Origin of the sequence: Butyrivibrio sp. FCS006, from assembly GCF_000424525.1 — a bacterium.
GTDB lineage: Bacteria > Bacillota > Clostridia > Lachnospirales > Lachnospiraceae > Butyrivibrio.
Genome location: NZ_KE384204.1, coordinates 57,672 through 115,342, shown reverse-complemented (window position 1 = coordinate 115,342; position 57,671 = coordinate 57,672). Strand labels below are relative to the sequence as shown.

Genomic DNA, 57,671 nt, shown 5'->3' with positions numbered 1-57,671 from the left:
CTATCAAAGCTCGATTCCGTTTAACTTGCAAAGCTCTCTTGCTGATTCAACTGAATCTACGCCCTCTTTGTTCTTGATAGGAGCAAATTCTTTTTCCCTTACAACCTCATAAGGAAGGCAGGTAGGAAGCTCGTGGATCATATCAAGAACCAGCTGCTCGAACTTGCATCCGTTTGGAGATTCAGGCTTAACAAGGTTTGCGTTCTCATCAATGTATGGGATCTTCTTCTCTACTACATGGAGAGGAAGTGTCTTTTTCGCGATCTCATAAAGATCATTCTCGTTGAAGAGATAGTTGAGGATAACGCCGTAGTTGTAGGCAGGATCGCCGTTCTCATCCTTGGCATCCATCATCTCCTGAGAGAGCTCATAGTACTCTACGATAGAAGGCTTGCCATCCTCAAGACACATAACTCCAACCTTCTCATCGGGAGCGTTCTTGCGAACAACCTTAGCTCCGCAGCTTACGCCTGCTGTAAGTGTTGCACCTACAAAGCAAGGATCTGCGATTCTCTGCAGTACGTTATCAACTGCGAAGATATCGATCCACTCGATGCCCTCTTTCTGAATGAGGTCACGAAGTCCGGCCTTAAGCATTGATGCATACCATCCGGCGTTTCCGTTAGGTGATGTAGAGATTCTGCCCTTGCCCTCCATGTAAACCTTGCCGTTGTAATCAGATGCCGGAGCCATATCCTGCTTGAAGAATGTGATCTTCTCCTCAGGGTATCCAAAGAAGTTGTGCTCCTTAAGGAAGTTTATTGTAGCATCGTTATTCTTCTCACTTGTCATGATGAAGAGTCTGATGTATGCGCCATCAGCCTGCTTAACTGTATCAAGAAGGTTCTCGATAATTCTCTGGAAGATGAATACAGGCTTTGTAAGTCCGATGTCATACATTCCCTTAGGGTTGTCGCTGCCAAGTCTTGTTCCCATTCCACCTGCAAGGAGGCAAGCAGCAACCTTTCCTTCCTTGAGTGCCTTGATTCCTGCTGCAGCAAACTCATCTTTTCTTCTCTCTATCTCTGAAACCTGCATAGCAGCCAGAGGGCTGAACTGTCCTCTTCCCTCGCTCTTACCAAGGTTCTTGCAGTTCTCAAGGACCGCAAAATCAGTCTCATCGATCTGTGTGAGAAGCTCCTGCTTCTCAGCGTCTGTAAGCTCGTCATAATATTTAAGAACATGTTCCTGTCCAAATGTTTCCAGTTTCTTCTTAGCTTCTTCTAAATTCATACCTCACTCCTAATTCCTTTTCACTTAAGTTTCCGTTAAATTGCGTTTTTGACCTCATATATAATACTACAAAACCGTTTTTCCTAAAAGCCATATTTCGCACAAAAAAGAGGGCTGTTTTCCCAGCCCTCTCATGCTTTTGCCTAATTATTAGTAATCAATGAGTCAATCTGAAACGTCCCCAGTGACTCAAAATGAGTCAATCTGAAACGTCCCCGGTGTCTCATCAGCCGCCCTGGGCGGGAGCTGCAGCTGCAGGATCTGCTGCCGGGTCTGCAGGAGCAGGAAGCGGAGTTCCGGGTGTCCAGCCGGCGGGATCTACAAGGAGACCGTTCTTGTCGAAGGTGCAGTTCACACCGTCGAGAGGTACTGTAACCTTAACCAGCATTCTTCCGTTGTTACCATCAAAGAATCTCCATCCGTCAGGCTGCTGTACCCAGCCTACAACCTGGTGTCCGTCTGCAGGATCAAGGTAGTAAACGCCATCCTTAAGAGAAGCCATTCCAACTACCATCTTGCCGTCTGCACCGAAGTAGTAGCTTGCGCCGTCGATTGCATTCCAGCCTGTAACCATCTTGCCGTCAGGTCCGAAGTAGTATCTGTTTGCCACATCGCCTGACCAGCCAACAAACATAACGCCGTCAGCACCAAACATGTAGTTGGACTTATCAATTGTCTGAAGTCCGACCACTGCTGCATTTCCGGGTCCGAAGTAATATCTCTGGCCCTGCTCATTAGCCCACCAGCCGCTGAGTGCGATACCATCAGCGCCGAACATATAAAGGCCGGTCTCAAGAGCATGCATACCTGTGAGCATAAGTCCGTTGGCATCGAAGAGGTAGAGCTTGTCACCGATCTGTGTAAGACCTGTGCGCATTACATACTGCTCATCGAAGTAGCGAATGCCGTCCTCGAGCTGTAAGAAGCCTCTCTGGCAAACGCCGTCTGCATTGGCATAATACACTGTTCCACCCAGGTTCAAAAGACCTGTGCATCTCTGGCCGTTCTCGTTGAAGTAGAAACGTGCTCCGTCTATATCGGCAAAGCCTGTAAGTGCAAGGCCGCCCTGATTTGGATCGAGGTAGTAGATTCCGCTCTCATCCTGGAACCATCCGGTCTGGATAAATCCGTTGGGATCCGCATGATATCTCTGGCCGCTAAGGTTGATCCAGCCATACTGTTTGCGGTAGTTATGATAGTAGTAAACATGTCCGCCCCAGCTGTTGAAGCCCTCAGGAATGATCCTTGAGAAGTAGTCAACATAGAGGTGGTTAACATCTACTCTTGTAGGGATTCCGGCATATGTAGCGTGGGAGCTTGACTGCCACATTGCATAGTCACCGGGATAATCGCAGAATGAATTGTACTGTGCAACCCATCTTGCTGATGATACTGCAGGCATTCTTCCCATGAACCAGTTTCTGCTTGCATATACCATTGGCTCGTAGCCGGCTGCATTTATGATTCCGCAGAAAGTATCAGCAATAGCCTGAAGCTGTGCTGCATTAAGACCCTTCTGGCAGGAGTCCTCAATATCGATTGCGATGGGGAATGTTACCGTGTAAGGTGCGATCCATGCCAAAACCTGATTGGCCTCAGCAGCTGCAGCTTCCGGTGTTGTAGCATAGGAATAAATGTAGATACCTGTGCGCACTCCGGCTGCATTTGCACCGTTGATGTTGTTGATGAACTGCTCATCAAGGCCCTTCTTGGTTGTGCCGACTCTTATCATGGCAAACCTTACGCCCTGAGAAGCTACCTGGCCCCAGTTGATTCCGCCCTGATACTTGGAGACGTCGATTCCGACTGCCACCTCAGGACCTACAGCCTCTGTCTCAATGGCTGTTCCGGGACAAACAAGTAAAAGTGCCAGCATGCCCACGAGCATTCCGGCAGAAACGATGATTCTCTTCAAACTTTTTTTCATACCTCTACCCCGTTTTTTACAGATTTCTTAACATTTATTATAAGTGAAAAATGTACCCAAGGCAATTAAAACTGTCCCGTATTTATGGGCGGTTTTGTGGTATTATATTGTTGTAAAATCGTTATAGAATTAAGGAGGAAGACCTATGCTGAAAGACTTTATAAAAGCCGAATTACCGGATGAAGAAGAGCTGAAGACAAAGCTCAAGGAAGAACGTGCCCGTCTGTCTGCATTCCAGATGAAGATAAAAGAAGCAGGTCTTCCCGTGATGGTTTTGTTTGAGGGCTGGAATGCTGCAGGAAAAGGTGCCCTGATTGGTAAGGTCATAAGAAACATCGACCCGAGATTCTTTAAGGTTGCCACCATGGACAGGGAGCCAAGCCCTGAGGAAAAGAGATATCCCTTCCTCTACAGATACATAAAAGAAATTCCGGAAGCCGGCAAATTCCGCTTCTTTGATACCTGCTGGATGGAGGAAGTGGTTGACGGCGTGCTTGATAAAAAGCTCACCGAAGAGATTTACCAAAAAAGAGTTCACTCCATAAATGTCATTGAAAGGCAGCTTTGCGACAACGGTTATCTGGTCATAAAGTTCTTTTTCCATATATCCAAAAAAGAACAGAAAAAGCGCCTGGAAAACCTTCAGGGTAGCAAAGACACCAGCTGGCGTGTAGACAAGGACGACCTTCTGCAGAACAAGCACTATGACAGATGTCTTGAGGTGTTTGAGAAATACCTTAGCGACACCAATCAGTCCCGCGCCCCGTGGTACATCATCGATGCCACTGACAAGAAGTGGGCAGAGCTCCAGGTTTTGCAATTCCTTAATCAGGGCATAGATATCGCGCTGAAGAACCAGAAGATGAATGTTCCGATTCTTCAGAACACCTTCCCTCTTGAAAAATCCTGCAAGCTCTCTGAGATATCTCTTGAAGATAAGACTGTATCTTCCGAGAACTACGACGCTGAGCTGGACAGACTTCAGAAGGAGTTAAAAGAGCTTGGAAACAAAGTTTACAGAAAAAAGATCCCTGTCATTATTGCCTACGAAGGCTGGGATGCTGCCGGAAAGGGCGGAAACATAAAGAGGATCACAGAGGCCCTGGACCCAAGAGACTATGTAGTTGAGCCGATTGCTAGTCCCGAGCCCCACGAAAAGGCCCGTCACTATCTGTGGAGATTCTGGACGAGACTTCCAAAGACCGGCCACATCACAATTTTCGACAGGACCTGGTACGGCCGTGTAATGGTTGAAAGGCTTGAGGGATTCTGTTCCGAGAACGACTGGCAGAGAGCCTACAACGAGATCAATGAGTTTGAAAAAGAGCTGAGCGACTGGGGCGCAGTCATCATCAAGTTCTGGGTTCAGATCGACAAAGATACTCAGCTTGAGCGCTTCAACGACAGGCAGAACACTCCGGAGAAGCAGTGGAAGATCACCGACGAAGACTGGAGAAACCGTGAGAAATGGGATCTCTACGAGGGGGCAATCGATGAGATGATCGCAAAGACCAGCACCACCTTTGCACCCTGGTATGTACTTGAATCCGTGGACAAGAAATACGCAAGGATCAAGGCACTGAAGATTGTCATTGAGCAGATCAAAAAAGCACTTGAATAAAAAACAGCAGCCTTTTCACTCAACTGTGAAGAGGCTGTTTTTTATATGATCAATTTACAATATTCCTCGGTTTACCTTCCATCCAGCTCACAATGTTCTTCTTAACTTCGTCAAGACAACGGGTTCTTGCCTGTGTGCTGGCCCAGGCCAGGTGCGGAGTTACAATGAGTTTTCCGCTGTCCTGAATCTTTAAAAGAGTGGAGTCTTTAGCCATGGGTTCGGGGCTTAAAACATCGAGTCCCGCTGCGGCTATTTCTCCGTTTATAAGAGCATCAGATAAGTCTTTTTCCACAACAACCGCGCCTCTTGCGACATTGATGAGGATTGCGGTTTTCTTCATTTTCTCGAAAGCTCTTTTGTCAAAAAGATCTCTTGTCCTGTCGGATAAAGGACAGTGAAGGGAGATCACATCTGACCTTGAAAGGAGCTCGTCAAAGCTTACCTGCTCGTATTCTGTACAGTCGCTATGTCCGGAGGAAGCATAGAATATTACGTGAGCGCCGTAGGCAGTAGCTATCTGAGCGACCTTCCTTCCGATGTTTCCCATGCCGACGATTCCGTAGGTCTTGCCATCAAGCTCATCGAAGGGAATATCCAGGCAACAGAAATGAGACTGGTTTGCATAGGCTCCGCTCTTAACAAATTCATCATAGTGGCGGAGATTCTCCATTAGATAAAAGAGCATGGCGAAGGTGTGCTGGGCAACGGAGGCTGTCGAGTAGTTCACAACATTTGCAACCTTTACTCCGTGTCTGTCACAGGCCGGAATGTTGGCGTTGTCAAACCCGGTTGCGAACTCGCAGATGAGTTCAAGGTCCGGTGCTGCATCAAGGAGCTTGTCTGTTATCTGGCTCTTGTTGATCACAAGGACATTGGCGCCCTTAAGCCTTTTTTCTGCGTTTTCCTCAGTTACCTTATCATCATAGTAGGTAACCTCACCCAGCTCATCATAAATGCTGTAGTCCATATCTGTTCCGACACTGTCTTTGTCAGCGATCACTATCTTCATGAGTAATGCTCCTTCTATGTTAATACTTACTGCCTTTCGCAATTGAGTTCACTATATCAAATACTGCTGTTAGTATCAATTGCAAAGTAAAAGCCCCCTCCGCCGGTGAAAGCGGAGAGGACTTTTCAGTCGTCGATAAATTATGCGAAAGGATTCTCTGTTGGATAAGGAAGAGATGCAGGCTGATTGTAGCCGATTGTCTCTGCTCCAACATACTTGAATACCTCAAAGAGTGCCTTTCCGAAGTGTCCGAAAGCAACTGCTCCGTGGTGAGGGAAGTTGTTCTGGATAAGAACGTGTCTGTAGAATCTTCCCATCTCAGGAATAGCGAATACACCGATACCACCGAAGGACTTTGTAGGAGTATTGAGAACTTCTCCCTGTGCAACATATGCACGAAGGTGGTTGTCAGATGTGCTCTGCAGTCTGTAGAATGTGATATCACCGGGAATGATGTCACCCTCAAGTGTTCCCTGTGTAACTTCCTCAGGAAGGTTACGAGCCATGATTCTCTGGAACTTCATCTCGCAGCTTGAAAGCTTGCTTGTGCATGTATTTCCGCAGTGGAAGCCCATGAATGTATCTGTGTGCTTGTAGTTTGTCTGATTCTTGATTGACTGCTCGTACATATCATCAGGTACAGAGTTGTTGATATCAAGAAGTGTAACAGCGTCGTTACTGATGCATGTTCCGATGAACTCAGAAATTGCACCGTAGATATCTACTTCGCAGGATACAGGAATTCCGCGTCCTGTAAGTCTTGAGTTAACGTAGCAAGGAACGAAACCAAACTGAGTCTGGAATGCAGGCCAGCACTTTCCGGCGATACATACGAACTTCTTGCTTCCTCTGTGCTCCTCTATCCAGTCAAGAAGTGTAAGCTCATACTGAGCAAGCTTCTCAAGGATCTCAGGCTTCTTGTTACCTGCGCCGAGGTCTTTCTCCATGTCAGCCTTGATGTCAGCGATTCTAGGATCACCTGCGTGCTTGTTGAAGCTCTCGAAGAGGTCAAGCTCTGAGTTCTCTTCTACTTCTGCACCGATGTTGTAGATCTGCTGGATAGGTGCGTTACATGCAAGGAAGTTCATAGGACGAGGTCCGAATGCGATAACCTTGAGGTTTGAAAGGCCATAGATAGCTCTTGCGATAGGCACGAACTCGTTGATCATCTTAGCGCACTCTTCAGCTGTTCCTACAGGGTACTCAGGAATATAAGCCTTTACACCACGAAGGTGGAGGTTGTAGCTTGCATTGAGCATTCCGCAGTAAGCATCTCCTCTGCCGTCGATAAGGTCATTCTGTGACTCCTCAGCAGCTGCGCAGAACATAACCGGTCCGTCGAACTTCTCAGCGATAAGTGTCTCTGAAATCTCAGGTCCGAAGTTTCCAAGATATACGCAAAGTGCGTTACATCCGGCTTTCTTGATATCCTCAAGAGCTTCCATAGCCTGGATCTCGCTCTCGATGATACATACAGGACACTCATAGATATCCTTCTCATCAAAGTTCTTCTTGTAGGCATCGATAAGAGCCTTTCTTCTGTTTACAGCAAGTGATGCCGGGAAACAGTCACGGCTAACTGCAACGATACCAATTTTTAAATCTGGAATGTTAATCATAATAATCCCCTTTCTACTCTCAGAAATCTTGTTTTATTTTCAGAGGCCAGATGCCTCTTAGATACATTTATCAAAGCTCGGCAAGTGCCTTGTAGTCATCCTTAAGGTCTGCATAGAGCTTCTTGTAAAGCTTGTGGTACTCTGCATACTTGGCAGCATTATCTGCTACAGGCTCAGTCTCTTTTGCCTTAGTGATAAGCTTGTCGCAGGCTTCCTGTACGCTTGCATATACTCCGCTGCCTACGCCTGCCAGGATTGCTACGCCAAGAGCAGGTCCCTGTTCCTGGTTGATGGTTGCAACCTTGCATCCGTAGAGGTCTGAGAGCATCTGTCTCCAGATCTTGCTCTTTCCGCCTCCGCCGCAGGCCATCATCTCTTTTACACTGATACCCATTTCATTGAGGATATCGTTACAGTCACAGAGTGAGTAGGAAACGCCTTCCATAACTGCTCTTAAGAGATGCTTTCTTGTGTGGATACCTGAAAGTCCGAAGAACACGCCTCTTGCCTTGTCATCAAGGTGTGGTGTTCTCTCACCGTTGAGGTATGGCAGATAGATAAGTCTGTCTGAACCAACGGGAACGGTCTCGATATCCGCATTTATAAGGTCATAGGGATCAACTCCCTTTTCCTTGGCTTCTTCTATATAGCTCTGGCAGAAGTTGTCTCTGAACCACTTGAGTGAGAAACCTGCTGCCTGGGTAACGCCCATGATATGCCATGCACCGGGTACTGCGCAGCAGCATGTGTGAACTCTGCCCTTAGGATCGATGGATACCTTGTCTGTATGTGCAAATACAACGCCTGAAGTCCCGATGGTTGTGAAGGCTGTTCCCTCTCTTACAACGCCGGTTCCTACAGCAGCTGCTGCATTATCACCTGCACCTCCGACAACTACAGTATCTGTAGTAAGTCCGAGCTGACTTGCGATCTCAGGTAAAAGAGTTCCTGTAACCTCGCAGGACTCATGCATCTTGCCAAGGAGTGCTCTGTCGATTCCGAGCTTGTCCAAAACTTCCTGTGACCAGTCACGCTTTGAAACGTCCATCAGCTGCATTCCTGATGCATCTGAAACTTCTGTAGCGAACTCACCGGTCAGAACGTATCTGATGTAATCCTTAGGTAAAAGAATGTTTCTGCACTTCTTGTAGTTCTCAGGCTCCTTGTTGCGAACCCATAAGATCTTGGCAGCTGTCCATCCTGTAAGAGGAGGATTGGCTGTGATCTCGATCCACTTCTCACGAGGCATAATCTTAAGCATCTCTTCTACTTCATCGCCTGTTCTCTGGTCGCACCAGATGATTGAAGGTCTGATCACTTCGCCATTTTCATCCAGCATTACAAGTCCGTGCATCTGTCCGGAGATACCGATACCCTTGATATCTACAGCATCTGATACCTTACCTGAATCAAGCGCTTCCTTAACAACTGCTGCTACAGTCTCAAGTGAAGCCTTCTTCCAGTCATAAGCATCCTGCTCAGCCCAGCCGTTCTGGGGAGTGTACATGGGATACTCGTAAGCTCTCTCAGCAACAACGCCTCCGTTCTCATCAAAAAGAACCGTCTTGGTTGCTGAAGTTCCAACATCAATTCCTATAAGATATTTCATATTCATACCCCCGTCTCACGCATTAAAAAACGTGTTCAAAAAAAATATATAATAATACAACTTAAAATACAACATTACAAATTTGCAGAAAAAATGCCCGGGTTTCTATTCATTTTTACTATGCTTGTATTCAAAATTCGTTAAAGCTGTACATCTTTGGCTGCACATTTAACGCCGGTGAGTTCTTCCGATCTCTTATCGGGCTGTGATGTGCCTGCGTAGATGGTGAAATTCTTGGAAAAGAGATCTCTGACTCCCTCTTCGTCTACAGAAGTAAAGGCCTTTTTGTTTATATCAACAACAACCTTTTTCTCTTCTCCGGCAGCAAGGTGAACTCTCTTAAATCCGCAAAGGCTTGGATTTGGAATTGCAAACTCAAAACCTGTGTCCTTGATGTATATCTGAACAACGTCGTCGGTATCTCTTTTGCCCTCGTTTACAACAGTAGCTGTAACCTTGGCTCCGGCAAACTCGCCCTTGTCGTCCTTAACAGGTTCAACGTCCACATCCTTTACGCTGCACTTACCATATGTAAGTCCGTATCCGAAAGGATAAAGAGGTGTTCCCTCAAAGTATCTGTAAGTCCTGTTCTTCATGGAGTAATCCTTAAAGTCAGGAAGATCATCTGCCGACTTATAGAAGGTTACAGGAAGCTTGCCTGAAGGTGATACGTCGCCAAAGAGGATGTCTGCAACGTCTCTTCCGCCCTTTGCTCCCGGATACCATGCCTGGATGACTGCAGCAGCCTTGTCCTGTGCAACACCGAGGTTGATAGAGCTTCCGGACATGTTGATCACTATGGTTGGCTTGCCACATGCAAGAACGGAATTAAGGAGCTGTCTCTGAGGAATAGGAAGCTCAAGGTTTACCTTGTCTCCTGATGCAAACTGGTTACCTGCATCTCCTTCCTCGCCCTCAAGGTTCTCATCGAGTCCTACTACAACCACCATTACATCTGAGTAATCAGCGATGGTCTGAACTTCTGAGAGTCTGTCAGGATAGTCCTGATCTGAAAGGTTGCTGAGATTTGGCTTCCAGAGATCGCATCCTTCAGAATAAAGAACTCTTGCGCATCCCTCTACCTTATCTTCAATACCTTCAAGGACAGTCACGAATCTTGATGATGTTCCGTGGTAGTTACCCTGAAGTGCTATTCTTGAATCGGCGTTTGGTCCTACTACACCGATGGTCTTAAGCTTTGTCTTATCCAGCGGAAGGAGTCCGTCATTCTTTAAAAGAACTATACTCTCAGCTGCAGCTCTGCTTGCAACCTTCTGGTGCTCATCGCACTCAACCACTGTAAACGGAATGTTGTCGTACTCAGTCTTATCAAACATTCCAAGAAGGAATCTTGTTGTGAAGAGTCTTACTGCTGACTCTGTGATCTGCTCCTCAGTGATAAGTCCTGCTCTGTAAGCATTCATCATCTTCTGGTAGGTACATCCGCAGTTCACATCGCATCCCATCTCAAGGGCCAGCTTAACCGATTCCTCAGCTGTTGCTGTAACCTTGTGATTCTCATGGAAATCGCGGATAGCCCAGCAGTCTGATACGAAGTGTCCCTTAAATCCCCATTTGCCACGAAGAAGGTCAACCATAAGTGGCTTGTTGGCGCAGCAGGGCTCTCCGTTGGTTCTGTTGTAAGCTCCCATTACTGCCTCGACATTTCCTTCTTTTACGCAGGCTTCAAATGCAGGAAGGTAAGTCTCCTCAAGGTCCTTCTTGCTGGCCTTGGCATCGAAGAAGTGTCTTTCGCCCTCAGGTCCTGAGTGAACAGCAAAGTGCTTGGCACAAGCTGCTGCCTTCATGTACTCTCCGTCTCCCTGAATTCCCTTTATGAAAGGAACTGCCAGGGTTCCTGTGAGGAACGGATCCTCTCCGTAGGTCTCATGGCCGCGTCCCCATCTGGGATCACGGAAGATATTAACATTTGGTGACCAGAAGGTAAGTCCCTTATAAATATCTCTGTCACCGCGCTTTGCCTGCTCATTGTACTTGGCTCTGCCTTCCTCTGCGATAACCTCGCCGACCTGTTTCATAAGGTCCTCATCAAAGGCTGCAGCCAGTGCAATTGCCTGTGGAAACATGGTGGCTGTGCCGGCTCTTGCAACACCGTGAAGCGCCTCATTCCACCAGTTGTAGGCCGGAACACCCAGCCTGTCTATTGCAGGTGAGTCATAACGAAGCTGAGATGCCTTCTCTTCGACTGTCATCTTGGCAACCAGCTCTTTTGCCCTGTTTCTAGCTTCTTCTCTGTTCATTGCGTACCCCTTTTATTTATGTAATGTTGAAAAAAGGTCATTCTTACAAATATTAGTTTATTCTTATGGGCTGGTTTTTTCTTATCACATTTTGGCATCTTATTCTTAAATATGGGGAGTCAGTGTGAGTCAGTGGGGACGGTTCAGTGTGAGTCAGTGGGGACGTTTCAGTTTGACTCATTTTGCTACACAAAATGAGTCAAACTGAAACGTCCCCACTGACTCACACTGAACCGTCCCCACTGACTCACACTGACTCCCCAAACAAAAGGGCTGCGCCCTAAAGCGCAGCCCCTGAGGAACTTAATATTATGGAAGCATATCTGCATCGCCGAAGTACTCAGCCCACTTAGCTGTTCTCTCGTCGATGATAGCCTGTCCACCTGCTGAAAGGTAATCAGCAATACCGGCTTCCCAAACTGCATCGAAGTCAGCAGTAGAAGCAACTACAGCCTGATCATAAACCTGATCTCTCTTAGCTGAAAGTGTATCACCTACACCTGCCTCAGCCTCGATAACACCAACGTTAACGTTCTTAGGCTCAAGACCGTCTGCCTTAGAAATCTTGTCAGCAGCACTTACAAGCTCAGGATCCTGTCCGGCATAACCATAAGCGATTGAAAGGTCAGCAAGCTTCTGATCACCGAAGTATGTTCCGTTACATGTGATTGTGTAGTCGATGTTCTTACCTGAGTTCTGGATTGCATCGCCTTCTGCTGCGATGATCTGGATAGCGCCTGACTCAAGAACTTCGTGTGTAACACCCTCATCACCTGCCTGGAGGTACTTGATTGTCTCAGGCTTTGAAATGAAGTCGAGGTAAAGAAGTGATGCAAGAGGCTCTGTGTTTGTTGTAGGGAAGAAGAGCTTTCTGTCGCCTGCTGAAGAGTAAAGCCACTTAGCATACTTGCCGTCTGAGTTCTGGAAGCAGTCAACCGGTACGAACTTAGCATCAGGACCTACGTTTCTAATAAGGTTAGAGTTGATTGAATCCTCACCGTTTCTGAATACATAATCCCAGTTGTGCTGGAATGCGCCTACATAGCCGGCCTTGATCATATCGTCCTCAGTTGTGTCTCCGCTTCCGTAAAGAGCGAAATCCTTCCACATAAGGCCATCGTTGTACCACTTGTTAAGGAGCTTAACAGCTTCTTTTGTCTGAGGCTCTGTAACCATTCTGTCATCGAATCCGTTGATGTAGTACTCTTTGTCAGTGATCTTAGGATCCATGAAAGATGTGATGATATTAGATGCTCTCCAACCTACATCATAGCTTGTTGAGAAAGGAACCATCTTGGAAGCGTCTTTTCCAAGAAGAGTATCAGCGTTGTCTCTGAATGCAACGAGCATGTCTTCGAACTCCTGAGTTGTTGTAGGAGCCTTCATGTTAAGAGCATCGAGCCAGTCCTGACGAACGAAAGTAACGATTCTCTGCTGCTCAGCACGTCTTCCTTCAAGTGCCCAAACTTCGCCTGTCTTAGGATCTTTGTCCCAAAGCATGTTCTGGTCACCAAGCCAGTTCCAAAGGTTTGGTGTATCAGCCTTGTACTGCTCAATGAGGTCCTGAAGATCGATAACACCGCCCATCTGAGCGTATGTAAGAACTGTAGGATAGCTGTATGTTACGCAGATGTCAGGAGCTTCGCCTGCTGCAAGAAGGTTGTTGATATCATCAACCTCTGTCCATCTTGGAACCTTCTTGAAGGTTACTTCTACGTTGTGCTCCTCGAGCATTCCCTTTTTGATGTACTCTGTGTACATGTTGTTCTCAGGATCTGAACCGCCGTCATTTCCTCTGTCGTAGATCTCTACTGTGATCTTTCTTGTGTCAGCGAACTTACCGTCTGTAAGCTCTGATGCCGTTTCAGGCTCAGCAGCAGGTGCTTCTGCCTGTGTCTCTGTTGTAGCAGCAGGTGTTTCTGTAGTTGCTGCCGGTGTCTCTGTGGTTGCCCCACCGCCCTCTGATCCGCAGGCAACTATTGAAAGAGCCATTGCAGATGCAAGAAACATAGATAATACCTTTTTCTTCATAACTCTACCTCCATATTTTTTATATGTGAAATTAATTAATTACTACCGACTTTAAATGTGTTGCTTATTCCTTAACCGCTCCAAGAGTAACTCCATGAATGAAGTACTTCTGCAGGAAAGGATAGATGCACAGGATCGGGATCGTTGAGAACATAACGATGGCTGCCTTAAGTGATGCAGCAAGTCCCGGAGCTGAAAAGCCCTCCTGTGTTGCAACCTCTACCTGGTTGATGTTGTTGATGATGTTGTACAGAAGAAGCTGCAGTGTGTAGAACCTGTCATCTCTCATGTACATCAGGGCATCTGAGTAACCATTCCATCTTCCTACTGCGTAGAACAGTGCAAGTGTTGCAAGAACCGGCTTTGACAGAGGAAGGTAAATGCTGATCAGGATCCTGAAAAGGCTTGCTCCGTCGATCTCAGCTGACTCCCTTAAGCTGTCAGGAATTCCATAGAAGAAACTCCTCATGATGATCATGTTGTAAACACTAAGTACACCGGGCAGGATCAAAACCAATGGGTTACTGAGCAGGTGGAGCTTCTGCATCAGCAGATAGTTCGGAATTGTTCCTGCGTTGAAGAACATGGTAATGGTGATAAAAATGTTAATTGCTTTTCTTCCCTTTAAGTGCTCAAAGATAAGAGGATAAGCACAAAGTGTTGTCATTGTAAGCGATGCTATGGTGCAGACAATTGTAAGAAATACAGTCCACACAAATGCTCTTATGTATTTGGGATCCTTAAGTACCGTTGCATAAGCATCGAAGTTAAGTCCCTTAGGTAAAAGATATACTTCATTTCTTACCAGGAAATCCGTGCCACTCAAGGATTTGGCAAGAAGGTTCAGCATCGGGATGACGCAGATAAGGCTCACAAAGAGGCAAAATATCACGAACACCCAGTCCCATACTTTATCAGTCGTTGATTTTACTTTCATCTCTTTTGCCCTCCCTTACCAGATTCCTCTCTCGCCAAGCTTACGAGAGATAAAGTTAGCCATCAGCAGGAAGAACACACCAACAACCGACTGGAAGAGTCCAACCGCTGTTGTCAGCGAGAACTGAAGTCCCTTGATACCTACACGATATACATAAGTTGCGATAACGTCTGCAACCTTCATGACCAGGTTGTTCTGGAATGCGAAAGGTCTGTCAAATCCGCCGCCCAGGATATTTCCGAGGTTCATGATAAGAAGAACTACGATGGTTGGCTTGATGCCCGGAAGTGTGATGTGCCACATCTTCCTGAATCTGCCTGCTCCGTCAACGGCTGCTGCCTCGTAGAGCTCAGGGTTGATGCCGGCAATTGATGCCAGATATACGATGGAGCCCCAACCGAAGTTCTGCCAGATACCGAATCCGATGTAGCTGCCGATCCAGTGAGCTGCGTCATTGAGGAACGGGATTGATGATCCGCCCATCTTCATAAGAACCATGTTTACGAGTCCGTCGTTGGGTGCAAGGAGCTGCAGCGCCAAGCTGTAGATGATGACCCATGAAAGGAAGTGAGGCATGTAAGCAATGGTCTGCACAACCTTCTTATAACGCTGGAAACAAAGCTCATTTAATATAAGAGCAAATATGATAGGTGCCGGGAATCCGAAAACAAGATCCAGCAGGTTAAGTGTAAGTGTATTTCTAAGTGCATATCTGAAATCATTATTTCCGAATGCCTTGATAAAATACTCAAAACCGTGATTAGCTGCCAGTGGCAGTTTCCAAACACTCTCTACCAGTGAGTATTTCTTGAACGCAATCTGCACATAGATCATAGGTGCATATTTAAAGATCAAAAGATACAACAGTGGTAAAAATAACATCACATAAAGTTGCCAGTACTTTTTAAGATAGACACCGGCGCCCGCCTTATTTTGGGCCTTAGCTTGCCTGCTCATTTCATTCCTCCTCTAATCCCCTGATATAGCTCTCCCTGGGTCCAAGGTAGGACTCCGGGATTTTAATTCCTTTTTTTATAAGCACTATCCTCTCAAGAACGATGCCGGGACTGCAGCCATAAAACTTAAGTTCATTTTCCCCTTTTACGAGCTTTATCATGTCCGTAACGATCTTGACGCTGTTTATTGCTTCCTCACGCCACTGAGGGCTGAAGAAAAACTGATTCTCAGGATCTCTGACGGTGTTTATTATCTTTGTCTTGCCGCCGTTTACCGAGTATCCCAGGTACTGCTCCGGCTTAAAAGTAACCGGTGTTGTAGGTGCCAGTAAAAAGACTGCCTCGTACTCACTATTTTCTGTCGCAATAAATCTGTATGTGACGCTGGGCCTTGTCTTTCCCCTGTAAAAATCCTCTGTCACAGGAAATGCCTTGATTGCGCTTCCGCTTCTTCCATAGGGAGAAAGAACTTTAAAGCCTCCCTTTTTGGTGTCTGCTTTTTCGGAAAAATGCTCGGCTTCCATGCAGATATATCCGTCGCTCTCAATAAAGAGTCCCTTTGGAGCATCCGCAGGAGAAGCTTCCACCGTTACGTGTGCGCATCCGATTCCAATGCCTTCTACAGTAAACGTGCCTGTGATCTTTTCGGACAAAAGAGCTTTATTCACCGAAAGGGTTATCCGCTCTCTTTTTTTGACCTCGCCCTCTGTCTTTGAAAACAAAAGCCAGCTGCAATCGGTGCTGATCCTGTATTTGTAAGGGATCTCGCTTCCGCTTATCAGGTCAAATTCGATACTGCTCACATCCGGTCTTAGCATGTCACTCCAGGTCTGGGGGTGATCATTCCACTCAAGGCCCGTCATGTAGTTTTCATCCTCTGCTCTGGAAACCAGCATCCTCGGCGAATTGGCGCCATATACAAGATGCCTTATTGGATATCTGTTATCCTCTTCGTTCCAGTTGATAAAGCCCACATGCTCCGATCTGCCAAAGCCTTTGTAATAGCCGCCGTCCACCGTTTCATACTCATCAATGATACGGGCATCTTCTTTTACGCAAGCGTCAAGCTGCTCTGCAACATCGTTGGCTTCAATTCTGTTCTGCATTGCAAAGAACTTGTTCCTGCCGGCCAGTATCCACATCTTCATGAGGTTGGCCGTTCCGCAAGCCGGATAGTACAAAAGAGATATGAATGCCGAGAGATTCTCGTCATCTATTCTCTTTTTAAGTGCAGCTGATTCCTTAAGTATCTCATCACTGAGGTCAAGGACCATGTCTGCCTCTCCAAAGTGAAGAGGGTGGTAAACATCTGCATTCATGATCTCGTGGCGTCTCTTTTCAAGAAGAGAGGTGTAATCCCACAGGATCTTTTTTGCTTTGTTTCTTCCGGAGAGAGGAAGCATACCACCAAACTGCCTCTCCGCCCACTCATTTACGTAAGTCTCAGTGATGGCTGCATCTGTGCCGCCCCACTTATCTATGTCGTAAGCAAGGTCAAGGAAATATGAAAGACCAAGCTCCTGAGTGCCTATATCACCAACATTGGTGACCCAGATCTGTCTTACGCCGAACTCGTAAGCTGCTGTCATCTGCTCCCATACCCTTGGGAGGAAGGTGGCTCCTATCCACTTAAAGGAATAAGGACCACCGTGCATATCCATGTGATAGTACATTCCGAATCCGCCGGGATGATTTCTCATCTCCTTATCCGGAAGTGTTCTTGTGTAGCCGACGTTGTTATCGGAGAGGATTAAAGTTACATCCTCAAGCTCCGGATCACCCATAAGGCCCTTTGTCTTTTCATTGCCGTAGAAGAATTCTTCCACTTCGGAGAAAAGAACTATCTGCCTCGGAACGTTCTTTAGATCATCATCAATGGTCTCTTTGATAAGATCGTTCTGGGTCTTCAAAACGTCTTTTACCAGATCTATGTTATCCTGTAGCGAAGCATCATCCCCAAGTATCCTTGAGTCTCTCTCGCCTCGCATGCCAAGAGTTATTACATTTTCAAAGGACTTGTTTCTTATAAGTCCGTCTCGCCAGAAACGGGTGATTCCCTCTCTGTTTGCCCTAAAGTCCCAGGCATCTCCGTAGATTGAGTTCTCTCCCCGAAGGAGCCTGTACTCCTCTCCGCTTCTCATGCAGGGTTCGTGGTGGGATGTGCTCATCACCACTCCGTACTCGTCCGCAAGTCTTGCGCTCTCAAGCCCCGGTCCGTCCATGCTGAAGTTCGATGCCCACATGGCAGGCCATAGGTAGTTGCCCTTAAGGCGAAGGAGAAGTTCGAAAACTCTCTCATAGCAATTGGCGTTTATTCCGCCGAAGTGCTCTGTGGCCCAATTTCCAAAAGCCGGCCACTCATCATTTATAAAGAATCCTCTGTATTTAACAGATGGCTCTTTGCTGACCATGTTTACTTCATCTGTCAATGAAGCGTTTTTCTTCTTTTTGGGTAATACGTGATTCCAGTTAACAAGTGGTGATACCCCGAGAAGCTCCGAGAGATGGAACAGTCCGTAGATGGTTCCGCGCTTGTCGCTTCCGGCGATGACCACAGCGTGATCAACTCCATCCATCGGGCTGTCTATAACCTGAAAGCTGTAGACTTCCCACTTGCCTCTCACTTCCTCTAAATCTATGAGTCCCTTTTCTTCAAGCTCATCCAGGTAATCGCTCCTGCCGACGGTTCCGTAAATTATCAGGTTCTTACACTTACATCCCTTTGTATATTCACCTGCATGGAACCCTGTTACCAGGTACAGGTCCTGCCTGACCAGTGCTGCTACCTTATTGACTCCGGGAAAAGATTTAGATTCGTAAGTGAACATTAACCTGTTATCAAAACTGACCTTTGACACTTTTACCCCCACCAGGTTTTCTTTCCACTTTTGCTTGTTGATGTTTCCCCATTTGAATGCTATAAATAAATCATAGGGCATGGGATTTTAATACAAATACACAAAAAACCATATATTTTTTGCATTTTCCGATATAAAGTGCACAAGCTCTTTTCCCATGTATAAGGAGAGGTATGAAAAAGTGTCTGAACTTCCCGTATACCGTCATAGACAGCGAGATCATCTGTGAGCACAAGAAGGCCCGTGTCGATCCCACTGACATCAGCACTGTCCACAACCACGACGGATATGAAGTTGTTCTTTTCTTAAAAGGGGATGTAAATATGATGGTGGAACCCGAGCTTTTCAAGATGGAGCCCGGGGACATTTTCTTTATAAGCCCGCTGGTCTTCCATGGTGTTGACCTTGAGGATGTAAGCGGCTATGAGAGGATCGTCATCAACGTCCAGTACGAGTATCTAAAGAGCCTCGGTGATTCCGAGACTGATTTTAGCACGCTCTTTAGGAGCACGAATTCTGCAAACATGAATCACCTGCGCATTCCAAAGGAGTCGATCCCCAAGTTCATTGCCGTGGCAAAAAACCTTGAGGAAGCCCTCCACAGCGAGTGCTACGGCCACAGTGTCCTGGCGAAGGCCTACCTTGCAGAGTTCCTTCTTCTTACCTGCAAGTACTCTGAGAACGTTCCTCCGCAGAAAAAAAGCAGCACTATGCCCGTTGCCGTGGCAAAAGTGCTGGAATATATCGATAGACATCTCTCTGATGAGATCACTATAAATGCCATGTCTGCTGAGCTTCACTACAGCAGTGATCACCTTAGCCGCGCTTTTAGCGAAGCGACAGGTGACTCTTTAAAACATTACATTAATGCAAAAAAAATCGCTCTTGCACAAAAATTATTGCTGGAAAATAATTCCCCCTACGATGTGTGCTTCATGGTGGGATACAACAATTATTCCAGCTTTTCAAGGCGTTTCTCAACGCAGATAGGCGTCTCGCCCAAGCAGTATCAGTTATCGAACCGCGTGGGCTAAGCCTTCATATCTTTTGCTTAATAAATGGTTCTGCCTTTTTCGTCCGGAATGCCACATTTTCTGTAGAAGTAGGAGTTCACCTGATCTCTCCACTCTCTGGCATTATCCAGCTGAAGGTCGAACCTTTCTTTTACCCTTTTGTAGACTTCCTCGGGAACTGCATCTTTTAAGCTGTCCCAGTCTGCTGCAAGACCTCTTGCCTCTTCTTCTCCCTGGAAATGACTGTCGTAGATGTGCTGGATCAGTGTCTTTCCGGTCTTAAGCTTCCAGGTGTACGGAATGTGATGGAAGAAAAGAAGGAGTTCTTCCGGGCAGGTATTCGGGTCGTTGTACAACTTTGCATTTTCCGGGTAGTACTGCTGGGCATAGCCCGTTCCCCTATCTGTTCTGTCAACACCGATCCCAAGGTGATCAGCCCTGTGATAGGTTCCCCATCTTGAGTATTCATAGCCGTCAACGCTTGGTCCGTAGTGGCCGTTTGGTGTTACCATCCAGCCGATTCCAAGAGGTGATGTGTATCTCTCGTAGATCTCTCTTGAGCGAAGAAGCATGCTGCAGAGGATGTCCTCTTCCTTCTTTGGAAGATTCAGTGTCTGAGCGATCCACTCTCTTGCTATTTCTTCAGCTGTGAGCTCTGTGTTAAAAGACAATCTTCCGAATCCGTAGGTATTGGCTGCTGCCAGGTCATCTCCGGTCCAGTTCATGTCATTTCCGGTGTTGATGACTGCTGACATTCCTCCGAGATTGTTGCCCATGGTGCGACCACTTACAATGTCAGCCACAGTGTCTTTTTCCTCATTGCAATGTGTGTGGAAGTCGAGAACTTCCTTGAAAAGAGGGATGAGATAACACAGGTCGATCTGATGGCCTGTGTACTCCTGAGCTGCCTGAACCTCCAGCATCTGGTTGGTCTTTGTAAGGCCACCGAGAAGGGGAGATACGGGTTCGCGGATCTGGAAATCCATAGGTCCGTTCTTTATCTGAAGGATGACGTTGTCATGATATGCTCCGTCAAGGTCCTTGAAGTAATCGTAGCCGGCTCTTGCTCTGTCTGTCTTGGTGTCGCGCCAGTCCTGAGTGCAGTTATAGACAAAGCATCTCCAGATGATGATTCCGCCGTAAGGAGCTATCACATCGGCGAGCATGTTGGCGCCATCTGCCTGAGTCCTTCCGTAGGTGAAAGGTCCCGGTCTTCCCTCTGAATCTGCCTTTACAAGGAAGCCTCCGAGGTGCGGGAGATTGTCGTAAACTTCCTTTATCTTTTTCTCCCACCAGGAGATGACTGATCTATCAAGAGGATCGCAGGTGTCCATGCCTCCGATCTCGATAGGTGATGCGAAGTTAAGGGACATGTAGAGCTTTATTCCGTAACCTTCAAAGATGTCCGAAAGCTCTTTTACCTTATCAAAGTACCTGTCAGTGATGAGGTATGAAGCTGCTCCCTTTACATTTACGTTGTTGATGACAATGCCGTTGATGCCGATGCTGGCCATGAAGCGGGCGTAGTCTCTGGTTCTGTCGTTTATGATGATCTCTTCGTTTTCGAAGAAGAAAGAATTTCCTGAGTATCCGCGCTCGATGCTGCCATCCATGTTGTCCCAGTGGTTCATCATTCTAAGAGGGTTGGATGGAGAGGCTGTCTCGGCTACTTCGTCAGCTCTTTTACCACATGCTATTAGGCGCAGGATTGCGAAGACGCCGTAGAGAACGCCATTTGCGTCGGATGCGCTAAGGTCTATGCCGTTAGTGCTTCCTTTGATGCTATAGCCTTCTGCGGATATTGAAGCGACCTTTGCGATCTTAAGTGTCAGCGCCTTCTTGCCGGCTTCCGGCGAATCCGATACCTGCTCTCCGGTAAGGAGCTCTATGGCTTTTCTGAACTCGCATATTGCATTTGATATGACAACATCAGTGTCTGAAAATCCTTCAAGGGCGATATTCCATGCGCCATCGCCCTCGTAGACTCTGTGGTAATTCAGCCAAAGCTGTGTCCAATCAGTTGTTCCCATAAAAAGTTTTCCCTTCTGTTTCACAAATATTTGCACGCCCTTGGCGTAAAATGCTAGAATATGTACGAGTTAACATAAATCAAAGGAGAATGATCCATGATTGAAGATATTAACGCCCAGTCCAGAGAAGATATAATTTACGACACTTTAAAGGGCGTCCTTCTCTATCACAATACGCTCAACGAATATCCGCTCCACTGGCACAACGAGGTAGAGCTGATCCTTCCTTTGTCAGGGTCATTCCAGGTTAAGTTTCACAACGATTCTTCCGCAGTTGTTAACTGCGTTCCCGGAGATATAATGCTTATCGCTCCCGGAACCCTTCATGAGTACCTGTCTGTTGCACCGGGCGGTGAGAAGATGATCCTTCTCTTTGACTTTACCCGCTACTCACAGGTTTCTCTTATGGTTCCACTCCTTAAAACTCTTCCGCCCTACGTTCATGTTAAGCAGAGCCAGTTCCCTGTGGAAGCTGCGCGCCTTCAGAACTACTTCTGGGACATTGAGCGCCTCTACGGAGAGAGCGATGAATTTCTTCAGATATCTGTATATTCTCTGGTGACTCTGATCCTTGCCCAGATTGGAAGCATGCATCTTGTGGATGCTATTGTTCCCACCGGCACTTCAGATTCCCAGTCCAAAAACATTGAAAAACTAGTGGCTGTAACCAACTACATCGATTCCCACAGAAGTGAGGATCTCTCGGTTGAACAGCTTGCTGAGCTTGCAGGCTTTTCCAAGTACCACTTCGAGAGACTCTTTAAGTCCTCCATGGGCATCTCCTGCTATCAGTACATCACCAAGCGCCGCGTAATGATGGCTCAGGAGCTCCTTGGCGACACCGACCTCTCAGTCATGGACATCGCACTGCAGTCAGGGTTCTTCTCTCTTTCAACCTTCAACCGTGTATTCAAGGATATGAACGGCTGCTCACCCACCGAGTACCGCAAGATGTACCTCCAGGGTGCCGACGTCGCCGGCCGAACCTACACCAAGCAATAAGGTCCGAAAGCTATTGGCTGCTGTCGTCAAAAATTGACTCGGTCACCTTGAGCACGCTCTCGCTCGTCCTCGTTGGTAGCGGTGAGTCACCGGGGACGTTTCACTTTGTCTCATTTTGAGTCAGTGGGGACGGTTCTCTTTGACTCCTTTTCTATATCTTCTGTTGAGTTCTTGTCATATATATAGAAAACAGATCTTCTCAAAAACTTTGTCAGGCAGTTTTTCTATACTTCGAGACAACTTCTGCTCATATATATAGAAAACTCTTCACCCCAAAATCTTTATAAGCTTGTTTTTCCATACCCCAGAAATACTTTTTCTCACATATATAGAAAATTGAATCAACATACTTTTTCAAGTGTCCAATTTTCTATACCATGGACATAGTTTCAATTGTATATATAGAAAATCTTATGATCACACATTTTCTACGCCCCGAAGGCACTTTTCACAATATAGGTAGAAAGAATTTCTTAAACAAAATTCAAAATGCCTTATTTTCTACGCCCAACGGCCACTTTTGGGGATATAGGTAGAAAGATTCTCCACATTCATTTCTATTTTCTGTGCCCATAGATCACTTTTTTCTGTATAGGTAGAAAATAATCCCTAATGCAAAATTTTTCTCTCATACTTTCTACGCCCACAGCCTACTTTTTGCTGTATATGTAGAAAATCAGCAAAACCTCATCTTTCTGCCTGCACTTTCAATCTTGAATGCAACGCCCTTTTTCCTGCCCGCCTTAGTGACCAATATGTTCGGATGAATACCGGAGTCAAGGGACAGTACGCTGGGCGCCGCTTTTTGGCGCCCGGGCAGCACTTGGCTCCGGTATTCACCCGAACTACAATCGCCGGGCGCGGGCAGAATCTTCCGGATCTTGCAAAATGGGTCAATGTGAAACGTCCCCGGTGTCTCATAATGAGTCAAACTGAAACGTCCCCGGTGTCTCAAAACTGAAACGTCCCCGGTGACTCATTTTACTTCGAGTTCGAAGGGGCCCATTGGGAGGTTGGCCTTGTTGTAGATCATGGCTCCCGAATATGTATAGGCAACCAGGTACTTAACCTTCTTTATCTTTTCTACCTTAAGGTTTGTCTGAAGCTGAATTGCTTCGCCGACAATCTTAGCCTTGGCTTCGTACTCTTTTCCTTTATCATCAACTACAACAAAATCGCGGATCTCGCTGCCCTTGCCGATGTCTCTGGCAACCATTCCGTCGGCGTGATCAAACCTGATCTCTACAGTTGAGCCCTTCATAAGGCCTGAACCTGTAGCCTTAACTGAAACAGGAATAGGTGTAGGACCTGTGAACTCGCCGGCATAGCCGTAGCGAAGGTGCGCAGCCCAGAGGGCCAGGCGCTTGCCGATGCGGCGCTTGCCTGTGGGATGAAGATCGTTGTCTTCTCCAAGATCCATGTTTACTGTCATTCCAACCATCGGATCGTCCAGGAGCTTTGCCTGCTTTAATCTGAACTCAGGCCATGGATCGTCCACCGGCTGAATATCTATAACAAAGTTAGGGAGCTGAACCGTGATGTAAGGAAGGTTTTCCTCTCCCCACTTATCTCTGTAGCCCTTTATCATGCGCTTTGAGAGATCAACATAGTCATATGGCTCATAGGTATTTGACTCGCCCTGATACCAGATGATTCCATCTATTGGGAAGTTGTGACAAGGCGCAGTCATGGCGTTGTAAAGACCTGTCGGATGCCAGTTGATAAAGTCTGTGGGCGGAATCTCTCCGCATCTTGCAGCAACCTTGTAGTACCAGGTACCATCAAGCCTTACCTCAGCATCATCGTTGAATATCTTGTACTCCTTGTCCGGAGTTATCCTTCCAAGGCCGTACTCAACGCAGAGTCTTATTGCGATCACATTTCCTTTTTCCCTGGTAAGTCCCTCGGGAATATCATATTTCCTCGGCGGATACTGATACTCTATCCCGCCGACCTTCACTCCGTTAACAAATACCTCGTCCCTGTCTACCATTGTTCCAAGGAACAGTCTTGCGTTCTTTCCGGCAAGTTCCTCAGGCAGGTCAAAGCTCTTTCTGAACCATACCGATCCGCACATTCCGTTTAGCTCAGTATCCTTAAACATCACCGGAATATCCATTTCCTTCCAGCTGCGCTCGTCGAGCTCTTCTTTCATCCACTTCTCTGAAAGTCCCCTGTCAAGCTTATCGAGCTTCTCTCTCCAGAGCGTTCCGTTGATGACGTTTTTGTCCGCCTGATTCTTTCTGAAATCATCGTCGGCGTATTTATCCGCCTCTTCTATAAGTTCGTCATACCCCTCCAGCATCTCTTTTGACATCCAGGAGGAAATCTTGGATCCGCCAAGGGATGCATTTATAAATCCAACAGTCTGACCTGTGAGCTTCTGAAGATATGCAGCAAAGAAGTATCCGGTCGCAGAGAAGTCCATGATGGTATCCTTTTTAACTCTGCTCCATGCGCCGCTCCTCAGCTCCGCCAAAGGTCCGTGGAAATCTGTGTCCTCCACGATCTTGAAGGTCCTGATCCCGGGATTCTCCTCAATCTGAGCAAGAGCAGGATACCTGTCCTTAACCCTTGCGATGGGAAGCTCCATGTTGGACTGACCGGTGGCGAGCCACACGATGCCTATCATTACATCTTTAACCGCGATCTCCTCGTCCTTATCGTCTGAAACGATGAGCTCGTAAGGGCCTCCGCTCTCTTTTGCAGAAAGGTAGATATCAAACCTTCCTCTATCGTCAGCCTTTCCTGTGGACATGAGATTATCGAGCCTTACCTCGATTCCTCTTCCAGGCTCGTCCCATCCCCAAATATGTATTCTTTTACGTCTCTGAATGACCATTCCGTCCGAAATGATCTTTGGAAGTACTAATTTACCCATTTCGTTTTCCCCATGTTTCCCCATAGTCCTTCTATGGCTAATTATACAAAAACATGGCGACATGCTTCTTCACATTTTCCGCCATGTTTTTTCTCATTTTCTGATATCTATTTCAGCAGACTCCAAATCCGAGAATGGTAAACTTCTTATCTTCGTCTACATCCTTCATCTTAATGAGGACTTCCCGTTTCCTGCTCTCCGCCTCATTTACAAGGATCACGGCGTTGCAGTGGGTCCATCCGTTTACGTGAGGATCCGCATCCAGGACCTTCTTACCATCGACATAGACCTCAGCCGTGCCATGGCTTGCAGCAGCTGAATCCTTGAATATCAGAAGCAGTCTCTTACAGGTAAGCGTCATCTTAAAGGGCTCACTTCCGCCTTCGTGACACCAGTTGTGCGGAAATTCGGGAGTCATCTTGATATCCTTATCCATCTCCACAGCCTGCAGGTCTTCATCTTTTTGGTCAAAAGAGCCTTCGGCCACCTCTCCGATATCGTACTTCTTTTTAAGCGCATCCATCTCTTTCTTATCAAGAAGCTCTACCTGCTCAAAATCTGCTCCGATCACCGGCTCAATTTCCGCAAGAGAAATCTCTTTTCCCTGATCAGCAGGAAGAGGCCCTACACTTACCACCTCCATCAGGTTCGTCAGGCAGTCAGCCATGATCTGATGTCCAAGATTACTGGGATGATACACATCGTAGAAGTACTGGTTCTTGGAGATGACGCGCCCATCCTTAGGCATCAGCGGAAACTGCGGACTTACGGCATCAAGGACGCTGACCATCGGAAGATCATAATTCTTTCCAACAGGAGATAATCTGTCCTGAAGATTCCAGTCGTTTGAGAAAACTGCAAATAGCAGAACTACCGCTGGCTTCCAGGGAAGAGAAAGAGCTTTTCTCACAAGGCTCTCGTAGCATACGCCCTGAGTTTCATCGCCCTCATCGTTAACTGCAAACTCTATGACAACAAGGTCAGGCTCGCACTTCCCATCACGGAGCACATCTCTCTCAAACCTGATCATTCCAAGCTCTGAAGGAGTTCCTCCAACACCGGCCTTAACAAAGGTGCACTCTCCGCCCTTCATATATCTTTTTACAAAGTCCTCGTAAAAGACCCTTGCGTAGCACTTCTCATTGATGGGAATAGCGCCGGCTCCCTGAGTTATTGAGCCTCCGATAAATGAAAGAGTTACATCCTCTCCGGAAGCTGCCTTATCAAGGACCTTTCTGAGCCTTTCGGTATTACCGGTCTGCATAAGGCTATTGCCGATCATCTTTTTGTAGCCTTCAGAAGCGAAATCTACTGCAACTTCCTCGGGCTGCTCGGGAGCTTCAAACCCGTCATTAAGATAGAACCTTACATCTGCCGTGGCGCAGAGCCCCTCTTTATCAAAAAGAAATCTCATCTGCCCCAGCTCTTTATCGCCGTCCTTCCAGTCGACGCCATCAAGCTCAATTACAGTCTCCATGCCATCCATGGCAAGCTCCGCTTCAATGACGGTTACCTCTTCGCCGGGAGTATTCGGATACAGCTCTGCCACAAACCTTGTCTTCTCAGCAGCTTTCTCGCAGGATACGCTGACTCCGATGGAGTGGACCATCTTCTGAAGACCTGTTCTTGTGGTCAGGCTCTCTATCATCTCTTCATCTGTGACATTACCCGTGAGCTTGGCAGCATCGGTAAGTCTTCCCATATCCATGTACAAAAAGTGAGCAAAGCTTCCATCCGGCTGCGGAGCTCCGAATATTTCCTTGTCCTTCATAATATAGAAAAAAGGACGCTTCTTAGTTGGATCCTTGGGTGCCACAGGCCCCTTGTTTGCTATCTCTGCCATAATTTCCCCCATATCTTACAAAACAGTTTTCGCCGCGCAAGATCACTCTACAAATTTCCAGGAATAGAACTCAAAGCCTTCACCCTCAAAGACAAAGTACAGATCATGAATTCCTACAGCCTGAGTATCGAGCCTGTTTGAAATCTTAATGAGCTCTTCTCCGGCGTCCACTCCCTTTACAGGCTCCATGCCAACTTCAATCTCCTCTATGGGCTTTGACTCAGGTGAGTCTAGGCATACAAGGATCTTGCCTCTTATCTTATCTGACCTTCTTCCGTCAGCTCTTTTCACCATAACTTCCACAAGCCTTGCAGGATCTGCGCCAAAGTCCACACCACTTATCTGCACCCAGCTTCCGCTCTTGATTGCAGTCAGGATCATGTCGCCGGAGCCGTATTTAACTGCCTCTTCTCCGTACTGCCTTGTGGCAACACCTGCTGAATTTGACATGGTAACTGCTTTTGTCTCCACGTAAGGATCGACGCACTTAAGCTGCCTAACACCCTCTCTTGTAGCAACGCTGGCAGAAGGCTGCCCCTTCTCATCGATCACAAGCTTGTCAATGCTGGTGCTGCGATAGCCCTTAAGAATGCCCATGCTCTCCTCTAATATCCTTGAGTGGTAGGTGATGTAATACTCGCCCTCAAACTTAAACATACAGTGGTGGTTATTTCCGCCAAGTCCAAAGAAATGCTCAGGATTCTTAAGAACAGGATTTGCCATCTCAAAAGGTCCCATGGGATCATCGGAAACCATGGTTACTATCTCGCCCTGCTCAAAGCCTTTTTCCTTCTCGGCTTCAGGTGTCATGGAGAAGTTTGAGCAGTAGGAATAATAGTACTTTCCATCAATCTTATTTATGCCGGAATCCTCAAAGAGATAGGATACATTTTCTATGGGCTTCGGATCTCCCACGATAGAGATCATGTCTTTTCCAAGCTTGACAACCCTTGCTGTTCCGGGATCAGAAGCTTTGTCATCAGACGGAACTCCGCCCCCGAAATATATGTAGCTCTCGCCGTCATCATCCATGAGAACTGCAGGGTCAAAGAGCCATGTTACCTCGGCACAGGTGGGTGTTTCTCTTGATATAAGCGCATGTCCAAGAGGATCGGTAAACGGTCCTACAGGGCTGTCTGCCGTAAGGACTGCGATTCCGTTTCCGCTGTTAGCAAAGTACAAAAAGAACTTGTCCTTCCCATCTATTGTCTTCCATGCTGCTGCCGGCGCCCAGGAATTTCCGCCCCATTTCGCCTGGCCGTTTGCACCTGCTGCATAGACCGTTCCGTGGTCCGTCCAGTTAACAAGGTCGTCAGATGAAATGACGCTGATCTTGTCGATCTTACTATAGGTATTCTCCTGGATTTCCCCGATGTCATTGACCTCCGGATAATCCAGTGTCATGTAAATATATACTCTTCCCTTGTACTCAAGTGCATAGGGGTCAGCTCCGAATCTCTGCACCATTACAGGGTTGTGGTCTGAAAGCGCCTTGTAGCTGCTTAGGATCTTGATATCACTCATTTTGGTAATCCTCCAAATTTAGGTTCATGTTATAGAAAAATATACACCAAGATTTATTTCCGTTTCTTTTCATAAATTGCTAATTTATTGCCATTATTTGATTGGAAGATGGTGGCCGTCGAGAATAAATTAAAATTAATGAACTATATAATTCATGAGAATAAGGGGAAAAATCATGCTTAGAGAAACAGTAACAGAAAACGGAAAAGTCAGGGGACTTCCCGGAAATGACCCTCGTATCACGGTCTTTAAGGGCATCCCTTTTGCAGCACCACCTATAGGAAAAAACAGATGGAGAGCGCCACAACCGGTGCAGAACTGGGAGGGGACACTGGACGCCTTTGAGTTTGGTCCCATCTCAATGCAGGATACACCGGGCATCGGCGAGCTCGTTTATAACCGCGAGTGGCACGTTGATCCCGAAATCAGAAACAGCGAGGACTGCCTCTACCTCAACATTTGGACACCTGCCAAAAAAGCCGATGTAAAACTCCCCGTCCTTGTATGGATCTACGGCGGAGGCTTCCAGTGGGGCTACACGGCAGAGATGGAATTTAACGGAGAACCTCTTGCTGAGAGAGGTGTCATTGTCGTTAGCATTGCCTACCGTCTTGGATGCTTTGGCTTTATGGCTCATCCCGAGATAACAGGCGAGTCACCTGCTTCTCCTTCCAACTTCGGTCTTCTCGACCAGAAGGCAGGCCTTGACTGGGTTAAAAGAAATATCGCCTCCTTCGGCGGAGACCCGGATAGGATCACTATCGGAGGCCAGTCAGCAGGCGGAGCCAGCGTTCAGCATCAGCTCAGCTGCGAAGACAACAAAGACATCATCAAGGCTGCAGCGATCTTTAGCGGAATCATAAGACTCGATAATTCAGATGCAGACATCTTCCATCCATTAAACCTTAAGCAGGCAGAGGACCTCGGAAAAGAATTCTTTGAGAGCCTTGGTGTAAAAGATCTGGAAGAAGCACGAGCTCTTTCTTCAAGGGAGCTTCTTGATGGCTACAACAAATTTGCAGAAACTCACAGAAGAATGTTCCCGATCATCGACGGACTCTTTTGCAAGGATGATCCCACAGAAAATATTGCAAACGGCAAGAGCCTTAATGTTCCCATCATTTCAGGAAACACCACGGATGAGTTTTCAGAAGCCGGCGTAAACATGGTTGAGCGCTCTGTTAAGCAGGTGTTCTTAAAAGCAAACGAAAATCGTCCTGATCAGAAGCTTTACTACTACAGATTTGATCCCGACATTCCGGGAGACGGTCATGCGGGAGATTCTTATCCCGGCACTTTCCACTCGGTAGATCTGTGGTTCTTCTTCGATACACTTCACATGTGTCACAGGCCCTACGCAGGAAGGCACTTTGAGCTGGCCTGTCAGATGTGCGACTACTTTGCAAACTTTATCAAGACAGGTGATCCCAACGGATGTGGCAAGGACAGAACTCCTCTTCCGAAGTGGGAGCCTTTTGCAGATGCAGCCAGAAACGAAATGGAGTTTCTTGGCCGCGGAGCATCACCAAGGCAGGAGGGCGGCATAAGACAGGGCAGCAAGAAGCAGGCAGTCAACCCCTATCTTCCATCCTGGGAATACATCCCGGACGGCGAACCTTACGTATTCGGAGACAGGGTTTATGTCTACGGTTCACACGATCTTGTGGGAGGAGAGACCTTCTGCCTCGGAGATTATGTGTGCTGGTCAGCGCCTGTTAATGACCTCGGCAACTGGCACTATGAGGGTGTTATCTATCCCAAGACTTCAGATCCTTTAAACCCTGACGGACATCAGTGCCTCTATGCACCTGATATCACAGTCGGACCGGATGGCAGATACTATCTCTACTACGTCCTCGACAAAGAAAATGTCGTGTCGGTAGCAGTAGCCGATACTCCTGCAGGACCTTTTGAATTCTACGGATATGTTCACTACGAAGACGGAACAAAGCTTGGCAAAAAAGCCGGCGACGAGCCACAGTTTGACCCCGGTGTAATGACAGAGGGAAATATCACTTACCTCTACACAGGCTTCTGCGGACATGGCGACAAGTCAAGGCACGGTGCAATGTACACAGTCCTTGGAAAAGACATGCTGACAGTAGTCAAGGCTCCGGAGATAATCGTGCCCGGTGCCAAGTACAGCCAGGGAACTGATTTCGAAGGACACGCTTTCTTCGAAGCTCCATCCATCAGAAAACGCGGTAATACCTACTACTTCATTTACTCATCGGAAGTTATGCACGAGCTGTGCTATGCAACATCTGATAAACCGGAAGGCCCATTTACCTACGGCGGCGTTATCGTAAGTAACTGCGACCTCCATATAGATACCTACAAAAATGCCGAGGATCCATCCGGTTACGGCGCCAACAACCACGGCAGCATCGTGGAAATTGAAGGCAGCTGGTATATCTTTTACCACAGACATACCCATGGCACCTGGTTCTCAAGACAGGGCTGCGCAGAGAGGATCGAGTTTACAGAAGACGGCAGGATCCCTCAGGTAGAGATCACTTCCTGCGGGCTTAACGGCGCTCCTCTTAAGGACATCGGTGAATACCCTGCTTACATTGCCTGCAACATCTTCACTCCCGAGAAGAAGATGTATGTTGAGGACAGCGCTCCAAGGGTTGTCCAGGAGGGTGGCGATGGCGACCAGAACGACGGCTACATCAAGGGAATCACAGACGGAACGACCATTGGATTTAAGTACTTTGATTTTAATGATGTTAAGGGACTTCGCATTAAGACAAGGGCATACTTTGATGGCCACTTTGAAATTAAGACCGATCTTTCAAAAGAGACTTTGGCTCTTTTAACAGCAATCGGATCAAACATCTGGACAGCCCACGAATGCAGGTTTGATGCGGTTTCCGGAGAAAATCCGCTTTACCTTATATATAAAGGAAGCGGGAGCTGTTCTCTTAAGTCTGTTGAGTTCCTTCACTGAGCATTCATTGGCAAGACCTTGCCAATATTTGATTGGAATGGGGTGGTCCTGATGTTATACATTACTATTAACATTAGGACAGTCATTCAGACTTTATATGGCAATATGACAAGAAATTTGGCACAAATTATTAATTATACCAAATAAACATGTCCATTTTGCACAATAAAAAGAAACAAAAAGTAAATTTTCTGTTAAAGAAGTAAAAAAAGTGCTTATTGAAGTAAAAGAATTCCATTCTATCAAAATTTTCTGAGTTCTATAATAATCCATGAAAAGTGTCACATAATCATACTTTTTTTGGACCAAATAAAAAAAGTAAAAGGGAGAAAGGGGTAATTATGAAAAACAAAGCAATGAAAAAAGTTGTTGCTCTGTCAATGAGCACAATGCTCATGGCAACTGCTCTTGTAGGTTGTGGTGAAGCAGCTCAGAGCACAGGCGACAGCGCACAGACATCAAATGGGGGCACAGAGACAGCAGCACCTGCTACTACAGACACAGCAGCAGACACAACAGCAGCTGCAGAAGAAAAGACTTATGCACCTGACGAGATCGTTGACTTCACATTCTTCGCAGGAATGCCCGGAACAGAGATCAACAGCGGTAACAACGAGATCCAGGACATGATCGCAGAGAAGACCGGTGTTCGTCTTAAAGAGACATGGCTGACAGGTCAGACAGTTTCAGAGGCAATCGGATCAATCATCGCATCAGGAACATATCCTGACCTTATCGATGGTGGTGACGGATCTACAGATCTTTACAACGAAGGTGTTCTTATTCCTTGGGATGAGTACCTTGAGAGTGGCAAGTATCCTAACCTTACAAACTACTACACTCCTACAGAGTGGGATCAGTTCAGACAGGATGACGGACACATCTACTGGTGCAACGTATTCCAGAACACAAAGGGCGCTCCTACAGGAACAGCTCACAACGACGAAGCATTCTGGATTCAGGCAAGAGTTCTTGAGTGGGATAACTACCCGGAGATCAAGACACTTGATCAGTACTTCGATCTTCTTGAGAGATATGCAGCAGCTAATCCTAAGACCAAAGACGCTAACGGCAACGAGATGGATATCATCCCTTACACATGCCTTTGCGATGACTGGAGATACTTCTGTATTGAGAACGCTCCTCAGTTCCTTGATGGATATCCAAACGACGGTTCTGTAATCGTTGATTTCGAGGGCAAGGATCCTACAATCGTTGACTACAATACAACTCCTACAGCTAAGAGATACTTCGCTAAGCTGAACGAAGAGTATAAGAAGGGTATCGTTGATAAGGACTTCGGAACACAGAAGTACGACGACTATATCCAGAAGCTTTCAAACGGTAACGTACTTGGTATGTGCGATCAGTACTGGGATTTCCAGCAGATCAACGACGCACTCCTTACAGCAGGTCTTGATGTTCAGGGCTGCAACTACGTTCCTCTTGGACTTACAATTGACGAGGGAATGGACAACCGTTGGCATACATACGGCGACACACTTAACACAGCTTCAGGTATCGCAGTTACAACAAGCTGCGCAGACCCTGACCTTGCATTCTCATTCCTTGACAAGATGCTTGACCAGGATATCATGAACCTTCGTTTCTGGGGTGTTGAAGGTGTTGACTACCTCGTAGACGATAACGGACTCTTCTACAGAACTCCTGAAATCAGAGCGAAGGTAGCAGATCCTAAGTACAAAGCAGATCATATGTGCACATACAGCTACCTTCCTCAGTACGGCGGAACAAGCGACGATGGAAAGAACGCTAACCTTCCTGAAGAGCAGCCTTCAGAGTTCTATGATAAGTTAGCTGAACCTCTTAAGAAGTGCTTCGACGCTTACGGTGCTAAGAACTATCCTGATCTCATCGGATCAGTTGTAGAAGATGTAAACGCAACACATCCTTGGTTCCCTATGTGGTCATACTCAAACAACCTTGATACATCAACACAGGGTGGTGTAGCTTGGACAAAGATGGGTGAAGTTAAGCACGAGTGGCTTCCTAAGGTAGTTATGGCTTCAGACTTCGAGAGCGAGTGGAACAACTACATGAAAGCTTATGAAGGATGCAATCCTCAGGACTTCCTTAGCCAGATGCAGGAAGAGCTCGACAGAAGAGTAGCAGCAAATTCAGGCAACTAATGCTTTAATTCTTGTTCTAGATGATAAGGCAGCCATATGCAGCTTAATAAGTATATGGCTGCCTTTTTATACAGAATTATTAAACGAAAGGTACCAAAAGGGATGAGTAAAACCGCCGCAAATAAAAAGAAAACGGTCATCACAAGAAAAGAACTCGCCAAGCAAAAGGTTCTTATAGCATGGTCTGCAGTATTTGTAATCTACGGATTTATCTTCTGTTATCTGCCCCTGGCCGGCTGGTTGATGGCTTTTGAAAACTATAAAAACAAGACAGGCCTCTTCCACTCAAAGTGGGTTGGACTTGAAAAATTCAGATTCCTGTTCTCGGATGTAACCTTCCTTAAGGTTATCAGAAACACTTTCTGCATGGGAACATTGAATCTTATCTTCACTACTCTCACAGCTATCGTCTTTGCGATCCTCTTAAATGAGTTCAGACTGCTGAGAGCCAAGAAGGTAGTACAGACAATCTCCTACCTTCCACACTTCCTTTCATGGATCATTGTTACAGGTATTTTGAATGATGCCCTTTCATCAACAGGTATCATAAACGAGCTTTTAGTTAAATTTGGTTTAGTAAAAGACACCGTTCCGTTCTTCTCGATACCGGCTCTGTTCTGGCCTATCGTAACCTTCGCACATGTTTGGAAGGAAACAGGATGGAACGCGATCATATATCTTTCAGCTATCACATCCATTGATCCCTGCCTGTATGAGGCAGCTTCCATCGATGGTGCAGGTAGATGGGGCAAGATCAAGAACGTTACATTGCCCGGAATCAAGCCTACGATTATTATCCTGCTTATTATGAACATGGGAAATCTGCTTAATGCAGGTTTCGAAGTACAGTATCTCTTAGGAAACGGACTTGTAAAGAGCGTATCAGATACCATCGATATCTACGTTCTGACCTGGGGTATCAGCCAGAATGACTATTCCCTCGGTACTGCAGCCGGTATCTTTAAGAGTGTAGTATCCATAGTGATCATAGTACTTGCAAATCAGATCGCTAAGAAGACCGGCGAAGAAAGGTTATTCTAAGGGAGGTGCTGTATGGAAAAGAATGAGATTAAGTCAGGTGGACTTCATAAATTAAGTGCATGGGATGTAGTTTTCTACATTTTCCTTTATCTATTCATGCTGATCTTCTGTATAGTAACCATTTACCCGGTACTTAACACACTGGCCATTTCGTTTAACGACGGTGTCGACGCCATGAGAGGCGGTGTACATCTCTGGCCAAGAATCTTTACTACACAGAACTATTCCGCAGTACTTGCCCTTCGTAATATCGGACGCGGCGCTGTTATTTCAGTTTTAAGAACCGTTCTCGGAACAATTTTCGCAGTTGCAGCCAATGCGCTTCTTGCATTCATTGTAAGCCAGAAGAACTTCGTGTTCAGATCACAGCTTTCACTCTTCTGGGTTATCACAATGTATGTTAACGGTGGTATGATCCCTGTAATGCTTTTGTACAGAAACCTTCATCTCACCAATTCCTTCTGGGTATATGTAATCCCGGGAATGATAAGCGGTTTCAACATGCTGGTTATGAGAACCTACATGGAAGGTCTTCCGGATTCACTTCAGGAAGCAGCACAGATCGACGGTGCCGGTTACATGAAGATCTTCTTATCGGTTGTATCTCCTTTGTGTAAACCTATCTACGCAACAATTGCTCTTTTCGTTGCTGTAGGTCAGTGGAACTCCTGGTTCGATACAATGCTTTACAACCGTATGGCAGATCAGTACACAACACTCCAGTACGAGCTGATGAAGATGCTTTCAGCCGTTACCTCCCTTAAGGGTAACGCAGGTGCTGCTACTACAGGAACACAGGTTAACATCACTCCTGTTTCCGTAAGAGCTGCAGCTACCATCATTACAATGGCTCCTATAGTTATGCTCTACCCGTTCCTGCAGAGATACTTTGTTGCAGGTCTTACAATCGGCGGCGTAAAGGAGTAATTATATATAACCCTTACACAATTAATTGGAAATGCCCCCGGCGTAATGCCGGGGGCGTTTTCTTTATGTTTAAAACTCTTAATACAATTCTTATTTTTCGCGATCCTGATGACCGGTGGAACCAAGTCGTACGAGCGCTCTGTAGAGCTTAGCCTCAGCTCTTACTCTGGCTTCCTTGTCCAGGAGCTGGTCTGAAAGTCTCTCTTCAGCTTTTGCTTTAGCAGCCTTAGCACGCTCAATATCAATATCTTCACTCCACTCCCAGGTGGTAGGGAAGACTTTGACTTCACCCTTTAAGACTGAAAGCATTCCACCGATACAGGCTGCTTTTCTCTCTGTGCCGTCTTCCATGGTCACTCTCGCTGTGCCCATTCCAATAGCGGTACAGTAGTCAGTGTGGCGAGCAAGGATCTCAACATCACCGTCTATTGTACGCAGAAGCAGCTTCTGAACTTCTCCATCGAAATCCAGGCCATCCATGGAGACAACCTGTAAATGATAACTAGACATAAGTCGCTCCTTTTACTTTTTAGCCTTTTCGAAGACTTCGTCAATGGTTCCAACAAGAAGGAATGCTGACTCCGGAAGATCATCACACTCACCGTCAAGGATCATCTTGAATCCACGGATAGTCTCCTTAAGAGGAACGTACTTTCCGGGAAGTCCTGTGAACTGCTCAGCAACTGAGAAGCTCTGTGACAGGAAGTTCTGAACCTTACGTGCTCTGTAAACGGTAAGCTTATCTTCCTCTGACAGCTCGTCCATACCCATGATAGCAATGATATCCTGAAGTTCACGATATCTCTGAAGCACCTGCTGTACTCCCTTTGCTACTTCATAATGCTCTTTTCCTACGATATCAGGTGAAAGGATACGGCTTGTTGAATCTAGAGGATCAACCGCCGGATAAATACCCTTTGAAGCGATATCTCTGGAAAGAACCGTTGTAGCATCCAGGTGAGTGAAAGTTGTAGCAGGAGCAGGGTCAGTAAGGTCGTCCGCAGGTACGTATACGGCCTGAACGGATGTAATTGAACCCTTCTTGGTTGATGTGATACGCTCCTGAAGAGCACCCATCTCAGTAGCCAGTGTAGGCTGATAACCTACGGCTGAAGGCATACGTCCAAGGAGGGCGGAAACCTCAGATCCGGCCTGTGTGAAACGGAAGATGTTATCGATGAAAAGAAGCACGTCCTGATTCTTTACATCACGGAAGTATTCAGCCATTGTAAGTCCGGAAAGACCAACTCTCATTCTGGCTCCCGGTGGCTCGTTCATCTGACCGTAAACCAGTGCGGTCTTATCGATAACTCCACTTTCCTTCATTTCTCCGTAAAGATCGTTACCTTCACGGGTACGCTCTCCAACACCGGTGAATACTGAAATACCACCGTGTGCCTTAGCAACGTTATTGATAAGCTCCATGATAAGAACGGTCTTACCAACTCCGGCACCGCCGAACAGACCGATCTTTCCACCCTTAGCGTAAGGGCAGATAAGGTCTACGACCTTAATACCTGTCTCGAAGATCTCTGTAGCCGGAACCTGATCCTCATAAGAAGGAGCAGGACGATGGATTGGCCATCTCTCTACATCCTCCGGAGCAGGCTCGTTATCTACAGGCTCTCCGAGAAGATTGAAGATTCTACCCAGGCACTTGTCACCAACCGGTACAGTGATTGGGCCTCCTGTGTCTTTTGCATCAACGCCACGAACAAGACCGTCTGTGGAACTCATGGCAACGCAGCGAACTACGTCGTCACCGACCTGCTGAGCAACCTCAGCGATAAGTCTTCTGTCCCCAACCATAATCTCAATAGCATTGTGAAGATCCGGAAGCTCACCCTCTTTAAAGCGGATGTCAAGTACAGGGCCTGTAACCTGTATTACCTTTCCAATATGATTTTCACTCATTGTGTTTGACTCCTTAATTTATTAGTAGCATGATCAGCTTTCCGCACCAGCTACTATTTCTGTAATTTCCTGCGTAATGCTTGCCTGACGCGCTCTGTTATAGTACAGACTCAAGGTATCGATCATCTCTTCTGCATTGTCTGTTGCAGCTTCCATCGCGGTTCTTCTGGCCGCAAGCTCACTGGCATAAGAAATGTTGATACTGGAATAAAGAATTCCCGCCAGATATTCCGGAACAATAGCATTGAACACTGTCTCTGAGTCCGGCTCGTACAAGATCAGATCCCTTGCTTTTCCATCAGACTTCAGATCTTCGGATCTAAGGTCCGAGAGAGGAAGAAGTGATGCTGCTGTGGGCACCTGTGAGAGCATGGAAATAAAATTCGTGTAGCACAGGAATATATGTCCGAACTCTCCTGACTTATACGCTTCACAGATCAGCTTGGCAACCTGGAAACAATCCGAGATGTTTACCTTGGCAACCTCTGCGTACTCTTCTGTGAAAAGAGGTACGTTTCTGTGCTTAAAGTATTCTACGGATTTTTTTCCGATGGGAAGAACTGTTACATTATCTCTCCCCTTGGTCTCCTGCTCCATGAACTTAAACAGGTTTGAGTTGTATCCGCCTGCAAGACCTCTGTCTCCGGCGATTACAACGTACAGCCACTTTTCGTTCTCCGCAGCCTTTGTAAAAGGCGACTGGAAATCCGTATTTGAATTGGCTATATCTGTAAGAGTTCCAAGCATGGTCTCAAGATAGGGCTTAGATGCATCAGCTCTCTCTTTTGCCTTACGAAGTTTGGATGCAGCAACCAGCTGCATGGCCTTCGTGATCTGCATCGTGCTCTGAACGCTCTTGATTCGGAGTTTAACAGCTTTCATTGATCCAGCCATTATCTTATCCTCCTCTTATCAGCCTTTCTGCTTAATGAACTTGTCTGTATAAGCGTCCAGTGCCTCTTTTAACTTGTTCTCAGTTTCAGCCTCGAGCTTACCGGTTTCACGGATGTCACGCATTGCTGCGATTCCGGAAGGATCTGCATCGAGGAAATCATAAAGTCCTGCCTCATACTCTGCAACGTCTGCAACATCAACCTTCATCAGGATGTTGTTGACAACCGCGTAGAGGATAGCAACCTGTTTCTCTACAGGAACCGGTTTGTTCTTATCCTGCTTAAGAACTTCCACGATTCTTTCACCCTGAGCCAGACGGTTCTTGGTATCCTCATCAAGGTCGGATCCGAACTGTGCAAAGCTTGCCAGCTCACGGTACTGTGAATAAACAAGTTTCAAAGTTCCGGCAACCTTCTTCATGGCCTTGATCTGAGCGTTACCACCAACTCGGGATACTGAGATACCGGGGTTAACCGCCGGCATGATGCCTGAGTGGAAGAGCTCTGTCTCAAGGAATATCTGACCATCAGTGATGGAGATAACGTTTGTAGGAATGTATGCCGAAACGTCGCCTGCCTGTGTCTCGATGATAGGAAGGGCTGTAAGTGATCCGCCTCCGTTCTCATCAGAAAGCTTAGCAGCTCTCTCAAGGAGTCTTGAATGCAGGTAGAATACGTCTCCGGGATAAGCTTCACGTCCCGGTGGTCTTCTGATAAGCAGGGAAAGTGCACGGTATGCAACCGCGTGCTTTGAAAGGTCATCATAGATGCAAAGCACATGCTTACCCTGATTCATAAAGTACTCACCCATAGCACAGCCTGTGTATGGTGAAATGTACTGCAGCGGGCTTGGCTCTGACGCTGTAGCTGCTACAACGATGGTGTAGTCCATAGCGCCGCCCTTCTTAAGATCTTCAACCAGTGCTGTAACGGTTGAACGCTTCTGTCCTATAGCTACATAGATACAGATAACGTCTTTTCCCTTCTGGTTAAGAATTGTATCGATGGCGATTGTTGTCTTACCTGTCTGTCTATCGCCGATGATCAGCTCACGCTGTCCTCTTCCGATAGGGATCATGGAATCGATAGCCTTGATACCTGTCTGAAGCGGCTCCTTAACGGGCTGTCTTGCGATAATACCGGGTGCAGGTGACTCAACCGGCCTGTACTCTGTTGATTCGATCGGACCCTGGCCATCGATTGGCTGTCCAATAGCATTTACTACACGTCCGATCATCTGCTCGCCTACAGGAACAGATACGACTCTTCCTGTACGCTTAACGGTCTGTCCTTCGCTGATTCCAACATCCTCGCCGAACAAAACCGCTGAAACTACTGTTTCCTCGAGGTTCTGAGCCATTCCGAATGTTCCGTTCTCAAACTCAAGAAGCTCACCGGACATACAGTTCAAAAGACCGCTGACACGTGCGATACCGTCACCGACTGTGAGAACTGTACCCGTCTCGTTCTGAATGATTGCGTTCTGATAATTCTTTATCTGGCTTCGAATGACCTCGGATATTTTTTCTGGTTTTAACTCCATATCATCCTCCGATGTATTAGTTCATGTAATTAGATGACGATGTCATCAACTCTTTTGCGAAGCTCGGATAACCTGCCCTTGACTGATCCGTCAAAGAGCTGTCCCTCCAGGTCTACTCTGACACCACCCAGGATGCCGGTATCCACTTTCTGTTCCAAAAGGACTTTCTTACCGCTGATCCCTTCAAGTTTCTCTTTTAACTGCGACAGCTGTGCATCCGATAAAGCAACTGCTGTTGTTACCAGTGCATCTGCTATGCCGTGGGCCTCATTATAAGATTTTCTGAATCTCTTATAACAAGCTGAGTACTCACGAAGCAGTCCTTTTTCTATGAGTATCTTGATAAAGTTCAGATGGTAAGTATTTAAGCTGCTTCCCAGCGACTCGTCTACGAGTTGCAGCCTTTCCTTCTTTGGGACTGAAGGCTCCGACAGGAGTGTTATGTAATCGGGATTCTCTTTAAAGATCTCCCTAACACTCACCATTTCGCCCAGTATATCATCCGTAAGGTTCTCTTCCGCTGCCAGATCATACAGGCTCTGCCCATAAAGATCTCCAGCTTTGCTCATTTTCCTTACCTCTTTTCTTCGAAAAAATCTTATGCTCCGACTTTGTTAATAAAGTCCTCAATAAGTTTTTTGTGATCAGCTTCGTTGATCTCTTTCTCAACAACCTTACCTGCAATGTCCATTGCAAGGGAGCTGATCTCGTCCTTGGCCTCGTTGATAGCCTTTTTCTTTTCCTGTTCAATATCAGCAGCCGCTCTGGCTTTAATGCCTGCTGCCTCTTCCTGTGCATCCCTTACCAGTGTGTCAGCCTTACTCTGGGCTTCCTTCTGAGCATCGGATACGATCTGTGCAGCTTCGGCATGAGCATTTGTGAGACTGCTCTCATACTGTTCTTTCAAGGAATCGGCTTCAGTCTTAGCCTCTCTGGCTTCCTTGATCTCTTTATCAGCAAGGTTTCTTCTCTTTTCCAAAATGTCATTGATTGGCTTAAAAAGAAACTTCTTGATCAGAAAGACCTGAATAAAAAGGTTAATGATCTGAATGATAAAGGTCCAAGGCACAAGGGTTACTAGATCTTGTGTCTGCATATTTTATCTCCTTTTTATTACTGAAGGTAATTCATAAACATACCAGGTGCAACGAAGATAAGAAGAAGTCCGGTAACGAAACCGTAGATACCGGTTGTCTCAGCAACGGCACATCCAAGAAGCATTGTTCCTGTTACATCGCCCTTACACTCAGGCTGACGTCCGATAGCTTCGAGAGCCTTTGAAACAGCAGTTCCTTCACCAATACCAGGTCCAATACCTGCGATAAGTGCACATCCTGCACCTATTCCACAACCTGCAAGTGCAATACCTTTTGCCAGCATCTGAAAATCACCCATAATTCTTTTGCCTCCTAAAGCATTTATTGTTTTTTAGTGTTACGTACGTATTAAGTTGTTATCCTTCCTCAGCCGCATTGGCGATGTACATGACGGTCAGCATACAGAAAATGAACGCCTGCATGCATCCTGAGAACCAGTCAAAATACACTCCGGTCACAGCCGGAAGACCAATTCCGAGAATAGGAATGTTGGAAAGGAATTTTCCAACGGCACCGGGTATAAGTCCGAAAAGCGCTGCTGATGCAAGGCCCAGAGCCCAGTAGATCAGTCCGTCAATAACAACACCCGACAGGATATTACCAAAATGACGGCACGCCATACTAACCGGTGTTGCCAACTCAGACAGAATATTGAATGGTGTCATAACTGCAATTGGAGTCGTGAATCCTTTCAAATATCCGCCAAATCCGTTGGTCTTAATCTTTGTAGACGTAATCATGATGAACACGACTATCGCCCAGGCAGCTTCTGTTGACAGATCTGCTGTAGGACTTCTAAGTCCCACAAGACTTATCAGGTTTGAAACCACACTAGTGGCAAAAAGAGCTGATACAAAGGGTATCAGTTTATCAAACTTGTTTCCTCCGGTATTATTGCGGACAAAATTGTTGCCCATCTCTACCAGCATTTCTGCAAAAGCCTGCCTTTTCGAAATGTTCTCGACCTTAAGGTCTCTTGTCAGGAAGATACACAGCCCGGTGATTATGATCATTACGATCCAGCTCACTATGAGGGTCTCGGTGATCTTTAAATCTCCAAGGATCGGAATACCGGTCTTGATAGTCCAGTATATCTTCGCATAATCAACTTCGAAGCTTTGACTCATGCTTTCGCCTTCAACCTCCTTTCCCCGCAGAAATGATACCGCGTAGTTTTATAAATAATGCAGGAATAAGTAGCGGAACTATGCCCGATACAGGATTAAATACCGGGACAACGATCGCCAGTATTATCCACAAGATCTGAAGCAGCAGACGATATCTGTAGCTTACGCCCATTGTAGATCTCGCCGCCTTTTCATCATCCATGGATGCAACTTTTTGCACAGTGATACCCATCCACAGGAAATTTACGACAGCTACTATAAATCCGCCGATTCCTCCCAGGATGACTTTTATATCAAATGGCGCCCAATTAGGAACGACCATGTGCAAACAAAAAAACACTGCGTACATGACAAGTACGCCTACCCCTGTCGCGATGGCAATTCTCCCCGTTTCAGTCTTAACAGCCGGCTGTAATTTCATACCTATATATTCTCCCCAAAAATAGTTTTATATATGCTTACTGAAATAAACCTCATTTGGGTTTCTCTTTATTTTCTTTTTCTCTTCTTTTTGAACAACTGACAGATAAACCTTGTAGGCGGTTGTCATAGAAGCCCCAAGTCCCAATATGAAACCGGGGATATATATCCAGACCGGAAGAGATAACTTGGATACAAGCAGATAACATGCGAAAAGACACATCAGAAGCGGCATCAGAAGTGATAAGCCAAGCTGGCCAACCATGGCGAACTGTCCAATAAGCTTTGAAACATTTCTTACTTCCATCAGGCTTTCTGTGCTCCTTTCTGAAAAATAAAGACCCATAGTCTATTTTACTGCATTTTTAGGGCTTTCACAATAAAAGTGCGACAATTTAAAAGGCTATTTATAAAACTTTTATCAAAATTTCGCCAATTTGAAAGCATTATCTGTTGCTAACAAGACTTATTTTCTGTTAAATTCAAAATAGACACGATTCTAGTATGGAGGTAGTATGCGACGGTTTAAAAGATATCTCATCTGCGTAGATAATGAGCTTAATATCGTTAAAAATGACAATGCATTTTTAAGCTATCTCGGCATGAAAGAATTACATAATTTAAGCCAGATCATTCCGCCGCCTGACATCATGCAGCTCCAGAACTGCATGTTTGCCATAGGGTACGGATCGACAAATCTCACCTGCTTTCGCGTAAGGGCCGGCAACAACAACCTTGACTGGTTTGCGGCCAACATCGAAAAGCCGGAAAATCCTGAGGAGCCGATACAGGTGGAGCTGAGCGATATCCAGTCAATGAAGACCGGAAGCACTGACAGCTACTACGACAAGATGACAGGGCTCTACAACAAGAACACCATCACCGAGTATGCCAAGGATCTGATGGAAGACAAGAGCCATAAGCCTTTTTATTTCTTCCTGATGGACATAGATAACTTCAAGTCGGTGAACGATACTTTCGGCCACATGAGGGGCGATGAGATCATCACCGAGGTAGCTCATATTGCAAAAGAGATCGTTGGAGATAACGGCGTTGTCGGAAGGATTGGCGGCGACGAGTTCATGCTGGTCCTTGAAAAAATCAGCACCGAGCAGGACCTTAGAAACACCCTCATGACCATCCGCAAGACCGTTGAAGAAAAATATCAGAACATCGGAAACAATGTCTGCGTAACCGTATCCATGGGAGGAGCTCTTTTCCCGACAGATGCCATGGACTATGAGAGCATGTTCATGCTAGCGGACAAAATGCTGTACATCGCCAAGACCAAGGGCCGTAACCGATATATCTTTTACTCGCCGCTCATACATGGTAAGGTGCTCTACGACGGGAAGGTAATGACAATTTCCCAGAACATGCTGATGAATCGTGAAAAGAGCAATATGATGATGGGGCTTATGGACAAGCTCATTTCCGAGGGGAATCTGCCTTGCGAATGCGCCTTTGAGCAGATAATAAAGGGCTATACCATAGATGAGATATGCGTGGCGGATCTTGACGGGGAAAAGAGCTATTACAGTCTGCAGAGCCATACCGGAGATGACGGAGAAATTTCTTTTACCCATAACGAATTAGAGCTCCCCATTCTGACGTGCGGAGAGCTGGATGATAAGATTGAAAAGGCGCCTATCTGTGTGATCGGGTTTGATCTGGACAGGGAAAAGAATCCTCAGATAGCCGCGTTTATGAAGAAGAACGACTTAAGGGTCCTTGTGATATACAAGATGAAGCATGGCAAGAGGCCGGGATATATTCTGTACATGAATCACACTCAGAGTTCGTGCAGGCTTTCGCTGACGGACCTGGCGGATCTGACGTATTTTTCTCACATGATAGAAATAAGCGGACAGTGCTGATACACTGCCCGCTCTTTTTTTGATTTTATTATTCTTCTGTCTTAACATCTACGGTTCTGATGTGAAGCTCCTCAAGCTGCTTGTCTGTTACGTATCCGGGAGCGTCCATCATTACGTCCTGAGCATTCTTGTTCATAGGGAACGGAATGATCTCCCTGATGGTATCCTCGCCTGCAAGAAGCATTACCATACGGTCTACACCGGGTGCGATTCCTGCGTGTGGCGGAGCGCCATAGGTGAAGGCGTTGTACATAGCAGGGAACTTGGCCTTAACGTCGTCCTCGCCAAGTCTTACCATCTCGAAGGCCTTGATCATGATCTCGGGATCATGGTTACGAACGGCACCTGATGAAAGCTCAACACCGTTACATACAAGGTCGTACTGATCTGCTGTTATTGAAAGAGGATCGATCTCGCCTCTCTCTGCCTTAAGAAGTGTCTCAAGTCCGCCGGATGGCATTGAGAATGGGTTGTGGCAGAACTCGAGCTCGCCTGACTCCTCACCGATCTCGTACATAGGGAAGTCAACGATCCAGCAGAATGCGTACTGCTCTTTGTCCATGTGACCGGGAACTGCTGCTCCGAAGGTCTTAACGATAACACCGGCTGTCTTCTGAGCTGCGCCGAGCTTGCCTGCTGAGAGAACCACGAGGTCTCCAGACTTGAGTGAAAGAGCTGATACTACGCTGTCCTTGATAGGAGCAACAAACTTGGAGATTCCTCCGACAAGCTCTCCGTTCTCGTCCATTCTGAACCAGTAAGCCTTGTTACCTGACTGAACTTCAACATCGCCGATTGTCTTGTCGATGAACTTACGGCTCTCCTTGAAGTCTGAAATTACAACGGCCTTGATCCTTACGTCTGTGTCCTGTCCGTCCTCGCTCTTACTTGCGAAAGGTCCGAAGCCGCAGTCCTTAAGGGACTCGGTTACGTCAGTAACTGTAAGGTCGATACGAAGATCAGGCTTATCTGATCCGTATTTCTCCATGGCCTCAAGGTATGGGATCCTCATGAAAGGTGATCCTGAAGCACGGTTGTATGTGCCGTATTTAGCAAAGATTGGAGGAAGGACATCCTCACATACTGAGAATACGTCCTCCTGAGATGCAAACGCCATCTCCATATCAAGCTGATAGAACTCTCCCGGGCTTCTGTCTCCTCTCGCATCCTCATCTCTAAAGCAAGGTGCGATCTGGAAGTAGCGATCAAACCCTGCTGTCATAAGAAGCTGCTTGAACTGCTGAGGTGCCTGTGGAAGTGCATAGAACTTACCGGGGTGCTTTCTTGCAGGAACCAGGTAGTCTCTTGCTCCCTCAGGTGATGAAGCTGTAAGGATAGGAGTTGTGATCTCCAAAAATCCGTGCTCTGTCATTGACTGACGAAGAGCTGCAATAACATTGCATCTAAGGACAATGTTCTTCTTAACCTCAGGATTTCTGAGATCTAAGTATCTGTACTTAAGACGTGCTGTCTCATCAGCCTCTCTTGAGTGATTGATCTCAAAAGGAAGCTCGTTGTGCTGGCATCTGCCAAGAACCTCGATTGACTCAGGAACAACCTCGATATCACCGGTTGCCTGCTTAGGATTCTTGGAGCTACGCTCTCTAACAACACCCTTAACGGAAATTGTTGACTCTTTATTGATAGCCTTGGCTGTCTTAACCATTTCTTCTGTATCAAGGACAATCTGAGTTGTGCCATAGAAGTCACGAAGAACTACGAATCCAAGTCCCGATCCGACTTCACGCATGTTCTCAAGCCAGCCTACAAGTGTTACGCTCTTGCCGGCATCCTCAATGCGAAGCTCACCACAGTTATGTGTACGTGATTGCATCATTTGTATTACTCCATTTCTACTCATTACTACTGTTAACCACAACATTTTAGACCATTAGTCGCAATTATTCAAGGGTGAGTCACCGGGGACGTTTCACTTTGACTCATTTTGAGACACCGGGGACGTTTCAGATTGACTCATTTTGAGTCAATGGGGACGTTTCACTTTGACTCATTTTTGCAAAAATAAAACCTCCGGGTCTGGATAAGAACCAGATTCCGGAGGTATTTCTTTTGCTATGCTACAAGATGCAGCATCCTGGTTGCGATGTTGAAGTAAACCAGAAGAGAGAGTGCATCGACAATTGTTGTAATAAATGGGCTGGCCATAACTGCCGGGTCGAAGCCGATCTTGGATGCCAGCATAGGCAGGCAGCAGCCGACGAGCTTGGCGATGAGCACTACAAAGAGCAGTGTCAGGCAGATTACTGCAGCTACGAGAAATGATACTCTGTCCAAAAGCAGGAGCTTGGCAAAGTTTGCGATCGCCAGTGTTAAGCCACAGAGTACAGCAACTCTGATTTCCTTCCAGATGATTTTAAAGAGATCCTCGAACTCGATCTCTTTTAGCGAAAGACCACGGATAATGGAAACGCTTGCCTGGGAACCGGCATTTCCTCCGGTATCCATCAGCATCGGGATATAGGCGGTGAGCACAACGTACGCTGAGAGCGCATCCTCAAAGCCTGTGATTATGGCGCCTGTGAATGTGGCACTAATCATTAGGAACAATAGCCACGGTATTCTGTTCTTGTAAGTTTCAAATATACCAACCTTGGGATAGGGCTTGTCGGATGGCACGATAGCTGCCATCTTCTCGATATCCTCGGTAGCTTCTTCTTCCAGGATGTCCACTACGTCATCGATGGTGATGATACCGACCATACGCGATTCGTTGTCGACAACGGGCATCGCTGTGAAGCCGTATTTCTGGAACATTCTGGCCGCTTCTTCCTGGTCGGTCATGGTTCCGATGCTGATGACGTTGGTGTTCATGATATCACCGATCACGTCGTCAGGCTTCATGATGAGCAGGTATCTAAGGGCAACTGTTCCTACCAGAATCTTCTGCTTGGTAACAACGTAGCAGATGTTGATGGTCTCTGAATCAACGCCCTTTTTCCTGATTCGCTCTATGGCCTCGCTGACCGTCATATCTTCACGCAGGTCAACATACTCCACAGTCATGATGGATCCGGCTGAATCCTCAGGATAGCGGAGCAGGTGGTTAATATCGGCCCTTGTCTCAGGGCTTGCATTGGCCAGGATACGCTTAACAACGCTGGCAGGCATTTCCTCCAGCAGGTCTGTAGCATCATCGGCCATCAGGTTTTCAATTATGTTGGAAGCTTCTCGGTCTGACATGGACTGAATGATGTACTGCTGTACGTCCATTTCCAGATCGGCAAAAACATCAGCCGCCATATCCTTGGGGAGGATTCTGAACATTTTAAGAGAATCCTCGTCCGCCATCTCACTCATGGCAGCAGCGATATCTACTGTGTTCATCTCTGAGATGGTCTGGCGAAGCAGCGTATATTGCCTGGATGATAGAAGTTCCTGAAGTGTTTCAACGAGAGTCTTTTCTTCTTCTTTTTCCATGGTAATCTCCTTTGTATGTGGTTTTTATGGTACTTCGACCGGGAGCAGAATCACTACTGCATATATGTGAATCAGACTTCATTAAAAACCACCACCTTTCTGTTGGAGATTAGTGCATTGGAATATCTGCATAGAAAGCAGTTGCACTTCAGCACTCTTACTTTATCACAACTACGCTTAAAAGTGTACAAGTATAATCCGCAAATTTGAAATTTTTGATGCGAGAGCAAATATGACATGTGGCTTCACAAAAGAAATAATTCACACAATTTTCAGACAATAAACCATTTTTAAACAAATATTATGATTAAAATTATCTTGAGACTCGTGAGGGGGTGTTGAACAAACACTGACAGGAGGTATCAAAAATGGGAGAACTTAAGGGTGTAGCACAGTACGAAATTGATATGCTGAAGGAGAAGCTTCATGCGAAGGCACTTCATCGCAGGAATGTTTACTTCATGAAAAAAGAAGTTGAGAGAGAAACACAGGAACTTAAGAAACTACTTAACACTCGTTAGGGGCAAAAGACGGGGCGGCGAACATTTATCGTCGCCTCGTCTTATTTTGGGGGAGTCAAAGAGAACCGTCCCCAGTGTCTCAAAATGAGTCAAAGTGAAACGTCCCCAGTGTCTCAAAATGAGACAAAGTGAAACGTCCCCAGTGACTCATCCGGGGACGCTTTTTTGTAGGTCTTTGATGCGGGAGACGAGGCCGTTTGCCTCGTCGAAGGTGTAGACGTAGCCACCAAGGGTGCTGACCTTGGGGCGCAGGTTCTTGGAGTGGCTCCAGACGAGGATTGCAGACTTGCCCTTGCCGTTTCGAGCCTCCTGGATGAGGTTTCCGGCGGCGCTGTTGCCGTCAAAGGCCACAACCATGGATGGGCGGCGCTCAAAGATCTCGTAGTTGAAGCTCTTGTAGATTCCCATGCCCTGGGACTCTGTGGAGACTCTGATCTGAAGATTCGGGTAAGACAATAGTCTGTCCCTCTCCTGCGCAGTGACAAGAGCCGGAACGACTGCGTAAACCCTAAAGCCCTTCTTGTTGTGATCCAAAAGATATTTCTCATACCCCGAGATCTTATGCCCGATAACAAAGCACACTTCCTCAGGATTTAAAAACTTAAGCAGCGAATCCAGTTCTTTCTTGCCGGCCTCGGTGATCCTGGTGGCGCGGTTTTCCGTGTTAAAGCTTCCGCCAAGTACAACAACCGGGAATCTGTCCCAGGTGATATCGCTGATGCGGTCCTTGAACTCCCTGTTGGCATCGAGCTTCTCTTCACCGCCCGATAATGCCCCGGATATCTTAACCTTCTGCATCTTCTCAAGGAGAACTTCTTCCATGTCCCTGCCCTTAAGAAGTCTGCCAAAGGCTTCTTTCTTCTCAGAGTACGCTTCCTGACTGGACCTTATGATGGCGCTCTCAGCAGCCTTCATGAGCCCAAGCTCTGCATCCGTCAGTCCCAGCATGGTCTTTAAGGAGAGCTCCTCATCTATGGAAGACGTTCCATAGAGTGCTGCTCCATCCGTTCCCTGAACACACCAGATTCCCTGCTTTAAGTACTGCTTCAGGGGATGATCCTTAAGTGAATTCAGGTTGTTGAGTCTTACATTACTTGATATCTGGAACTCCAGCACAACCTTGTTTTCCTTGAGCTGCGCCAGAACTTCCTTGCCCTTTTTGGATCTTGGACTATAGGTATAAAGACCATGTCCCAGCCTCATCCTCGGCATCTGCTGCCCGGGTGCCAGACAGTCCTTGACGCACAGGATACTGTGGGCGATGTTGTCCTTCTGACTGTCGTTCTCGCCCGCATGGACCCTGATAACGAAGCTCGGATCCTTGGCGGCGATCTTCACGATCTCCTTAAACGCCGGCTTAAGCGTAATGATGTCGTTTATCTCCTCGCCGACAAAATCACACCCTGCCACATACGGATCCAGCGCCGTAGCCTTCAAAACCTCCAGGTTCTGCTCCAGATAGTTATCCGGAGTTACAGCATCCTTAACGATGGTGAGCGGAATTCTTCTGATGGCAGCCAGGAACCTGATCATAACGCCGGTCTCCTGATAGATCTTGGGCATGACCTCATGAACCTGCCTCAGCATCTCTATCGATTCATACTTCTTAACCAGGGTCGTGTCGCTGATCTCCGCATAGCACACACCCTGCTTCTTGTAGCTTCTTGCAATCCAAAGGAGCTTGTCCTGGAAAATCGTATTGCTGCAATAATCCGGATTCTCCCTGTCGCGCAGCATCTGTTTCAAATGCCTCTTAACATCCTCATCGGGAATCTGATCAATCCCGCTAAGGTCGATCTTGTCCTCACTCTCCTTGCCTTTGCAAAAGACATAGCGGTACAAGTATACCTTCTCGAGATTGGTAAACACCGCCTGCCCGTCCTTGATAACAGCCAAAGAGCCACGTATCTTAACAATGTTCATCTCCGCATTATCAAGGTTGTTGAGGATAAGGTCCGCAAAGTTGATAAAGGTATTGTCATCAATCTTCCTGTCCAGATACTTGCCCTTCAAATCCGAGGAAGTCCATTGCCACGCAACCTTCTTCCTCTGCGCAAGCGCCTTCTCCCACTGAGCATTTGTAAGGCCCAGCTGAAGCTTTTTTACATAGTAAAGCGGATATCGTATCTGGTGCGCTATTCCCAGCGCTATCAGAATATCCCCGGAGAGATTACCGTTCATGTGAGTGTGAAGGTCTCCGGCGAACTTAAGCTCTTTCCTGATATGCGTCTTAAAGACCGTCTTCCCGAGATCAAAGTCCGGCTCCTTGGTCTGACTCATCAGAGTCTTGGCGATGGCAGGAATTGAAGCCTTTGTCTCAACAGTCCCATCAAGATAAATATTCGCCACCTCGATATCACCAAGGCTGAAGATATAGCACTCCTTATTATCGGCATCCACATAGCAGGGAACTTCACCCCTTATCTCCAGCATCCCGTCCTTGTTCTTCGTAAGCGGAAGTCCGCAGGTGGAAGCCAGATTCCTTATGAGGTTTCCGGTGCCGTGATTTGGTGTTGAGAGCACAAACATAAGCCTGTCCAAATCTTTGTACAGGCTTACGATAATGTCTTTTTCGTTATCAAGGAAAAAGCATGTGAAATATGTCATAGACGCTCCTTACTGAGAAACGTATATCTCCTTAAGTCCATCGCGATCCAGCACTCTGATCCTTGCGTGTCCGAGCCTCTCAATAAGGCCCTCCCTCTCCATTTCGCGAAGCTTCCTGGAGACGGTCTCGGTACGAAGACTTACGCTGGCTGCGATATCATCGAGCTTTAAAATAACATCGTCGTCGATACTTCTGTCGACTCTGTATAAAAGAAATCCCGCCAGCCTTGCCATCGGATCCTTAGTTGAAAGAAGCATGTTCCTCTCATTGGCATCATGCAGCTTCTTACTAAGAAGTATTATGGTGTTCATGGCTGCGTGGGGATCATTGACCACTTTGATGAAATCATCCCTGTGTATCTGACAGATGGAAGCGTTGGTGAGGCATACAGCAGAATAGGGATAGATACTGCCGTCAAGGAACATTCCTTCCCAGATGATGTCGTGATCTGCAAGAATAGTTACTATCTGCTCTCTTCCCAGGGAGTCATATCTGCAGAGCTTGACTCTTCCTTTTCGGATAATACATATTGAATCAACAGGCTCGCCCTCCCTGAACAGATAGCTGTTCTTCTTGAGGTTCTCATGAATCGAGTGCTCCATCAGGCTCACCTGGGCATTGACAGGAAGCCCCTCGATAAGGGGCACGCTCTCGGTGCAAAAACCTCCGCATTCCTCGCAGATGTTTAGGCCCGATATTCCTCTCTTGAGTTCTTCACCGCGGCTCTTGTCATTAGCGCGGTAGATTCCGCCTGAACTGCCCATCTCTTTACCCATTGATCCAACAATAGCAATATGCCTGTGTTCTTACTGCAAACGGCTCTGTAGCCAGCAGCTCTTTTACCTCACTCTTCGTGTACCAGCGGGGCTCAATCTCTTCCTGGAAGGATGTGCTCTCGGAAAAAGACCCTCCTGCCACACCTACGCAGCAGGCATTCCTCTCATTTGAAAAACCGATGGCGCTGTAGCACGGTCCCCACCACTGGTCTATCCTTAAGATATCAAGTCCTGTCTCTTCCTTGAGTTCTCTCCTTGCTGCCTGTTCCGGTGTCTCACCGGGATCTATAAGGCCTGCCGGGAAGTTGTAAACCCATCTTCCTGTGGCCATTCTGAATTCTCTGTTAATGAGGATCTTCTCGCCGGACTCATCATGCATGATGATGGCAACTGCGTCCTCCTTGCGGTTCTGAAGGTCTTCAAAGGTCTTAAGATCAGGGTTTCTGCTTATCATCTCGTAGACCTTCTCGTTTCCGTCCACCATCTTGTAATGAACGTCATAGCGGTTGATGAATCTGCCCTGCTCTTTCTTTTCTATATATTCAAATTCCATTACTTACTCCGTTAACATGCACCATAAACTATTTGTTTGAGTCCTCTTATGAAGCTGAAGTCACAGCCTCCCTCAATCTGCTGCATGTATATAAATATCAGTTCTTCCTCAGGGTCAACAAAGAAGTATGTTCCGCCCAGTCCCTCCCAGCCAAACTCTCCGACGCTTCCATTTGAGCAGGCACTAGCCGGATCTGTGAGGATCCTGAACAAATTGCCGTAGTTGCATCCCTTGCAGGACTCGAAATCCAAAGTACTGAGCTGCTGGGGATTAAGCTGAGGCGATGTCATGAACTCAAAGGTTCTTCTGCCGATGAGTTCCTTGCCGTGGTATGCTCCCTTGTTGAGAAGCATCTGTGCGAAGTGCGCGTAGTCTGCAGCTGTGGAATAAAGACCTGCTCCGCCCCTCTCAAACCATGGATCCTTACTCGGGTTCTCCATCTGAAGGCGCCTTCTTACGTCATCCTCGGCTCTTACAACCTTGCCCTTTTTATCTCTTCTGTAAAGGACTGCTGCCCTGAACTCTTTTCCCTCGTCGATCTTAAAGCCCGTATCCTCCATGTTAAGAGGAGTGAAGATCTCTTTCTTGAAAAACTCAGATAACTTCTTGCCTGTGACAACCTCGATGATGCCACCTAAGATGTCCGCAGAATATCCGTATCTGAAGTACTCGCCGGGCTCAAAGGCAACTCCTGCCTCTGCCAGCTTGTTGCAGATATCGACGCCACTCTTTAAGATCCCCGATTCTCTCTGGGCTCTGGCCTCTTTTACGATCTTGGCCATGAGTCTTTCGGCTTCACCGAACTCTCCCGGCATCACGATACCTGAGGTCATATTTAAAAGATCTTTTACAGTAATGGGGTTTACAGCCTTTCTGATACCTTCGGCTGAAACCACATTTACGCTCTCGTAGGCGGGAAGGTAATCCGATACCTTGCTCATAAGATCAAGGTCGCCTCTCTCATACAGGATCATGGCCGCCATGGCCGTTACGGGCTTGGTCATGCTGAAGATCTTGTAGATGCTGTCCTCCCTGTCGGGCTCGTAGTGGTTTTCGTAAACTCTTTTTCCCTTGTGCTCAACGATTATCTTGGCGCCCTGAAGTGCGCCTGCCTGTCTTTGTTTCTCTATAAGTGTATCAAGCCTGTTCAGCTTTCTGATGTTCATAACACAATTATCCCCGGTAAATATTTCTTAGTACTTAACTGAAGGAAGCAGATACTTTCTCTGATAGAAGTCGACTGCCTTCTCGAATTCTTCGCCCTTGTCGGCCTTGAGGTGCTCGATGTACTCGTGAGCATCGTAAGCGTCCTCATCAACCTCAATAAGACCAACTGCGATATTACTGCAGTGATCGGCGATACGCTCAAAGTCCGTGCTGATATCCGTGAGGTCAAAGCCCTGCTCGATGGTGCACTTACCTTTTCGAAGTCTCCTGATATGTCTTCTCTTAACCTCCATGTTGATGCCGTCAATGGTCTCCTCAAGTGGTTCGATCATCTTGGCAAGGTCAACATCCTGAGCCTCGAAAGCTCTGACGGAGAGGTCCACGATCTCTTTTACCGCATTGGAGAAGATCTCCATCTCGGACTGTGCCTTTGGCGTAAACTCTCTCTTAGACTCGCTCATGCCCCTGGCCTTCTGCATGATGTTGAGGGCATGGTCACTGATACGCTCGTAGTCAGTGATGCAGTGCAAAAGAACTGACAGAGTATGCGAGTCTTTTACACCGAGGTGATGAGCGTTGATCTGCATGAGGTATGTTCCCAGCTGATCCTCGTAGGTATCGACCTTTCTCTCAAGGTAATCGACATTCTGAGCCTTCTCTTCCTCAAAGTTATCAATAAGTCCGATAGCCTCGTAAAGAGCATCCTTGCACATGTTAGCCATGGCAATTGCTGCAATCCTTGCCTGCTCAAGAGCAAAGGGCGGGTTTGAAAGGAAGCGGGGATCCAGTGTGCGGATACCTTCCTGCTCCTCCTGCTCCTTCTTTTCCTTCTCGTCGATAGGAATGGTCTTCATGGCCATGTTTACAAGAAGATTTGAGAAAGGCAGCATAAGCGGAGTTGCCACAAGGTTAACCAGTGTGTGGATTCCGGCGATTCCTACCATTCCGATATCATTGTCCATGAACGCGAAGTTCACGATGGAATGTATCAGATAGAACAGGATCATAAAGGTTGTTGCCTTGATAAGGTTAAAGTACAGATGCATAAGAGCTGTTCTCTTACCGTTCTTGTTAGCGCCAAGAGATGAGAGAATAGCTGTGATACAGGTACCTACTTCCGCACCAACTACAACAGGGATAGCCATGCTGTACTTGACCTTGACGGAAAGTGATAACGCCTGCAGTACACCGATGGTTCCGGCTGAAGACTGGATGGTCATGGTGAAGAGGATACCAACAAGGAATCCGATGATGGGATTACTGAAGCTTGTAAGTACTCTCTTGAAGCCGTCTACATCCTTAAGAGGTGAAACAGCGTCTGACATGGTGCTCATTCCAAACATAAGAACCGAGAAACCAAGAAGAATTGTTCCGATATTTTTCTTCTTGTCATTCTTGGAAAACATGTAAAGCGCAATACCGATAAGCGCCAGGAAGGGCGTAAAGGACTTGGGCTTTAACAGATTGATTATAAAGTTTTCACTGCTGATTGCGTTTAATGAAAGAAGCCATGCAGTAAAGGTTGTACCGAGATTGGCACCCAGAATAACATTAACTGCCTGCTTAAGAGTCATTATCCCCGAATTAACAAGACCAACTACCATGACGGTAGATGCTGATGAAGACTGAACCAGCGCCGTAACGCCCACACCAAAGAGGTATGCGATTACCTTGTGCTCAGTCACTTTTGCAAGCACGCTCTCGAGCTTGCCTCCTGCGGCTTTTGTGAGTCCGCCACTCATTACATTCATTCCGTAAAGGAACATTGCAAGACCACCGACCAGGCCTGCGATTAGACTAAATACTTCCAGTGAGCTCATTTTCTCCTACCATTAATTATTCTTTGTCCATTTTTCTACGTTTACAGCTATATCTTACAGGATTAAGCTAAAAATTACCATAAAAATATCATTCTTACGTACTTGCCGAACCTGGATTCGCTGAGAGAAACTCTTTTTCCGTCGTTGTAACCGTCGCCGTAGATGTTCTCCTCGACGTCAACATCCTTTGTCTTCTTAAAGCCAAGTCTCTCGCAAATGTGGATAGATACTTCATTCTCAGCCTTTACAAGAGTCTGCACCTTATCAAACTGGAGGACATTTCTTCCATATTCCATGATGGCTCTTAGAGCTTCCATACAATAGCCCTGTCTCTGGAACTCTTTTCCAACCAGGAACCCAAGCTCCGGCTCATCAAAGCCGTTTCTTACGGAATACCCTGCCCTGCCTATAACGCGGTCATCTTCCTTCCTGACAAGCGTCCACACGCCAAAGCCCAACAGGCCATAGACCTTCTCAATGTAATCCTTCTGATATCTTTTTTCATCTTCAGGATCATCGAAGAGCCCCTCCATGTACCGCGTCATCTCAGGGTCGCTGTAGATCTTGTAGAACTCATCTACGTCTCCAACCGTTGTCTCACGGACAATTAGCCTGTCAGTCTCAAGCACTGTCCAGGGCTCGCCTGCGTACCTCTGATAGACCTTTACGAATGAGTCGATATCAACTTCTTCTATATCGGAAAAGACATATTTAAGTCCCGGAAAAGACTTCCCGGCTTCACCCTCATGTAAAAGCCCAACGCAGTAGTACTCATCCTCCGACAGCTCTTTTGCCAAAAGAGGATCATCTGTCAGAGCCAGCATCTCCTGCCGATTTTCGGACATGGAAAGTGGCAGCGGATCCTTTCCATCTGCCACGTAAACACTGTATCCATTTTCTTGTATGTAGGCTGCAGTCTCTTTTACAGCCTCCTTAAAACTCTCATCCTCAGGGCCATCTCCCCCAAGGACGAATGCTATGGTCTTAAGCAATCTTAAAGCATCTCCTTCTCGTAAGTTACTTTAAATCCTTCGTTCTTCGAATTATCGTTCCACTTATTTATCATTCTGTCTGCTATCTTGCCGGCGATCTCCTGACTGACATCAGAGAGGAGTACAATGACTCTGTTGCCACTGTCGTTGCCGTAAACGTCAACGTTGCGCAGGTTTTCCATGAGAGTATCAAGGAACAGCTCCATGATCTCGGGAGTTACCTGAGCCCCTTCAGGACCGAGGATGGTAAAGTGCACCAGCGCGGAATTGAGGATTTCATTGTCGCCGTATCTGACAAGAAGCCTGTAAATATCCTGCATACGCTCGCGCTCGACGCGATATGGCTTATCGGACTTGCCTCTCTCTCCAAGGATTGCCTTAAGCTCCGAGATACCGGTTATATTCGAATCATCCCCAACCATTGCCACGATCTCTTCGTAGAGCTTGCAGCCGTGCTTGCCTGCGTTCTTGACGGAATAAAGCGCTCTGTCCGCTCTTCTGAAGAGCTCATCATACTCAGTCTGACTTCCGACAGGAACAGATACACCACCGACAGAAACGCCCAGAGGAATGCTCATGTCATCGCCCATGTGCTTCCTTGCCGACTCCAGGATTGCTTCGTTGAGGAACTTTGTCTTTATCTCCATCTCATTCGGAGTTGTATCCGCATAGAAAGCCAGGAATTCGTCTCCTCCGATTCTGCAGAGCACATCTTTGGAATCGGCGCTGTGCCTTAGGATCTCGGCAAGGTCGATCAGCATACGGTCACCCATATCGTGTCCGTAGATATCATTTACCGGCTTGAAGCTGTCAAGGTCAAGAATAGCCAGAATACCATTACGCTTACCAAGTACGTCCTTGAGAGCCTCAGTCGATCCCCTCTTATTCAAAAGACCTGTCAGAGGATCCTTGGATGCTTCCTGCTCAAGACGCTGGATGCTGTTCATATCCTGTACCAGTGATGCTATTGCCCAGCCGATGTAAGCAACCAGTAAAAAGCTTACCACAAACAGATAGATCCTGAAATACTCTCGCTCGTAGAGCTGGGATTCTTTGACCACCGGGAATATCTCTTCTCTGATAACGTGCTTGCCGGCTGTATCAAGAACCTGCACATGAAGCCTGTAATTGCCGTACGGGAGGTTTGTATAGGTCAGGGACTGCATGTTTCTCTGATAGCAAGTGACACCTTCGTCCTCAATGCCCTCCAGGAAAATGTGGAGAAGCGGATTGGAAAGAGCATAGTTCATCACCGCAACATCAAAGACAATACGTCCTGACATCGCAGGAATTCTGTAAACGCCGTTTACCGGCTCTATCGGCTCTTCTCCGGCAAGTATCTCTGAAACCCTGATCTGATACTTGTTGTTAAAAGAGTCATAGTCTGAAGTGGAGACTTTTCTTACACCGTCGGTACATGGTAGGTAGAGATTATCTCCGTTCAGCGAATAGAAGCCGTTTGCAGTAACAGAAGTACTAAGCCCCCTTGTTCTGTTAAGG

General features: G+C 46.7%; 42 protein-coding genes (1 of these 42 only partly in view). 9 read left to right on the top strand and 33 right to left on the bottom strand.

The window, feature by feature from the left end; all coding sequences use genetic code 11:
* Positions 1–3: 3 nt before the first annotated feature.
* Positions 4–1,233: a UTP--glucose-1-phosphate uridylyltransferase gene (locus G633_RS0111795; RefSeq protein WP_026520031.1), complete on the bottom strand. Its 1,230-nt coding sequence runs from the start codon at positions 1,231–1,233 to the stop codon at positions 4–6.
* 226 nt (positions 1,234–1,459) lie between these two features.
* Complete coding sequence (locus tag G633_RS0111790; protein WP_026520030.1) at positions 1,460–3,160, bottom strand: GH25 family lysozyme; 1,701 nt, start codon at positions 3,158–3,160, stop codon at positions 1,460–1,462.
* Positions 3,161–3,305: 145 nt separating this feature from the next.
* Here G633_RS0111790 and pap point away from each other — a divergent pair, with 145 nt between their 5' ends.
* Positions 3,306–4,781 carry a polyphosphate:AMP phosphotransferase gene (gene pap / locus G633_RS0111785; protein WP_026520029.1) on the top strand — a complete coding sequence of 492 codons (1,476 nt, stop codon included), beginning with the start codon at positions 3,306–3,308 and terminating at the stop codon, positions 4,779–4,781.
* A 49-nt stretch (positions 4,782–4,830) separates the two neighbouring features.
* Here pap and G633_RS0111780 read toward each other — a convergent pair whose 3' ends face one another.
* The 8 genes from G633_RS0111780 to G633_RS0111745 all read right to left on the bottom strand — a co-directional run bounded on the left by G633_RS0111780 (position 4,831) and on the right by G633_RS0111745 (position 18,031).
* Entirely contained in the window at positions 4,831–5,790 is a 960-nt protein-coding gene (locus G633_RS0111780) for a D-2-hydroxyacid dehydrogenase (protein WP_026520028.1), read from the bottom strand.
* Positions 5,791–5,930: 140 nt separating this feature from the next.
* Positions 5,931–7,409 (bottom strand): L-fucose/L-arabinose isomerase family protein, encoded by a 1,479-nt coding sequence (locus tag G633_RS0111775; protein ID WP_022768009.1) that lies wholly within the window; start codon positions 7,407–7,409, stop codon positions 5,931–5,933.
* A gap of 70 nt (positions 7,410–7,479) precedes the next feature.
* On the bottom strand, positions 7,480–9,018 hold the full coding sequence (gene xylB / locus G633_RS0111770) for a xylulokinase (protein ID WP_026520027.1): 1,539 nt from the start codon (positions 9,016–9,018) through the stop codon (positions 7,480–7,482).
* 140 nt (positions 9,019–9,158) lie between these two features.
* Positions 9,159–11,279, bottom strand: coding sequence for a glycoside hydrolase family 3 C-terminal domain-containing protein (locus tag G633_RS0111765; RefSeq protein WP_026520026.1), 2,121 nt, complete (start codon positions 11,277–11,279; stop codon positions 9,159–9,161).
* A 309-nt stretch (positions 11,280–11,588) separates the two neighbouring features.
* The gene (locus tag G633_RS0111760; RefSeq protein WP_026520025.1) at positions 11,589–13,310 is read right to left on the bottom strand and encodes an extracellular solute-binding protein; all 1,722 of its coding nucleotides are present in this window, start codon (positions 13,308–13,310) and stop codon (positions 11,589–11,591) included.
* A gap of 64 nt (positions 13,311–13,374) precedes the next feature.
* The gene (locus tag G633_RS0111755) at positions 13,375–14,247 is read right to left on the bottom strand and encodes a carbohydrate ABC transporter permease (RefSeq protein ID WP_022768005.1); all 873 of its coding nucleotides are present in this window, start codon (positions 14,245–14,247) and stop codon (positions 13,375–13,377) included.
* A gap of 15 nt (positions 14,248–14,262) precedes the next feature.
* Positions 14,263–15,204, bottom strand: a complete 942-nt coding sequence (locus tag G633_RS0111750) for an ABC transporter permease (RefSeq protein ID WP_022768004.1) — start codon at positions 15,202–15,204, stop codon at positions 14,263–14,265.
* A gap of 1 nt (position 15,205) precedes the next feature.
* A complete protein-coding gene (locus tag G633_RS0111745) occupies positions 15,206–18,031 on the bottom strand; it encodes a glycosyl hydrolase 115 family protein (protein WP_081664799.1) in 2,826 nt (941 codons plus the stop codon).
* A gap of 203 nt (positions 18,032–18,234) precedes the next feature.
* Between G633_RS0111745 and G633_RS0111740 the strand changes: the two genes are divergently transcribed.
* Positions 18,235–19,095 (top strand): AraC family transcriptional regulator, encoded by an 861-nt coding sequence (locus G633_RS0111740; RefSeq protein WP_022768002.1) that lies wholly within the window; start codon positions 18,235–18,237, stop codon positions 19,093–19,095.
* A 17-nt stretch (positions 19,096–19,112) separates the two neighbouring features.
* Here the strand turns inward: G633_RS0111740 and G633_RS18225 are convergent, their stop codons facing one another.
* Entirely contained in the window at positions 19,113–21,104 is a 1,992-nt protein-coding gene (locus G633_RS18225; RefSeq protein ID WP_081664771.1) for an alpha-glucuronidase, read from the bottom strand.
* 96 nt (positions 21,105–21,200) lie between these two features.
* Between G633_RS18225 and G633_RS0111730 the strand changes: the two genes are divergently transcribed.
* Positions 21,201–22,106, top strand: coding sequence for an AraC family transcriptional regulator (locus G633_RS0111730; protein ID WP_022768000.1), 906 nt, complete (start codon positions 21,201–21,203; stop codon positions 22,104–22,106).
* 976 nt (positions 22,107–23,082) lie between these two features.
* On the opposite strand, the gene G633_RS0111725 is transcribed toward G633_RS0111730, so the two are convergent.
* The 3 genes from G633_RS0111725 to G633_RS0111715 form a co-directional block, all read right to left on the bottom strand.
* Positions 23,083–24,987 carry a sialate O-acetylesterase gene (locus G633_RS0111725; protein WP_022767999.1) on the bottom strand — a complete coding sequence of 635 codons (1,905 nt, stop codon included), beginning with the start codon at positions 24,985–24,987 and terminating at the stop codon, positions 23,083–23,085.
* A gap of 112 nt (positions 24,988–25,099) precedes the next feature.
* On the bottom strand, positions 25,100–26,830 hold the full coding sequence (locus tag G633_RS0111720; protein ID WP_022767998.1) for an SGNH/GDSL hydrolase family protein: 1,731 nt from the start codon (positions 26,828–26,830) through the stop codon (positions 25,100–25,102).
* 42 nt (positions 26,831–26,872) lie between these two features.
* Positions 26,873–28,354 carry a glycoside hydrolase family 43 protein gene (locus G633_RS0111715; RefSeq protein ID WP_022767997.1) on the bottom strand — a complete coding sequence of 494 codons (1,482 nt, stop codon included), beginning with the start codon at positions 28,352–28,354 and terminating at the stop codon, positions 26,873–26,875.
* Positions 28,355–28,529: 175 nt separating this feature from the next.
* On the opposite strand from G633_RS0111715, the gene G633_RS20415 reads away from it, so the two are divergent.
* The 4 genes from G633_RS20415 to G633_RS0111695 all read left to right on the top strand — a co-directional run bounded on the left by G633_RS20415 (position 28,530) and on the right by G633_RS0111695 (position 35,425).
* A complete protein-coding gene (locus G633_RS20415) occupies positions 28,530–31,307 on the top strand; it encodes a carboxylesterase family protein (RefSeq protein WP_022767996.1) in 2,778 nt (925 codons plus the stop codon).
* Between the two features lie 341 nt (positions 31,308–31,648).
* Positions 31,649–33,457, top strand: coding sequence for an extracellular solute-binding protein (locus tag G633_RS0111705; protein WP_022767995.1), 1,809 nt, complete (start codon positions 31,649–31,651; stop codon positions 33,455–33,457).
* A 102-nt stretch (positions 33,458–33,559) separates the two neighbouring features.
* Positions 33,560–34,498, top strand: coding sequence for an ABC transporter permease (locus G633_RS0111700; RefSeq protein ID WP_026512402.1), 939 nt, complete (start codon positions 33,560–33,562; stop codon positions 34,496–34,498).
* Between the two features lie 12 nt (positions 34,499–34,510).
* Positions 34,511–35,425, top strand: coding sequence for a carbohydrate ABC transporter permease (locus G633_RS0111695; RefSeq protein WP_022767993.1), 915 nt, complete (start codon positions 34,511–34,513; stop codon positions 35,423–35,425).
* A gap of 90 nt (positions 35,426–35,515) precedes the next feature.
* On the opposite strand, the gene atpC is transcribed toward G633_RS0111695, so the two are convergent.
* Genes atpC through G633_RS0111645 form a run of 10 tightly spaced genes read right to left on the bottom strand, consistent with a single transcriptional unit; the run spans position 35,516 to position 42,726 of the window.
* Positions 35,516–35,935 (bottom strand): ATP synthase F1 subunit epsilon, encoded by a 420-nt coding sequence (atpC, locus tag G633_RS0111690; protein ID WP_022767992.1) that lies wholly within the window; start codon positions 35,933–35,935, stop codon positions 35,516–35,518.
* 12 nt (positions 35,936–35,947) lie between these two features.
* Positions 35,948–37,339: a F0F1 ATP synthase subunit beta gene (gene atpD, locus G633_RS0111685; protein ID WP_022766443.1), complete on the bottom strand. Its 1,392-nt coding sequence runs from the start codon at positions 37,337–37,339 to the stop codon at positions 35,948–35,950.
* Positions 37,340–37,372: 33 nt separating this feature from the next.
* The gene (atpG, locus tag G633_RS0111680) at positions 37,373–38,233 is read right to left on the bottom strand and encodes an ATP synthase F1 subunit gamma (protein ID WP_022767991.1); all 861 of its coding nucleotides are present in this window, start codon (positions 38,231–38,233) and stop codon (positions 37,373–37,375) included.
* 18 nt (positions 38,234–38,251) lie between these two features.
* Positions 38,252–39,775 (bottom strand): F0F1 ATP synthase subunit alpha, encoded by a 1,524-nt coding sequence (gene atpA / locus G633_RS0111675; protein WP_022767990.1) that lies wholly within the window; start codon positions 39,773–39,775, stop codon positions 38,252–38,254.
* A 29-nt stretch (positions 39,776–39,804) separates the two neighbouring features.
* On the bottom strand, positions 39,805–40,344 hold the full coding sequence (atpH, locus tag G633_RS0111670) for an ATP synthase F1 subunit delta (RefSeq protein ID WP_022767989.1): 540 nt from the start codon (positions 40,342–40,344) through the stop codon (positions 39,805–39,807).
* A gap of 29 nt (positions 40,345–40,373) precedes the next feature.
* Positions 40,374–40,871 carry a F0F1 ATP synthase subunit B gene (gene atpF, locus G633_RS0111665; protein ID WP_022767988.1) on the bottom strand — a complete coding sequence of 166 codons (498 nt, stop codon included), beginning with the start codon at positions 40,869–40,871 and terminating at the stop codon, positions 40,374–40,376.
* A gap of 17 nt (positions 40,872–40,888) precedes the next feature.
* Positions 40,889–41,170, bottom strand: a complete 282-nt coding sequence (gene atpE, locus G633_RS0111660) for an ATP synthase F0 subunit C (protein WP_013279572.1) — start codon at positions 41,168–41,170, stop codon at positions 40,889–40,891.
* A 58-nt stretch (positions 41,171–41,228) separates the two neighbouring features.
* Positions 41,229–41,999, bottom strand: a complete 771-nt coding sequence (locus G633_RS0111655; RefSeq protein ID WP_022767987.1) for a F0F1 ATP synthase subunit A — start codon at positions 41,997–41,999, stop codon at positions 41,229–41,231.
* A 10-nt stretch (positions 42,000–42,009) separates the two neighbouring features.
* The gene (locus G633_RS0111650) at positions 42,010–42,420 is read right to left on the bottom strand and encodes an ATP synthase subunit I (protein WP_026520023.1); all 411 of its coding nucleotides are present in this window, start codon (positions 42,418–42,420) and stop codon (positions 42,010–42,012) included.
* Between the two features lie 27 nt (positions 42,421–42,447).
* Positions 42,448–42,726: an AtpZ/AtpI family protein gene (locus G633_RS0111645; RefSeq protein ID WP_022766435.1), complete on the bottom strand. Its 279-nt coding sequence runs from the start codon at positions 42,724–42,726 to the stop codon at positions 42,448–42,450.
* Positions 42,727–42,934: 208 nt separating this feature from the next.
* On the opposite strand from G633_RS0111645, the gene G633_RS0111640 reads away from it, so the two are divergent.
* Complete coding sequence (locus tag G633_RS0111640) at positions 42,935–44,296, top strand: GGDEF domain-containing protein (protein WP_022767985.1); 1,362 nt, start codon at positions 42,935–42,937, stop codon at positions 44,294–44,296.
* A gap of 28 nt (positions 44,297–44,324) precedes the next feature.
* Here G633_RS0111640 and aspS read toward each other — a convergent pair whose 3' ends face one another.
* Both aspS and mgtE read right to left on the bottom strand, forming a co-directional pair.
* A complete protein-coding gene (aspS, locus tag G633_RS0111635) occupies positions 44,325–46,133 on the bottom strand; it encodes an aspartate--tRNA ligase (protein ID WP_022767984.1) in 1,809 nt (602 codons plus the stop codon).
* A gap of 236 nt (positions 46,134–46,369) precedes the next feature.
* On the bottom strand, positions 46,370–47,734 hold the full coding sequence (gene mgtE / locus G633_RS0111630) for a magnesium transporter (protein ID WP_022767983.1): 1,365 nt from the start codon (positions 47,732–47,734) through the stop codon (positions 46,370–46,372).
* Positions 47,735–48,102: 368 nt separating this feature from the next.
* Here mgtE and G633_RS19960 point away from each other — a divergent pair, with 368 nt between their 5' ends.
* Entirely contained in the window at positions 48,103–48,255 is a 153-nt protein-coding gene (locus G633_RS19960; RefSeq protein WP_155834952.1) for a hypothetical protein, read from the top strand.
* Between the two features lie 147 nt (positions 48,256–48,402).
* Here the strand turns inward: G633_RS19960 and G633_RS0111620 are convergent, their stop codons facing one another.
* From G633_RS0111620 to G633_RS0111590, 7 genes are all read right to left on the bottom strand, one after another.
* Complete coding sequence (locus tag G633_RS0111620; RefSeq protein ID WP_026520022.1) at positions 48,403–50,862, bottom strand: hypothetical protein; 2,460 nt, start codon at positions 50,860–50,862, stop codon at positions 48,403–48,405.
* A 9-nt stretch (positions 50,863–50,871) separates the two neighbouring features.
* Complete coding sequence (locus G633_RS0111615; RefSeq protein ID WP_051200159.1) at positions 50,872–51,639, bottom strand: Crp/Fnr family transcriptional regulator; 768 nt, start codon at positions 51,637–51,639, stop codon at positions 50,872–50,874.
* The gene (locus G633_RS0111610) at positions 51,632–52,192 is read right to left on the bottom strand and encodes an NUDIX hydrolase (protein ID WP_026520020.1); all 561 of its coding nucleotides are present in this window, start codon (positions 52,190–52,192) and stop codon (positions 51,632–51,634) included. Before G633_RS0111610 ends, G633_RS0111615 begins: the two co-directional genes overlap by 8 nt.
* 11 nt (positions 52,193–52,203) lie before the next feature.
* Positions 52,204–53,358, bottom strand: a complete 1,155-nt coding sequence (locus G633_RS18220; RefSeq protein WP_051200157.1) for a serine hydrolase domain-containing protein — start codon at positions 53,356–53,358, stop codon at positions 52,204–52,206.
* A 27-nt stretch (positions 53,359–53,385) separates the two neighbouring features.
* Positions 53,386–55,179 (bottom strand): Na/Pi cotransporter family protein, encoded by a 1,794-nt coding sequence (locus G633_RS0111600; protein ID WP_081664770.1) that lies wholly within the window; start codon positions 55,177–55,179, stop codon positions 53,386–53,388.
* Between the two features lie 74 nt (positions 55,180–55,253).
* On the bottom strand, positions 55,254–56,171 hold the full coding sequence (locus G633_RS0111595; RefSeq protein ID WP_026520018.1) for a GNAT family N-acetyltransferase: 918 nt from the start codon (positions 56,169–56,171) through the stop codon (positions 55,254–55,256).
* Positions 56,172–56,173: 2 nt separating this feature from the next.
* Positions 56,174–57,671 carry the 3' portion of a diguanylate cyclase domain-containing protein gene (locus G633_RS0111590; protein ID WP_026520017.1) on the bottom strand. It continues 2,288 nt past the right edge of the window, so only the last 1,498 of its 3,786 coding nucleotides appear in the window; the start codon falls outside the window, past its right edge — the gene reads right to left on this strand; its stop codon occupies positions 56,174–56,176.

What these genes read in the sequence shown, in the direction of transcription:
- G633_RS0111795 (WP_026520031.1), bottom strand. Translation starts at nt 1,233, where the DNA reads ATGAATTTAGAAGAAGCTAAGAAGAAACTGGAAACATTTGGACAGGAA.
- G633_RS0111790 (WP_026520030.1), bottom strand. Translation starts at nt 3,160, where the DNA reads ATGAAAAAAAGTTTGAAGAGAATCATCGTTTCTGCCGGAATGCTCGTG.
- pap (WP_026520029.1), top strand. Translation starts at nt 3,306, where the DNA reads ATGCTGAAAGACTTTATAAAAGCCGAATTACCGGATGAAGAAGAGCTG.
- G633_RS0111780 (WP_026520028.1), bottom strand. Translation starts at nt 5,790, where the DNA reads ATGAAGATAGTGATCGCTGACAAAGACAGTGTCGGAACAGATATGGAC.
- G633_RS0111775 (WP_022768009.1), bottom strand. Translation starts at nt 7,409, where the DNA reads ATGATTAACATTCCAGATTTAAAAATTGGTATCGTTGCAGTTAGCCGT.
- xylB (WP_026520027.1), bottom strand. Translation starts at nt 9,018, where the DNA reads ATGAAATATCTTATAGGAATTGATGTTGGAACTTCAGCAACCAAGACG.
- G633_RS0111765 (WP_026520026.1), bottom strand. Translation starts at nt 11,279, where the DNA reads ATGAACAGAGAAGAAGCTAGAAACAGGGCAAAAGAGCTGGTTGCCAAG.
- G633_RS0111760 (WP_026520025.1), bottom strand. Translation starts at nt 13,310, where the DNA reads ATGAAGAAAAAGGTATTATCTATGTTTCTTGCATCTGCAATGGCTCTT.
- G633_RS0111755 (WP_022768005.1), bottom strand. Translation starts at nt 14,247, where the DNA reads ATGAAAGTAAAATCAACGACTGATAAAGTATGGGACTGGGTGTTCGTG.
- G633_RS0111750 (WP_022768004.1), bottom strand. Translation starts at nt 15,204, where the DNA reads ATGAGCAGGCAAGCTAAGGCCCAAAATAAGGCGGGCGCCGGTGTCTAT.
- G633_RS0111745 (WP_081664799.1), bottom strand. Translation starts at nt 18,031, where the DNA reads ATGTTCACTTACGAATCTAAATCTTTTCCCGGAGTCAATAAGGTAGCA.
- G633_RS0111740 (WP_022768002.1), top strand. Translation starts at nt 18,235, where the DNA reads ATGAAAAAGTGTCTGAACTTCCCGTATACCGTCATAGACAGCGAGATC.
- G633_RS18225 (WP_081664771.1), bottom strand. Translation starts at nt 21,104, where the DNA reads ATGGGAACAACTGATTGGACACAGCTTTGGCTGAATTACCACAGAGTC.
- G633_RS0111730 (WP_022768000.1), top strand. Translation starts at nt 21,201, where the DNA reads ATGATTGAAGATATTAACGCCCAGTCCAGAGAAGATATAATTTACGAC.
- G633_RS0111725 (WP_022767999.1), bottom strand. Translation starts at nt 24,987, where the DNA reads ATGGGTAAATTAGTACTTCCAAAGATCATTTCGGACGGAATGGTCATT.
- G633_RS0111720 (WP_022767998.1), bottom strand. Translation starts at nt 26,830, where the DNA reads ATGGCAGAGATAGCAAACAAGGGGCCTGTGGCACCCAAGGATCCAACT.
- G633_RS0111715 (WP_022767997.1), bottom strand. Translation starts at nt 28,354, where the DNA reads ATGAGTGATATCAAGATCCTAAGCAGCTACAAGGCGCTTTCAGACCAC.
- G633_RS20415 (WP_022767996.1), top strand. Translation starts at nt 28,530, where the DNA reads ATGCTTAGAGAAACAGTAACAGAAAACGGAAAAGTCAGGGGACTTCCC.
- G633_RS0111705 (WP_022767995.1), top strand. Translation starts at nt 31,649, where the DNA reads ATGAAAAACAAAGCAATGAAAAAAGTTGTTGCTCTGTCAATGAGCACA.
- G633_RS0111700 (WP_026512402.1), top strand. Translation starts at nt 33,560, where the DNA reads ATGAGTAAAACCGCCGCAAATAAAAAGAAAACGGTCATCACAAGAAAA.
- G633_RS0111695 (WP_022767993.1), top strand. Translation starts at nt 34,511, where the DNA reads ATGGAAAAGAATGAGATTAAGTCAGGTGGACTTCATAAATTAAGTGCA.
- atpC (WP_022767992.1), bottom strand. Translation starts at nt 35,935, where the DNA reads ATGTCTAGTTATCATTTACAGGTTGTCTCCATGGATGGCCTGGATTTC.
- atpD (WP_022766443.1), bottom strand. Translation starts at nt 37,339, where the DNA reads ATGAGTGAAAATCATATTGGAAAGGTAATACAGGTTACAGGCCCTGTA.
- atpG (WP_022767991.1), bottom strand. Translation starts at nt 38,233, where the DNA reads ATGGCTGGATCAATGAAAGCTGTTAAACTCCGAATCAAGAGCGTTCAG.
- atpA (WP_022767990.1), bottom strand. Translation starts at nt 39,775, where the DNA reads ATGGAGTTAAAACCAGAAAAAATATCCGAGGTCATTCGAAGCCAGATA.
- atpH (WP_022767989.1), bottom strand. Translation starts at nt 40,344, where the DNA reads ATGAGCAAAGCTGGAGATCTTTATGGGCAGAGCCTGTATGATCTGGCA.
- atpF (WP_022767988.1), bottom strand. Translation starts at nt 40,871, where the DNA reads ATGCAGACACAAGATCTAGTAACCCTTGTGCCTTGGACCTTTATCATT.
- atpE (WP_013279572.1), bottom strand. Translation starts at nt 41,170, where the DNA reads ATGGGTGATTTTCAGATGCTGGCAAAAGGTATTGCACTTGCAGGTTGT.
- G633_RS0111655 (WP_022767987.1), bottom strand. Translation starts at nt 41,999, where the DNA reads ATGAGTCAAAGCTTCGAAGTTGATTATGCGAAGATATACTGGACTATC.
- G633_RS0111650 (WP_026520023.1), bottom strand. Translation starts at nt 42,420, where the DNA reads ATGAAATTACAGCCGGCTGTTAAGACTGAAACGGGGAGAATTGCCATC.
- G633_RS0111645 (WP_022766435.1), bottom strand. Translation starts at nt 42,726, where the DNA reads ATGGAAGTAAGAAATGTTTCAAAGCTTATTGGACAGTTCGCCATGGTT.
- G633_RS0111640 (WP_022767985.1), top strand. Translation starts at nt 42,935, where the DNA reads ATGCGACGGTTTAAAAGATATCTCATCTGCGTAGATAATGAGCTTAAT.
- aspS (WP_022767984.1), bottom strand. Translation starts at nt 46,133, where the DNA reads ATGATGCAATCACGTACACATAACTGTGGTGAGCTTCGCATTGAGGAT.
- mgtE (WP_022767983.1), bottom strand. Translation starts at nt 47,734, where the DNA reads ATGGAAAAAGAAGAAGAAAAGACTCTCGTTGAAACACTTCAGGAACTT.
- G633_RS19960 (WP_155834952.1), top strand. Translation starts at nt 48,103, where the DNA reads ATGGGAGAACTTAAGGGTGTAGCACAGTACGAAATTGATATGCTGAAG.
- G633_RS0111620 (WP_026520022.1), bottom strand. Translation starts at nt 50,862, where the DNA reads ATGACATATTTCACATGCTTTTTCCTTGATAACGAAAAAGACATTATC.
- G633_RS0111615 (WP_051200159.1), bottom strand. Translation starts at nt 51,639, where the DNA reads ATGGGTAAAGAGATGGGCAGTTCAGGCGGAATCTACCGCGCTAATGAC.
- G633_RS0111610 (WP_026520020.1), bottom strand. Translation starts at nt 52,192, where the DNA reads ATGGAATTTGAATATATAGAAAAGAAAGAGCAGGGCAGATTCATCAAC.
- G633_RS18220 (WP_051200157.1), bottom strand. Translation starts at nt 53,358, where the DNA reads ATGAACATCAGAAAGCTGAACAGGCTTGATACACTTATAGAGAAACAA.
- G633_RS0111600 (WP_081664770.1), bottom strand. Translation starts at nt 55,179, where the DNA reads ATGAGCTCACTGGAAGTATTTAGTCTAATCGCAGGCCTGGTCGGTGGT.